General features: G+C 70.6%; 44 protein-coding genes and 1 pseudogene (1 of these 45 running past the window's edge). 22 read left to right on the top strand and 23 right to left on the bottom strand.

The window, feature by feature from the left end; genetic code table 11:
• A protein-coding gene (locus tag STSP_RS32355; RefSeq protein ID WP_408646393.1) for a Gfo/Idh/MocA family protein crosses the window boundary here: on the bottom strand, positions 1–221 show its start. 769 nt of this gene lie to the left of the window's left edge; only the first 221 of its 990 coding nucleotides appear in the window; its start codon is at positions 219–221; its stop codon lies off the left edge, out of view.
• Positions 222–262: 41 nt separating this feature from the next.
• The gene (locus STSP_RS32350) at positions 263–1,360 is read right to left on the bottom strand and encodes a DegT/DnrJ/EryC1/StrS family aminotransferase (RefSeq protein ID WP_067284579.1); all 1,098 of its coding nucleotides are present in this window, start codon (positions 1,358–1,360) and stop codon (positions 263–265) included.
• A gap of 590 nt (positions 1,361–1,950) precedes the next feature.
• Here STSP_RS32350 and STSP_RS37835 point away from each other — a divergent pair.
• Positions 1,951–2,259: pseudogene (locus tag STSP_RS37835) on the top strand (glycosyltransferase family 2 protein); the annotation flags it as partial.
• 27 nt (positions 2,260–2,286) lie between these two features.
• Here the strand turns inward: STSP_RS37835 and STSP_RS32345 are convergent.
• The 3 genes from STSP_RS32345 to STSP_RS32335 form a co-directional block, all read right to left on the bottom strand.
• Positions 2,287–4,275, bottom strand: a complete 1,989-nt coding sequence (locus tag STSP_RS32345) for a glycosyltransferase family 2 protein (protein ID WP_067284578.1) — start codon at positions 4,273–4,275, stop codon at positions 2,287–2,289.
• 9 nt (positions 4,276–4,284) lie between these two features.
• On the bottom strand, positions 4,285–4,893 hold the full coding sequence (rfbC, locus tag STSP_RS32340) for a dTDP-4-dehydrorhamnose 3,5-epimerase (protein WP_067284577.1): 609 nt from the start codon (positions 4,891–4,893) through the stop codon (positions 4,285–4,287).
• Between the two features lie 120 nt (positions 4,894–5,013).
• Positions 5,014–5,862 (bottom strand): class I SAM-dependent methyltransferase, encoded by an 849-nt coding sequence (locus tag STSP_RS32335; protein WP_198547476.1) that lies wholly within the window; start codon positions 5,860–5,862, stop codon positions 5,014–5,016.
• 463 nt (positions 5,863–6,325) lie between these two features.
• Between STSP_RS32335 and STSP_RS32330 the strand changes: the two genes are divergently transcribed.
• Together STSP_RS32330 and STSP_RS32325 are read left to right on the top strand one after the other, a co-directional pair.
• On the top strand, positions 6,326–7,132 hold the full coding sequence (locus STSP_RS32330; RefSeq protein WP_067284609.1) for a class I SAM-dependent methyltransferase: 807 nt from the start codon (positions 6,326–6,328) through the stop codon (positions 7,130–7,132).
• 27 nt (positions 7,133–7,159) lie between these two features.
• The gene (locus STSP_RS32325) at positions 7,160–8,800 is read left to right on the top strand and encodes a hypothetical protein (RefSeq protein WP_067284576.1); all 1,641 of its coding nucleotides are present in this window, start codon (positions 7,160–7,162) and stop codon (positions 8,798–8,800) included.
• Here the strand turns inward: STSP_RS32325 and STSP_RS32320 are convergent.
• Positions 8,749–9,159 (bottom strand): organic hydroperoxide resistance protein, encoded by a 411-nt coding sequence (locus tag STSP_RS32320; protein ID WP_067284575.1) that lies wholly within the window; start codon positions 9,157–9,159, stop codon positions 8,749–8,751. The genes STSP_RS32325 and STSP_RS32320 overlap by 52 nt on opposite strands.
• A 101-nt stretch (positions 9,160–9,260) precedes the next feature.
• Between STSP_RS32320 and STSP_RS32315 the strand changes: the two genes are divergently transcribed.
• Positions 9,261–9,809: a MarR family winged helix-turn-helix transcriptional regulator gene (locus tag STSP_RS32315; protein ID WP_078067682.1), complete on the top strand. Its 549-nt coding sequence runs from the start codon at positions 9,261–9,263 to the stop codon at positions 9,807–9,809.
• A gap of 108 nt (positions 9,810–9,917) precedes the next feature.
• Here the strand turns inward: STSP_RS32315 and STSP_RS40630 are convergent, their stop codons facing one another.
• On the bottom strand, positions 9,918–11,825 hold the full coding sequence (locus tag STSP_RS40630) for a glycosyltransferase family 39 protein (RefSeq protein WP_232789879.1): 1,908 nt from the start codon (positions 11,823–11,825) through the stop codon (positions 9,918–9,920).
• 1,234 nt (positions 11,826–13,059) lie between these two features.
• Here STSP_RS40630 and STSP_RS32305 point away from each other — a divergent pair.
• The 3 genes from STSP_RS32305 to galE all read left to right on the top strand — a co-directional run bounded on the left by STSP_RS32305 (position 13,060) and on the right by galE (position 16,990).
• Entirely contained in the window at positions 13,060–14,229 is a 1,170-nt protein-coding gene (locus tag STSP_RS32305; RefSeq protein WP_232789878.1) for a glycosyltransferase 87 family protein, read from the top strand.
• 28 nt (positions 14,230–14,257) lie between these two features.
• On the top strand, positions 14,258–15,898 hold the full coding sequence (locus STSP_RS32300) for a glycosyltransferase family 2 protein (RefSeq protein ID WP_067284573.1): 1,641 nt from the start codon (positions 14,258–14,260) through the stop codon (positions 15,896–15,898).
• Between the two features lie 111 nt (positions 15,899–16,009).
• On the top strand, positions 16,010–16,990 hold the full coding sequence (galE, locus tag STSP_RS32295) for a UDP-glucose 4-epimerase GalE (RefSeq protein ID WP_067284572.1): 981 nt from the start codon (positions 16,010–16,012) through the stop codon (positions 16,988–16,990).
• On the opposite strand, the gene STSP_RS32290 is transcribed toward galE, so the two are convergent.
• Positions 16,935–17,804 (bottom strand): SGNH/GDSL hydrolase family protein, encoded by an 870-nt coding sequence (locus tag STSP_RS32290; protein WP_067284571.1) that lies wholly within the window; start codon positions 17,802–17,804, stop codon positions 16,935–16,937. The two genes, galE and STSP_RS32290, sit on opposite strands and share 56 nt — an antisense overlap.
• A 2-nt stretch (positions 17,805–17,806) precedes the next feature.
• The gene (locus STSP_RS32285; protein ID WP_067284570.1) at positions 17,807–18,439 is read right to left on the bottom strand and encodes an NAD(P)-dependent oxidoreductase; all 633 of its coding nucleotides are present in this window, start codon (positions 18,437–18,439) and stop codon (positions 17,807–17,809) included.
• Positions 18,440–18,524: 85 nt separating this feature from the next.
• Here STSP_RS32285 and STSP_RS32280 point away from each other — a divergent pair, with 85 nt between their 5' ends.
• Positions 18,525–19,100: a TetR/AcrR family transcriptional regulator gene (locus STSP_RS32280; RefSeq protein ID WP_067284569.1), complete on the top strand. Its 576-nt coding sequence runs from the start codon at positions 18,525–18,527 to the stop codon at positions 19,098–19,100.
• Between the two features lie 178 nt (positions 19,101–19,278).
• Here STSP_RS32280 and STSP_RS32275 read toward each other — a convergent pair whose 3' ends face one another.
• A complete protein-coding gene (locus STSP_RS32275; protein WP_067284568.1) occupies positions 19,279–19,902 on the bottom strand; it encodes a TetR/AcrR family transcriptional regulator in 624 nt (207 codons plus the stop codon).
• A gap of 194 nt (positions 19,903–20,096) precedes the next feature.
• On the opposite strand from STSP_RS32275, the gene STSP_RS32270 reads away from it, so the two are divergent.
• The 4 genes from STSP_RS32270 (at position 20,097) to STSP_RS32255 (ending at position 26,094) form a co-directional block, all read left to right on the top strand.
• Positions 20,097–21,044 (top strand): ABC transporter permease, encoded by a 948-nt coding sequence (locus STSP_RS32270; RefSeq protein ID WP_067284606.1) that lies wholly within the window; start codon positions 20,097–20,099, stop codon positions 21,042–21,044.
• A 145-nt stretch (positions 21,045–21,189) separates the two neighbouring features.
• Positions 21,190–21,942: an ABC transporter ATP-binding protein gene (locus STSP_RS32265; protein ID WP_067284605.1), complete on the top strand. Its 753-nt coding sequence runs from the start codon at positions 21,190–21,192 to the stop codon at positions 21,940–21,942.
• A 157-nt stretch (positions 21,943–22,099) separates the two neighbouring features.
• On the top strand, positions 22,100–24,373 hold the full coding sequence (locus STSP_RS32260) for a CDP-glycerol glycerophosphotransferase family protein (RefSeq protein WP_067284567.1): 2,274 nt from the start codon (positions 22,100–22,102) through the stop codon (positions 24,371–24,373).
• Positions 24,370–26,094, top strand: a complete 1,725-nt coding sequence (locus STSP_RS32255; RefSeq protein ID WP_067284566.1) for a glycosyltransferase family 2 protein — start codon at positions 24,370–24,372, stop codon at positions 26,092–26,094. The genes STSP_RS32260 and STSP_RS32255 overlap by 4 nt, the downstream gene beginning before the upstream one ends.
• A gap of 39 nt (positions 26,095–26,133) precedes the next feature.
• Here the strand turns inward: STSP_RS32255 and STSP_RS32250 are convergent, their stop codons facing one another.
• Together STSP_RS32250 and STSP_RS32245 are read right to left on the bottom strand one after the other, a co-directional pair.
• A complete protein-coding gene (locus STSP_RS32250) occupies positions 26,134–27,669 on the bottom strand; it encodes a hypothetical protein (protein ID WP_067284604.1) in 1,536 nt (511 codons plus the stop codon).
• Positions 27,670–27,824: 155 nt separating this feature from the next.
• Positions 27,825–32,852: an NAD-glutamate dehydrogenase gene (locus tag STSP_RS32245; RefSeq protein ID WP_067284565.1), complete on the bottom strand. Its 5,028-nt coding sequence runs from the start codon at positions 32,850–32,852 to the stop codon at positions 27,825–27,827.
• Between the two features lie 615 nt (positions 32,853–33,467).
• Here STSP_RS32245 and STSP_RS32240 point away from each other — a divergent pair.
• Positions 33,468–34,034, top strand: coding sequence for a DJ-1/PfpI family protein (locus tag STSP_RS32240; protein ID WP_067284564.1), 567 nt, complete (start codon positions 33,468–33,470; stop codon positions 34,032–34,034).
• A gap of 3 nt (positions 34,035–34,037) precedes the next feature.
• Here the strand turns inward: STSP_RS32240 and STSP_RS32235 are convergent, their stop codons facing one another.
• Positions 34,038–34,718, bottom strand: a complete 681-nt coding sequence (locus STSP_RS32235) for an HAD family hydrolase (RefSeq protein ID WP_067284563.1) — start codon at positions 34,716–34,718, stop codon at positions 34,038–34,040.
• Between the two features lie 114 nt (positions 34,719–34,832).
• On the bottom strand, positions 34,833–35,339 hold the full coding sequence (locus STSP_RS32230; protein WP_067284562.1) for a DUF6912 family protein: 507 nt from the start codon (positions 35,337–35,339) through the stop codon (positions 34,833–34,835).
• Between the two features lie 326 nt (positions 35,340–35,665).
• Between STSP_RS32230 and STSP_RS32225 the strand changes: the two genes are divergently transcribed.
• Positions 35,666–36,127, top strand: a complete 462-nt coding sequence (locus tag STSP_RS32225; protein ID WP_067284561.1) for an Rv3235 family protein — start codon at positions 35,666–35,668, stop codon at positions 36,125–36,127.
• A gap of 259 nt (positions 36,128–36,386) precedes the next feature.
• On the opposite strand, the gene secA is transcribed toward STSP_RS32225, so the two are convergent.
• Complete coding sequence (gene secA / locus STSP_RS32220; protein WP_067284560.1) at positions 36,387–39,254, bottom strand: preprotein translocase subunit SecA; 2,868 nt, start codon at positions 39,252–39,254, stop codon at positions 36,387–36,389.
• Positions 39,255–39,541: 287 nt separating this feature from the next.
• Between secA and STSP_RS32215 the strand changes: the two genes are divergently transcribed.
• Together STSP_RS32215 and STSP_RS32210 are read left to right on the top strand one after the other, a co-directional pair.
• On the top strand, positions 39,542–40,129 hold the full coding sequence (locus STSP_RS32215) for a GNAT family N-acetyltransferase (protein WP_067284559.1): 588 nt from the start codon (positions 39,542–39,544) through the stop codon (positions 40,127–40,129).
• 49 nt (positions 40,130–40,178) lie between these two features.
• The gene (locus STSP_RS32210) at positions 40,179–41,369 is read left to right on the top strand and encodes a winged helix-turn-helix domain-containing protein (RefSeq protein WP_067284558.1); all 1,191 of its coding nucleotides are present in this window, start codon (positions 40,179–40,181) and stop codon (positions 41,367–41,369) included.
• Between the two features lie 117 nt (positions 41,370–41,486).
• On the opposite strand, the gene STSP_RS32205 is transcribed toward STSP_RS32210, so the two are convergent.
• The 6 genes from STSP_RS32205 to mtrA form a co-directional block, all read right to left on the bottom strand.
• Positions 41,487–42,233, bottom strand: a complete 747-nt coding sequence (locus STSP_RS32205) for a response regulator (RefSeq protein WP_067284557.1) — start codon at positions 42,231–42,233, stop codon at positions 41,487–41,489.
• 229 nt (positions 42,234–42,462) lie between these two features.
• Positions 42,463–43,158, bottom strand: a complete 696-nt coding sequence (gene hpf / locus STSP_RS32200; RefSeq protein ID WP_067284556.1) for a ribosome hibernation-promoting factor, HPF/YfiA family — start codon at positions 43,156–43,158, stop codon at positions 42,463–42,465.
• Between the two features lie 326 nt (positions 43,159–43,484).
• Entirely contained in the window at positions 43,485–44,441 is a 957-nt protein-coding gene (locus STSP_RS37825; RefSeq protein WP_078067679.1) for a ComF family protein, read from the bottom strand.
• 168 nt (positions 44,442–44,609) lie between these two features.
• On the bottom strand, positions 44,610–46,391 hold the full coding sequence (locus tag STSP_RS32195) for an LpqB family beta-propeller domain-containing protein (RefSeq protein WP_078067689.1): 1,782 nt from the start codon (positions 46,389–46,391) through the stop codon (positions 44,610–44,612).
• A 158-nt stretch (positions 46,392–46,549) separates the two neighbouring features.
• On the bottom strand, positions 46,550–48,658 hold the full coding sequence (mtrB, locus tag STSP_RS32190; RefSeq protein ID WP_078067678.1) for an MtrAB system histidine kinase MtrB: 2,109 nt from the start codon (positions 48,656–48,658) through the stop codon (positions 46,550–46,552).
• A gap of 1 nt (position 48,659) precedes the next feature.
• Positions 48,660–49,349, bottom strand: a complete 690-nt coding sequence (mtrA, locus tag STSP_RS32185) for a two-component system response regulator MtrA (protein ID WP_003975799.1) — start codon at positions 49,347–49,349, stop codon at positions 48,660–48,662.
• Between the two features lie 117 nt (positions 49,350–49,466).
• Between mtrA and STSP_RS32180 the strand changes: the two genes are divergently transcribed.
• A complete protein-coding gene (locus STSP_RS32180) occupies positions 49,467–49,787 on the top strand; it encodes a GNAT family N-acetyltransferase (RefSeq protein ID WP_157902953.1) in 321 nt (106 codons plus the stop codon).
• Between the two features lie 55 nt (positions 49,788–49,842).
• On the opposite strand, the gene STSP_RS38880 is transcribed toward STSP_RS32180, so the two are convergent.
• Positions 49,843–50,400 carry a hypothetical protein gene (locus STSP_RS38880; protein WP_067284553.1) on the bottom strand — a complete coding sequence of 186 codons (558 nt, stop codon included), beginning with the start codon at positions 50,398–50,400 and terminating at the stop codon, positions 49,843–49,845.
• Between the two features lie 296 nt (positions 50,401–50,696).
• Positions 50,697–51,845: an S-methyl-5-thioribose-1-phosphate isomerase gene (mtnA, locus tag STSP_RS32170; RefSeq protein ID WP_067284552.1), complete on the bottom strand. Its 1,149-nt coding sequence runs from the start codon at positions 51,843–51,845 to the stop codon at positions 50,697–50,699.
• Between the two features lie 149 nt (positions 51,846–51,994).
• Between mtnA and STSP_RS32165 the strand changes: the two genes are divergently transcribed.
• The 5 genes from STSP_RS32165 to STSP_RS32145 are packed head-to-tail and all read left to right on the top strand — an operon-like array spanning position 51,995 to position 57,543.
• Complete coding sequence (locus STSP_RS32165; RefSeq protein ID WP_067284551.1) at positions 51,995–53,284, top strand: glycerophosphoryl diester phosphodiesterase membrane domain-containing protein; 1,290 nt, start codon at positions 51,995–51,997, stop codon at positions 53,282–53,284.
• A gap of 4 nt (positions 53,285–53,288) precedes the next feature.
• A complete protein-coding gene (locus tag STSP_RS32160) occupies positions 53,289–54,044 on the top strand; it encodes a DUF4129 domain-containing protein (RefSeq protein ID WP_067284550.1) in 756 nt (251 codons plus the stop codon).
• Positions 54,041–55,231: a DUF4350 domain-containing protein gene (locus STSP_RS32155; RefSeq protein WP_067284549.1), complete on the top strand. Its 1,191-nt coding sequence runs from the start codon at positions 54,041–54,043 to the stop codon at positions 55,229–55,231. Before STSP_RS32160 ends, STSP_RS32155 begins: the two co-directional genes overlap by 4 nt.
• Positions 55,231–56,220 (top strand): AAA family ATPase, encoded by a 990-nt coding sequence (locus STSP_RS32150; protein ID WP_107441469.1) that lies wholly within the window; start codon positions 55,231–55,233, stop codon positions 56,218–56,220. The genes STSP_RS32155 and STSP_RS32150 overlap by 1 nt, the downstream gene beginning before the upstream one ends.
• Positions 56,221–56,232: 12 nt before the next feature.
• Positions 56,233–57,543: a DUF58 domain-containing protein gene (locus tag STSP_RS32145; protein ID WP_067284547.1), complete on the top strand. Its 1,311-nt coding sequence runs from the start codon at positions 56,233–56,235 to the stop codon at positions 57,541–57,543.
• Positions 57,544–57,671: the final 128 nt, after the last annotated feature.

The following is a 57,671-nucleotide window of genomic DNA, read 5'->3' as shown; positions in this document are numbered from 1 at the left end:
GCGGATACGCCGTGCTCGGCGAGGCCCAGACCGATCTCCTCGTGCAGTGCCGTTGGGCAGGCGACCACGGCGTAGTCGAGGCCGAGGGCGAACAGCTCTGGCAGGGTGGCCACGACGGGAGCGCCCCGGCTCGCACCCGCGGGGTCTCCCGCCGGGTCCATGACGCCGACCAGTGCGACGCCGTCGAGCGAGGACAGTACCCGGGCGTGGTGGCGTCCCATCGCCCCGAGGCCGATGAGCCCCGCCCGCAGGATGTGCGTGCTCACCGGGCGCCTCCGGCGATACTCACGTCACGGGCGATCCGCTCGAGCTCCGTCTGTCCGAGGGTGGGGTGGATCGGCAGCGAGAGCACCTCGGCGGCCGCTCGGTCGGTCTCGGGCAGGGGCGGTCGGCCCGGGTCCAGGTAGGGCGTGAGCCGGTGGATCGGCGTCGGGTAGTACACCGCGCTGCCGATGCCCTTCTGTTCCAGCTCCTGCTGCACCGCGTCCCGGCGGCCGTCGGGAATGCGCACCGTGTACTGGTGGTAGACGTGCCGAGCACCGTCCGCCACGTGCGGCACGGGGAGCCCGTGGATGAGGGAGTCGAGCACCTTGGCGTTGGCCCGCCGCCGCTCGGTCCAGGCGGGAAGCTGCTTCAGCTGTTCGCGGCCGATGGCCGCCGCGACATCGGTCATCCGCATGTTGGCGCCGACGATCTCGTTCGCGTACCGCTGCTCCATTCCCTGGTTGCGCAACAGCCGCAGGATGCGGGCGAGCTGGGGATCTCCGGTCGTGATCATGCCGCCTTCCAGGGCGTGCATGTTCTTCGTCGGATAGAAGCTGAAGCAGCCGGCCAGCCCAAACGTTCCGACAGGCCGGGCGCCCAGGGCGGCACCGTGCGCCTGGCACGCGTCCTCGAGTACGGCGAGCCCGTGGCGCTCGGCCAGCCGCGTCAGCCGGTCCATGGCCGCCGGGTGTCCGTACAGGTGTACAGGCATCAGCGCCGCGGTGCGCGGTCCGATCACGGAGGCCGCGGCGACCGGATCGAGGCAGTAGGTGCGGGGGTCGATATCGGCGAAGACGGGCTCGGCACCCACCAGGCGTACGGCGTTGGCCGTGGCGGCGAAGGAGAAGGACGGCACCACGACCTCGTCGCCGGGTCCGATGCCGAGCGCCATCAGGCTCAGCTGCAGGGCGGACGTGCCGGAATTGACCGCGATGCAGGCGCGGCCGTCGACCAGGTCGGAGAACTCCTCCTCGAACGCGGCCACTTCGGGCCCCTGGACGACACGGCCGCTGCGCAACACCCTTACGGCGGCTTCGATTTCGGCAGTGCCGATCACGGGCCTGGCGGCCGGGATCGACGGGATGGTCCCGCTCATGGACAGTCTCCGTTGTTCGGGAACGAGAGCGTCGGCCTGCCTTCAACCTCCGTTTCCCGGCGGGAGTTTCCGGTGCTTGAGAGCTATCCACTCCGGTGGGCTAGGCAGAAACGATTCGCCATTACTGCACCGTACGCACCTGTTCGGACGGCAATGACTTTTCTGACCGACTGGCCCGGCAATGACCCTTGATGGACGGCGCAACATCCCGCCAGGCCGAGCGGCTGCACCGAGGCCCCCGCTCGGGGGCCTACGGGGGCCACCAGGCGCCTTGGCCTGATGGCCCTGACGGATCTGACCGCTCTGACAGCCGGCGAGCCCAGCGCACCGGCGAAGCGCCCAGCGAAGCGCCCGGCGCAGCCGGCGCGAATACTCGCGGCCTCCGCCCACGCCTCCCGGCCACGGAACCGGGCCGATCAGGGTCGGCAGCCGGCCGACCCACCAGGGCTCGACGGGCTACCCGCCCGTGAGTGACACAGGCCGATGCATGTCGCTGCCTCCGCTTCCCCCGTATGCCGCAATCCGGCGTAACTCACTCACTCTATTGGCCGTTTCAGCACTATATGCCGTTTACGACCCATGGACGTGCCTTGCCTCGGTTCAGCGTGATCGTCCCCGTGTATGACGTGCAGCCCTACCTGCACGCATGCCTCGAGTCCGTCCTGGACCAGTCGTTCACGGACTTCGAGGTGATCGCCGTCGACGACTGCTCACCCGATGGCAGCGGCGCCATCGTCGACGAGTTCGCGGGTCGCGACCCGCGCGTCACCGCTGTCCACCTGCCGGAGAACGCCGGCCTGGGTCCGGCCCGCAACGCCGGCCTCGAGCGCGCCACCGGCGACTACATCATCTTCCTCGACAGCGACGACACGCTCACCCGTCACGCCCTCCAGGCCATCGATGGTGTGGTGCAGCCCGTGCGCGGTTCAGCGGGCCGTGAGCCGCTGGGCCTTGCGCATCGCCCGCCGGAGCAGGCCTGGTCGCGGCGTCCGGGGAGGCGGTACGGGCTGCTGGGCGGCGCCTTCGTGCGGGCGGCGCAGGGAGAGCGCACCTCCGGGGCCGACGGTCAGGACGAGCGGGAGCCTGGTGCGGCGCTCCGGTTCGTCGCGCAGGCTCAGCTCCAGGCGCCAGTCCCCCGCGGTGAGTTCGGGGTCGGTGAGCCCCGCGCGGAGCACTGACCCGGAGCGTCCTTCGGCGCCGGTCACCACCGCGCGGACGCTGACCGTGCGCTCCGCGCCCGCGTTCTCGGACAGATGGAGCAGCGCCTCGATCTCGTCGGTGACCTGTACCGGCAGCCGCGTCACCAGGTCTGCGCCGTCCACGCGCATCTCCCGGGGCCCGAGGTCCACGAGGTCGTACCCGAATCTCGAGGTCGCCTGCCCGACGTCCAGCGACAGATTGCCGTGGGGTTCGGTCCAGTAGGGCAGGACCAGCCGCGCGGGCGCGCCGAGGAATGCCGCGCGGCGACCCGCCCTGGCGGCCTCGCTGCGCACGGCTCCCAGGCGGGTCTCCTTGGTCCAGCCGCAGATGTGGACCCGTACGAAGACGTCCCAGATGCCGCGCGCCAGCGGCGCCCCGCCCGCCGCCGACTGCGGGTCGATGGTCGATGTCGCACGCAGCACCAGCCGGAACCGATCCTTCTCCGGGCCGTCGCCGTCCATGCGCTGCCGGGTGAACTCGACGGGCTGGTAGAACTCGGCGGCCGTGGAGCGTTCCCGTACCACCAGATCGATCTTGGACTTTCCGGTACGGGCGGACATGTCGGTGTCCTGCAGCGCGACGGCATCCCTACCCGCTGCCTCGATGGGGATGTCGAGCAGCCCGTCCTCCCCCTTGTGGAGGAAGGTCATGGGCTGACTGCGGACCCGCATCTCGCCGGTGAAGCCGAGGCGCAGCATCCCGCCCTCCCACTCCAGGCCGGTCAGCTCAGCATGCGGCCGGATGTCCTTCTCCCACCGCGCGAGCGCCTCGATGTCCGGGTAGCGGTCGGCCTTGATCAGCGCGCCGACGACCTGCTGGGTGGGCAGCATCCCCGTCATGACGCCCGGCCCGAAACGTTCCACCGCCACCTTGTGGATCTCGCGGAACATCTCATGCCGGTACTCCTCCGGCCAGGCGAGCAGCCGCCCGCCGCGCATCCGCTCGATCATCTCGTTGCGGAACCAGCGGCGGTACAGCCTGTCCCGCAGTGGTCCGGGCTCGGTGTACTTCTCGACGACGTCGAGTGCCTCCCGCAGATTCCGGAAGTAGCCGACCGGGTCGATGCGCTGGAAACCGGCGTTGGAGGCGTCCTCGCGCTTGACGTGGTAGTAGCAGACGTAGTCGCTGAGGACGGCGACGCTGCCTGCGGTGAGATACGCCTCGGTGACGAAGACGTGGTCCTCGAGCCGCCGCCGTCCCTCCGGGAAGCGCAGGCCGCGCTCGTCCAGGAACGACCGGCGGAACATCTTGTGCGGGGTGAGGCTGTCGATCAGCGGGGCGTTCATGACGTCGGCCCTGGGCCGGTTCACGCGGAACAGCTCCAGCGGCACGGGGCGGCCCTTGCCGGCCATCTTCCCGATGACGACGTCCGCTTCGTGCTCGACGCCGTACGCGTACATCCGCTCGAGCGCCTCGTCCCCCAACCAGTCGTCGTTGTCGACGAACATGACGAACTCGCCGCGCGCCGCCTCGATCCCCACATTGCGCGGCTTGCCCGACCAGCCGGAATTCTCTTGGTGGATGACGCGCATGTGCGGGTGCCGGGCGGCGAGTTCGTCGAGGCGGGCCGGCGTCTCGTCCGTCGAGCCGTCGTCCACGAAGATTGCTTCATACTCGTCGTCAGGGAGGCTCTGCCGCAGCAGCGAGGCGATGCAGTCCTCGATGTAAGGGCCGGGGTTGTAGACCGGGACGACGACGCTGACCTTGACCGTCATGGTGCGGCCTCATTCCCCGACCAGTGCGGGACTGTGGCCCGCGTACATCGCCAGGCAGTCCTCGTAACGCGGCAGCAGCCCGTCCCGCTCCGCCTCGGCGAGCGTGGGCGCGTCGGCGTCCTTGGCGGAGAGGAGGGGTTCGAACTCCTCCGGCCAGGCGATGCCGAGCTGCTCGTCGAGCGGGTGGATGCCGTGTTCGCGGCTCGGCGTGTACGGGGTCGAGCAGAGGTACACCACCGTCGCGTCGTCGCTCAGCGCCATGAAGGCATGGCCGAGCCCCTCGGCGAGGAACACGCTGCGGTGGTCCACGTCGTCGAGGCGCACGGCCTCCCACCGCCCGTACGTGGGCGACCCGACGCGAATGTCGACGATCACATCGAGGACCGCCCCGCGCACGCACTTGACGTACTTCGCCTGGCTGGGCGGGACGTCGGCGTAATGGATGCCGCGCAGCACGCCCCTGCGCGAGACCGAGCAGTTGGCCTGGGCGAGGCTCAGGGACCGTCCCGCGCCCTCACGGAACGGGCCTTCCTTGAACCACTCGTGGAAGGCACCGCGCTCGTCCGGGAACACCCGGGGCTCCCATGCCCACGCACCCTCGATCGTCAGTGGACGCATCTGAGCAGACCTTTCGTTTCGGCATATTGACTCGTGCCTACAACTGGCGAACTATCGCGACAGTTATGGGCCGGAACCGGGGTGGTGTGGGATGGGATGGGGTGGGTCGGAAAGGGAGCCTCAACCCTGGCTGTAACGCTGCTTCAAGATCCGCTTCTTATTCGTGCCTTCGGCATTCTTACCCTTCTCGATGATCACGAGATTGTGGTAGAAGTGCAGGCCGACGACGTTCAGATCCGTATAGGTCGGCTGGTAGTCCACATCCACGAATTCCTCGTAGTTGAGGCCGTCCGCCAGTCGCTTCAGCATCGACATGCTCGTGTTCGGGTCGTCCCGGTCCTCGCTGCCCTGCCATTCCGGCCAGTACGACGTCTGTGTGTCCTCGACTGCGTAGATGCCGCCGTCACGGAGCAGGGGAAAGAGCGTCTCGAACGTCGTGAGTACGTGCGGGCTGCGGTGGCTGCCGTCGTCGATGATGACATCGAGCGTGCCGATCTTGTCGGCGATGGCGATCAGCGAATCAGGGTCGGACTGGTCCCCGATGAACGTCGTGATCCGATCCTCATCGACGAACGACTTGTCCTGGATATCCATCCCGAAGATCTGCGCATTGGGGAAGAAATGCTTCCACATGCGCAACGATGCTCCGCCCTGGCCGGCTCGGCTGTAGCCGCCGATACCGATCTCGAGAAGGTTGATCGAGTCGTTCCTCAAGTGCTGCAAATGCCGCTGGTAGTGCTGTGTGTAGCGGTGAGTGCCCCACTTGTCCGTCTTGAAGTGCTGTGCAAGCTTGGACAGATCGTCGGAGATCGCGGCGAGACCGGCCGGGGCACCGACCGGAGTGGCAGCTCTGGCCGGAGCGGCGGCTGGAGTGCCGGACAATCTGCCCTTGACGCGGCGCAGAGTCTGCCAGTTCTTCTCACCAATAATCGGCTTGACGGTTTTCGTTACGGCCGCCTGCATCGACATCGTGCGGAGCTCCTTCCGCGCAGAGCGCTCAATTGACCGGTGCGCCGCAGAGAATTGACAACCCGTGGCTCCCCGGATCGGCATCGGCAGGCGGCAAGGACGGTGCCTCCCCGGCCGCGATCCACACCCCGGACAACGACCAGACGGTCGGCAGGTTTCGACTAAGCGCCTGCATAAAACGATTCTGCGCCAGTCTCGGCCACTCCCACTCCGCACTGATGAACATATTTACAGAATCGCGGGTTCGGCCTTCGCTGACATCTCTTGCGCCCGGTGGGCACATCACCTCCCGCTCATCACCCGGAAGGCCCATAGGCCCCCGTAATCGGATGCCCTCATCGTCGTTTCACCATCCGACTCCCCGTATCCGTTTCACCCATATCCGACCGACCAGCGAACCGGCGGGGGGATTACCCGTCGACCGGTCGGTCGACGGCCGGAGAAGCGAAGCGAGTTGACCATCATGACTACCCGGACCGCCCCCGGAAGAGCCCGCAGCCTCAGCGAGGTGCCGGGCTGGTTCCGTGCCATCGACCAGGACCTGTTCCGCGTTCTGCTGGAGACCACCGGACGCACACCCGGTGACCTTCTGGAAATGGGCTGCTACCTCGGAAAGAGCGCAATCCTGCTGGGAGAGCATCTGCGCGAGGGCGAGACGTTCACGGTGTGCGACCTGTTCGGCGTCGAGTCGCACGGTCTTTACAGCCGCCGGGACACCCTCGCCTTCTACCGGGAGACACTCACGCGCGAGGCCTTCGAGGCCAACTACCTCAATTTCCACGAGGATCTGCCCGTCATCGTGCACGCCAGGACCACCGCTCTCGCGTCGCGGATCGCGCCGGGCAGCTGCCGCTTCGTGCACATCGACGCCTCACGCACGTACGAGGACGTGAGCGGCGACATCGACATCGCCCGGAGTGTTCTGCGCAAGGACGGCGTCGTCGCCATCGACGACTACCGCACCGAGCATGTCCCGGGCGTGGCCGCCGCGGTCTGGGAGGCGGTCTTCACCAAGGGGCTCCGGCCGGTGTGCCTGTCGGCGGCCAAGTTGTACGCGACCTGGGGCGAGCCCGAGCCGTTCCAGCAGGCCGTGCGTGCCTGGGCCACGGACCGGGTGGATCGCGTGGTGGTGGACGAGAAGATCGACGGGGACCCGGTGCTCCGTGTGCTCAACGCGCTTCCCGGCCCGAGCGGGGCCCGCCGCCTCGCACTCGAGCTGCTGCCGCCGGTCGTGTCGCGGGCGTTGGTCCGCCCCAAGACGGGCCGCTGAGGCACCGAACCGTCGCCGGCTCGCGCGATGACCACAGCAACGGCCGAGCGGCAGGCGGCTCGCGATGCCCCCGCTCTGCGCACGAGCGGTCGCCTGCGGCGTCCCAGCCCCTACCTCGTCGTCGGCGGGCTGTTCTGGCTGGTCATGTCGGTGGCCTACTGGCGGGTCCCCATGTGCTGCGACTTCGGGCAGCACGCGGCCGTCGTGGAACGGCTGAAGGCGAACCTGCTGCATCCCGCGCACCCCATGGCGGACCTGCCGGGTGCGGGCAGCCCCTACTACTCCCCGTACGCCGTCCTGCAAGCGGTGTTCGCAAGGGCGACCGGTCTCGCGGGGCGGGTTGTCGTGAAGCTGGCGGGTCCGGTGAACCTGCTGGTCCTGCTGGTCGGCGTCGGCCGGTTCGTCCGCGTTCTGACACCCCGCCCGTGGGCCCCGGTGGCGGCGCTCGGCGCGATGGTTCTCCTGTGGGGCACACACCCGGCCTGGTGGAGCGGCTACCTCGGTCTGCTGTCGATGACGGGCAACCTCGCGTACCCGTCCACGTTCGCCATCGGGCTCGCTTTCCTCGCCTGGGCATGGGCGGGTTCGCTCGCGGCGCGGCCCACTGCCGGATCTCTCTGGCGGTACGCGGGGCTGGGCGCCCTGTGCGGGCTGATCCTGCTGATCCACCCGATCACGGCGGTCGGGGCGGTGACGGGGGTGGTGGCGTTCGCGGTGACGGGGGTGGGGGCGTTCGCGTCGCCTTGCCGGGGGCCTTGGCCCTCCAGGAGCCTTGAGTGGCGGGTGCCCTGTGGGTGGGCGGTCACCGCGGTTGCAGCGGCCGCTGTCGCCGCCAGCTGGCCGTACTTCGGCGTCTTCTCCCTGATCGGGGACCACAGCGTGGACGCGATCCATCAGCGCCTGTACGCACAGATTCCCGGGAAGTTCTGGCTCGCCGGCATCGGCCTGCCTGCCCTCTGGCTCCGGTGGCGCCGAAACCACCGTGACCCGCTGGTCCTGATGTTCGTCCTCGAATGCGCAGTGGTCGCATACGGATGGGTCAGCGGCCACTTCACGTACGGGCGCATCCTCGGCCTGACTCTGGTGCCGCCGCAGTTCGCGCTCGCCGTGGAGGTGGCCGCCCCTCGGCCGTGGCCACGGTGGCGGCGCGGCCTCGCCTCCGTGGCGGCCGTCGGCGCCTGCGTCGGATTCCTCTCGGTCCAGGCCGGGGCGGTCGTACCGCGCTCGCTCGACCCGGTGGGCCTTCGCCATCCGCCGTCCTGGCCCACGTACGAGTGGGCAGCGCGGCACATCGCGCCGGGAGACGTCGTCCTGACGAACGGTTACCGGGCGGTGCGCTCGCTCCCGGCCTACGGACCGAATCTCGTCGCCCCGGCCTGGCCCGATCCCGCCCTCGACGAGCGGGAGAGGGACAGGCGCAGGGCTGCCGTCCGTGCCTATCTCGCGCCCACGTCGACCCACGCGGAGCGCACCGCGATCGTGCGCCGGTACCACGTGCGCTGGCTGCTGCTCGGTGAGGGCCAGCGGGTGCCTGGAGAGGCGGTGGTGGTGGCGCGAAACGCGCGGACCGGGGAGGTCCTGGCGCGAGTCGACGGGGATGGGTCGCCCTACTCGACCTACTCGACGACGAGCTCGACGGGGATGTTGCCACGGGTCGCCTTGGAGTAGGGGCAGACCTCGTGGGCCTGCTTGACGAGCAGTTCGCCCGTCTCGCCGGCGAGGGCTTCGGGGAGCTCGACGCGCAGGGTGACGGCGAGCGCGAAGCTCGTCTCGTCCTTGCCGATGCCGACCTCGGCGGTCACCGACACATCGCTCGTGTCGACCTTCGCCTGACGGCCGACCAGCCCGAGGGCGCTGGCGAAACAGGCGGCGTAGCCGGCGGCGAAGAGCTGCTCCGGGTTGGTGCCCTGGCCGTTGCCCCCGAGGGCCGGCGGCATGGCCAGCGGCAGGTCCAGCCGGCCGTCGGAGCTGACGGCACGACCCTCTCGGCCGTTGGCGGTGGCGACGGCGGTGTACAGCGCGTCCATCAGATCCATCCCTCTGTTGTCTGTCTGGGTTGCGAGGACAACTACAGCACACAATTAAGTTGTGCACAACTGAATGGCTTGCTGTGGACTATCCTGGGTGCATGACCAAGACGCCGATCTCCGCTTCCGAGGGGGTTCTGCAGGGCTTGCCCGACGAGGCGAAGGCCCCGGCAGGACTGTCAGACGTGTCCGCCGAGGACCTGCTCCTTCTGGACCGGCAGATCTGCTTCTCCCTGCACGCCGCCTCGCGGGCCTTCAACAGCGTCTACCGCGTCGTCCTCAAGGAACTGGGGCTCACCTATCCGCAGTACCTGGTGATGCTGGTCCTGTGGGAACACGGCGAGCTGCCGGTGAAGCGGCTGGGCGAGTATCTGCGACTCGACTCGGGGACCCTGTCACCGCTGCTGAAGCGGCTCGAGGCGGCCGGTCTCGTACGGCGCGAGCGCAGCGCCGAGGACGAGCGGTCCGTCCGTGTCCACCTCACCGACGCAGGCGCCGACCTGCGCGAACAGGCCCTGACGGTGCCGCGGCGGATCGCCGCGGCCACCGGTTTCGACCTCGGCGAGATCCGCGACCTCCGCGCCCGCCTGGACCGCCTCACGCTGGCCCTGGACGCGGCGGCGCTGGAGGGTGTTCCGGTCTGCGAGTGACTGACGGTGTCGGTGGTCTCGCTCCGGTCCGGAAAGGGGCCCCGCGTCACGCGACGCGGGGCCCCTTTCCGTATGCCGTGACGACGTACGACGGCGGGGCGCCTGGTCCTACGGTCCCATGGGCGCCGACTGCTGCGGATAGACGGGGCCCGGCTGCGCACCCACCGGTTCCGCCGGCCGCCTGACGTACAGCCGCAGCACGCCCCACGGCCGCTCGAACTCTGCCTGCGGCACGAACCCCTGCTGCAGAGCGGCGAGTTTGGCCCGCTCCGTGGGGCTCTTCGGGGACCATGCGGGCCGCAGGGCAGCGGACTCCGCGAGCACCCATACGTGGTCCAGCATGGCCAGCCGGCGCCACAGCTCCTCCGGACCCTCCTCCAGCCCGTAGAGGGTGCCCGAGTCCCGTCCGCGCGCCTTGAGGGCGACGTCGTACGCGCCTTGGAAGTCCTTCGGGTATGCCTCGGCGGTGCGCCGGCCCGCCGACGGCAGGAAGAGCACCGGGTCGCCGGGCCTCAGCAGCCGCGCCGCGACCGCCGCCATGGCCCCCAGATCGTCCGGCCGGTGCCCTGCCGTCCGGTCGTGCCGGTGCAGCGGCAGCTGCCAGCAGAAGCCGGCGACCACGGCGAGAACACCGGCGGCGGCGCCTGCGCAGGCGCGGACCCTGACTTGGGCGGCGGCTCGGCGTCGGGCGGCCGTTTCGTCTCGGGCGGCCGTTTTGTTTCGGGCGGGCGTTTTATCTTGGGCGGCCGCTGAGCCTCTGGGGGCTGTGCCTCGAGTCGTCGCCGTCCTGCGGCTGTTCCTGGAGGCACCGCTGCTCCTGCTGGCCACGCTGCTGGAGGCTGCGCTGCTCCTGCTGGTACTGGTCCGGCTGCTCCCACCGGTACTGGTGCGGCTGCTCCTGCTGTTCGCTCGACCACGCGAGTCGGCCCTGCCGTGCGCTCGGGAGCGCGTCCTCACCGTAAGGCCCACGTACGACGCGACCCGCTCCGCTCCTGCGGCGGCGAGCAGGGGTGCGCCCGCCAGCGCGAAGAGGACGTAGCGCGCGTCGTACAGCGGCCAGTACTGGGAGACGGCGAACAGGACGGCGGGTGGCAGGAGGACGAGCGGCACGGCCACTGCGTTCAGCGACAGGCCGCCGTAGCGGGCCGGCGACGTGCGTGCGGCCGTGCCGCCTGCGCGAGCCGACGGTACGCGTACGCGCGAGGCCGCCGCGCCGCCGCGGGTCGGCGCTGCGTCCGTGACCGCCCGGTCTCCGCCGACCCGCGGCAGCGGCGCGCGCAGGGCGACCGCGGCGAGCAGGAGGTGGACGGCGAGGACCAGCTGGTCGGGGCCTGCGAAGGCGCGCAGCAGATGTTCCGCATCGGCACCGTCGGGCGCGGTGAGCCACGCGACCTGGCCGGACTGATCGATCGAGGCCAGCGCCAGCGGCAGCAGAGCCAGTACGGCGGCCGCCGCGGCACACCCCCAGCCGCACCAGACGCGCCGCGGCACCCGGGAGACGAGCAGCGTCACCGCGTGCGCGAGGAGCAGCAGAATCGAGAGTTCGTGCAGCAGCGCGGTGAGCGCGACGACGGCGCCGTAGGCGGACCACCAGCGCACGCGCGCGTGGGCGGCGGCGTGTACCGCGTGCAGCAGGATCAGTGTCGCGAGGGCGGCTCCGGCGGCGACCATGGCGTAGGAGCGGCCCTCCTGCGCGTAGTAGCCGGCCATCGGCGTGGCCGCGTAGAGGAGGCCCGCCCACAGGCCGACGCGCGGACGCGCCAGACGGGCACCGATGGCGGCGACGAGACCGGCCGTGACGGCGGCCGCGCACACGGACGGGAGTCGCAGGGCCACCTCGCCCGGATTGCCGCCCAGGACGAAGTGCATGAGCAGGTAGTACAGGCCGTGCACCGCGTCCACGTTGTGCAGCAGTTGCCAGATCTGCGGCAGCGAGCGCTGGGCGACCTCGAAGGTGACCGCCTCGTCGCGCCACATCGTGCCGCGCTCGAGCCCCCACAGGCCTACGCCGAACATGGCGAGGGCCGGGATCAGCACGAGTCCGAGCCGCCGGATCGCGGCGCCGTTCAGGACGGCGGCGCTGGCGCCTTTCAGAACGGCGCCGTTGAGGCGGGCGGGGCTGAGGCGGGCGGCGCGGCTCGCCACGTCGGCCCGTGCGCGAGACGCTCGTGCGGCGGGACGCCGCAGACGACGCCGGGAGTCGGCTGGACGGCGGGAGTCGGCTCCTCCTGCGGTGACTTCCGGGGTGGCGACCCTCCCGGCAGAGACCCGTGGGGTCTTAGTTCGCCCGGCTGCCGCCCGTGAGCCGGAGCCTTGGGCGCCCTGCGGCACGGCGGCTCGCGGGGTGGAGGTCTGTGGCGCGGTGGCGCGCGGGGTGGAGGCCTGTGGTGCGGCGGCTCGCGGGGCGGCGGTTTCTGGCGCGGTGACTTGAGGCGCGGCAGCTCGTGGCGCGGCGGCTCGCGGTACGGCCGCTTGTGGCGGGGCGGCGACAGGGGCGGAGGCTTGTGGCGGGGCGGAGGCTTGTTGTGCGGCGGCTCCAGGGGCGGCCGCCGCTTGTGGCGCGGCGGCTCCTGGCTCTTTTCTCTGCGGGGCTTTCTGCGAGGCTTTCTGCGGGGCCGAGACCTGTCCGTCGGGCGTCGTGAGCGCCGCATCCCCGGAGGTCGTACGCCTCTTGGACCTACCGGGAGACCACCGGCCGGGAGACTGCCGACCCTGAGACCGCTGGCCTGGAGACCGCTCCCCAGGCGACTGCCCGCCCGAGGGCAGCGAAGCGGCCTCCCCACCCGAGGCCCGCGCACCCGATGCCTCCCCGCCGGAGGCCCGCGCAACCGACGGCTCCCCTGCCGAGGGCCGCTCAGCCCGTTGCCCCTCCGGCTGCACGGACGGCCGGCGGCTCCACCATCGCCGCTCCAGCCGCGCGGGAAGCGGGGCCGGGAACGGCCGCGTGTCGGGGAGCTCCTTGCGAGACGTGGTCGCTTGTGCAGACATGGTCCAGATTTTGTGCTATTAGCTCACCTTTTCTTGGTATTGACGGCATATCAGGCGGTAGGCAGGTGAACGCCTTACTCTTCCCGCGATGACGCGCCCGATTCCCCTCCCCCGAACACGCACCCGCACCCACACCCACAGCACGGCCGAAGACCGGACCGTCGGCACCCCGTCCGAGCCGAGCCCGGCACGCGCCAAGCGCTCGCTCCCTGTCGTGCGGGTCGTCGGCCTGGCCATCACCTGGCTCGCGACACGCGCGCTGATGCTGTGGCTTCTCCGGCATGACGAGATGACCCTGTTGGGGCGGGGAAGCGTGTCCCGCGAGGTCCACGGGCTGTACTTCCGCTGGTACGTCACCCTGACGCAGGGCGGCTTTCCGGCGGACGACCCGAGGTGGCAGTACCCGCCAGGCGCCGGGCCGGTGCTGCTGTCACCCGCACTGCTGTCACCCCCGCTGCCGCCACTCACCCATGTCGAGTACTTCGACGCCTTCGTCGCGCTCACGCTGGCCGCCGACGCGCTGGTGGCGATCGCGCTGGTGCGCGCCGCAAGGCGGCCGGGACGCCGCCTGCACGGGGCCGCCCTCTGGATCGCCGGCCTCCCGCTGCTTCTGCATATCCCGCTCGCCCGGTACGACGTGCAGACCACCGCCCTGGGCGTGTTCGCGCTCCTGGCCCTTTCGCGCTCCACGCGCGCGTGCGGTGCGTTCGCCGCCGCGGGAGCACTCGTGAAGGTGTGGCCCGCACTGACGCTGCTGGGCACGCCGCGCGGGCGTACCACACGGGAGGCCTGGACGGCGGCGGCCGTCTCGGCGGGCGCACTGCTGCTGGTCCTGGCCCTCGCCTTCGAGCACCCCTTCTCCTTCCTGCGGCAACAGGGCGCGCGCGGGGTGCAGATCGAGTCGCTCGGCGGCACGGCGCTCGCGCTCGCACGGCGGGCCGGGTGGCCTGGCGAGGTGCGGTACCAGTTCGGGGCGATGGAGTTCACCGGCCCGTATGTGTCCGCGGTGGCCGCCGTGTCGCTGCTGCTCACCGCGGCGGCCTTCGGCCTGCTCCTGCTGTGGCGACTGCGGGCCCGCCGATGGACGGACGCCACGCCGTACGACGCCGCGCTCTGCGCCGTCCTGCTCTTCACGGTCACGAGCCGGGTGATCAGCCCGCAGTACATGGTGTGGCTGCTCGGACTGGCCGCGGTCTGCCTCACCTCGCGACACACCACGCAGCGCCCGGTGGCGGCGCTGCTCGCCGCCGCGGCGGCCGTGAGCGCACTCGCCTATCCCGTGCTGTACGCGCAGGTCACGGCCTGCACCTGGACGGGTTGCCTGGTGATGCTCGTACGCAACGGGCTGCTGACCGCCGCGGCGGTGCTGTCCTTCCGACGGCTGTGGCGATCCAGTCGACCCCCGTCCCCCACTCCGCCCCATATCGGATAAATGCTATGAAGATCTAAGATTTCGACCTATGGACCTGGCACCTCCTCCCCCGTCACAGGCTCCCCCCTCACAGGTATGCGTCGTCGTGATCGGCTACAACGACGCGGCCCACGTGACGGACGCGGTGCGCTCGGCACTCGACCAGGGGCCCGCCGTCCATGAGGTGATCGCCGTCGACGACTGCTCGACCGACGGCAGCGGTGGCATCCTGCGGCGGCTCGCGGCCGATGACCCGCATCTGCGGGTGATCCGCCGCACCGCCAACAGCGGTGGCTGCGGTACGCCCCGCAACGACGGCATCGACGCCTGTACGTCCCCGTACGTGATGTTCCTCGACAGCGACGACGTACTGCCGCCCGGCGCGGTGACCGCCCTGCTGAACGCCGCCGTCGCGCACGGCGCCGATATCGCGTCCGGCCTGTGCGTGCGCCGCGAACTGCCGCCCGACCACGACGGACGAAGCCCCTGCCGCGAGACGCTCTGGCTGCCCGAGCTCCACGACAGGCCCGCGGTCGTCGCCCGCCCGGAGCGGCGCCCGGCCCTGGTCCGCGACGCGCTCTGCGTCGGCAAGCTGTACCGCGCCGCCTTCCTGCGCGAGCACGCGATCCGCTTCCCCGACGGCCGCTTCCCGTACGAGGACGTCGTCTTCAGCGCACACGTGCTCGCGGCCGCACCGCGCATCGCGCTGATCCCGGACGCGGTGTACGTATGGCATGTCCGCCGGGCGGCCGCACAGCTGTCGATCTCCCTCGACCGCTCGGGTGCCGACAACTGGCGCGCCCGGACGGCGGCCCACCGCCAGGCGGTCGAGATCCTGCTGGCCGCGGGCGAGAAGAGGCTGGCGCGGGCAGCACGCGCCCACTCCCTCGAGCACCCGCTGCGGATGTACGCGCGCGAACTCGAGCTACGCGGACCCGCATACCGGCGCGCCTGGTGGGCCCTCACGCGCGCGTACCTGGAGACCTTCGACGCGGCCGACTTCGATCCGGCCGCCGCCCCCGGCCGCGTCATCGCCCACGTCGTCCTCGCCTCCGACGCGCCGCGCGACCTCCCCCGCCTCAGGGAGCTGGCGTCCCGCCCGGCACGGCTGCTGCCCCCTTATGCGCGTGCCGCGGACGGCACTCCGGTGTGGTCACCGGACCTCCCGCAGGTGAGCCTCGACCATCTGCTGGTCCGGCCGATGCGCGTGCTCCCGGTGGCGGTCGACGCGGAACTGCGGCCACGCGCGCGTGCCACTCGTTTGCGGCTCCGCCTGCACGAGCTGTACGGACGGGTGGCGGACGCGGGCCCGGAATCGGTCGACGTCGAGTTCGTGGACCGGCAGTGCGGCAGGGCCGGTCTGCGCCGGACGGCCTCGTTCGTCCGCGATCCGGACGACGAGGACTCCTGGTCCGCCGAAGCGCTGGTGGATCTGCCGGCGTTGGGGGCCGGCGTGTGGGACCTGCGTCTGCGGCTCCGTTTCCACGACGGCACGCAGCGCGAGACGACTGCCCACGCGACCGCGGGCCCCGGCCTCCTGCGCCGCTCGGTCCTCCCCAGCCGCCGCCACGGCATCCTGCTGGTCCAGCCGTACGCCACCCATTCCGGGTCCCTGGCGCTGCGGCTGGCGCCGGGGCTGCGGGGGATGGCACAGGTTGCACGGCGGAGAGCCGCGAGGCTGGTTCACTGATACGTACGAACGACACGGCCGCGTACGAATGACACGGCTCCGTACGAACGACACAGCTACGCACCAACGACACCTCGGCGAACGACACGACGGGACAGGTGACCATCGACCATGACCTGGCTGATCACCGGCGGGGCCGGTTACATCGGGGCGCACGTCGTCCGCGCGATGACAGAGGCCGGTGAGCGGGCCGTGGTCTACGACGATCTGTCCACCGGAATCGCCGAGCGCGTCCCCGAAGGCGTACCCCTCGTGACCGGCTCGACCCTGGACCGCGACCTGCTGGACCGGGCGCTGGCCGAGCACGGTGTCACCGGCGTCGTGCACCTGGCGGCGAAGAAGCAGGTAGGCGAGTCGGTCGGCGAGCCGCTGCGTTACTACCGCGAGAACGTGGAGGGCCTACGGGTCCTGCTGGAGGCCGTGGTGGCGGCGTCCGTCCCGTCGTTCGTGTTCTCCTCGTCCGCCGCGGTGTACGGAATGCCGGACGTGGATCTGGTGACCGAGGAGACGCCGTGCCTGCCGATGAGCCCGTACGGCGAGACCAAGCTGGCGGGCGAGTGGCTGGTGCGCGCGGTGGGCCGCGCCCACGGAATCGCGACGGCGTCGCTGCGGTACTTCAACGTGGCAGGCGCCGCGACACCCGAACTGGCCGACGTGGGCGTCTTCAACCTCGTCCCGATGGTCTTCGAGAAACTGACGGAAGGCGCACCACCGCGCATCTTCGGCGCGGACTACGCGACGCCGGACGGCACGTGCGTACGGGACTACATCCACGTGGTGGACCTGGCCGAGGCCCATGTGGCCACGGCCCGCCGCCTCGCCGCCACCCCCGGCACGGATCTGACGCTCAACATCGGCCGGGGTGAGGGCGTTTCCGTCCGCGAGATGATCGACCGGATCAACGAGGTGACGGGATACGACACCCCGCCGACCGTGACGCCCCGCCGCCCCGGCGACCCTGCGCGTGTCGTCGCCTCCGCCGACCGAATCGCAGCCGAACTGGGCTGGAAGGCGAAGCACGACGTACGGGACATGATCACCTCGGCGTGGGCGGGATGGGTACGGCTGCATCCCTCTGCGGAGCGCGATTAAGGCCTTCCACCAGCCACTGAGTGGCGAGGTCGGTCACGATTGCCCCGCCTCGGTCGCTCAGGTGGATGTGGTCGACGAGCAGCTCGAGCTTGTTGCTGCGGGCTACCTCGTCCCAACTGCGTCCGAGGAGGTAGTGCTTGGTCGCCGCGGTGTACGCGAGTGCGAAGCTGAAGTCGTAGGGTGCGGCGTCGCCGCCGCGCCGTCGGAGGAAGTCGACCATCCGCTCGTGTACGGGCACGTAGTCGGCTCGTGTGCGGGTGGCGGTCTCCTTGATCGCGGCGTTGTATCCGCTGAGCTTGTGGTTGATCTCGGCGTTCAGGTCCTCGCCGAGCGGCGGCAGGGACATCAGTGCGATCCGGGCGGAGGTCTCCGTCGTGATGCGGTCGACGATTGCGCCGAGGTTGTCCCGGTACTGATCCAGCGGTACGCCGTCGCGAACGTCGTTGGTGCCGATCAGGAGCGTGACCGCGGCCGGGCGGCACGCCACGATGTCGCGGTCGACTCGCCGGCGGAGATCGGCGCTGGTGTCGCCGTTCTTGCCGGCGTTGACGAACTCGTATCCCTGGAGTTCAGGCCGGCCGCGCAGTGCGCCGACCCAGTCCGCGCCGAGCGTTCCCTGCGTCATGCTGGCGCCGGCCGCAACGACGACGGGAGCGGCGCCCGGCTTGCGGCCGTCGGCGCAGGCATCGGCGGGCGGGTTGGCGGGTGACCGGAGGAAGGTGAGATAGCCGACGGTGCCCGCGAGGCCGAGCACGCCGACGAGTAACAGGCACAGCGCGATGATGATCCGCTTCTTCGTGGTCGGTTTCCTCATGGTCAGTACCCCAGTGCGATGGTGTGGCCGGCGGTGGCCGGATCGTCGAGCGCGGCGAGGATGGCGTGGGCGAGGTCGCAGCGGGCGATGGTGTTGCCGCCGCGCACGTTGCGGTCGATGGCGGTGCGGTAGGGGCGGGAACTGCCGTTGGTGAGGCGCGGCGGACGCATGATCGTCCAGTCGAGGCCGCTGTCGCGGACGATCTGGTCGGTGCGGGTGAAGTCGGCGAACGGCTCCCGGAGGTAGCGCCGCAGCAGGGGTTTGACCACGGTGCGCGTGAGGGGCCCGTCGCCGGCGTCGACGACGTGCCCGCTGGCGGTGACGACCACCAGGCGGCGGGGTCCGGCGGCGCGCATCGCGGTGATGATCGAGCGGGCGCCGTCGGCGCACACCGTCGCATCACCCCTGGCGCGGGGGCCCAGTGCCGACACCACGGCGTCGCGGCCGGCCACGGCTGCCCCGATGGCGTCGGGGTCCATCACATCGGCGATCAACGGTTCGAGCAGCGGGTGCTCCTCATGGCGCAGCCGGGCCGGGTCCCGAACGACCGCGGTGACGTGGTGACCGACGGCGAGTGCCTGGCGCACGAGGTGGTGCCCGGTGCCGCCCGTCGCGCCGAAGACGGTGATACGCATGCTGCCCCTCCAGGGGGTTAGTGAACACTAGCCCCATCGTGGGCTAGTGTTCACTAACCGTCAAGCGATCGAAGGGAGAGACGGCATGAGCACGCGGGAGCGGATCCTCGACGCGGCCGCGGAGATCCTGCGGACGCGAGGTGTCGTGCAGGCCACGACGAAGGAGATCGCGCAGGCGTCGGGGGTGTCGGAGCCGACGCTCTACAAGTACTTCGCCGACAAGGAGCGGCTGCTGCTCGCCGTCCTCGAGGAGCGGCTGCCCGGATTGTCCCGGCTCTCCGTACGCCCCGGTGAAGGCGACGTCGAGGACAACCTCGCCGAGCTCGCGCACGCGGTCCTGGACTTCTACCAGCGGTCGATTCCCATGCTGGGGGCGCTCCTCGCGGACCCGCAGCGCATGGAAGCCCACCGGGTGGCGATGAGCCGCCACGGCGGCGGCCCCGACAAGCCGGTCGGGGCGTTCGCCGCCTACCTGCGGGCCGAGCAGGCCATCGGGCGCGTCAGCACGGACGCGGATCCTGACGCGGCCGCCGCTCTGCTGATCGGCGGGTGCTTCCAGGAGGCGTTTCTGCGCTACTACACCCACGGGCCGGGCGCCGCCGCTGCCTCCCGTGCATTCGCGGAGTCCCTCGCCCGGGCGGTCGTCCGACCGCTGCGGTGACCGGCACGGCCCTGCGGCCGGCGGCAGCGCGCATCCTCAGATTCCCTGCCCGCACGCCTGCGGAGTGGGCGCTGCGCGACCCGGCGAACAGCGTCCACTGCGGAGAGAGTTCACGCCCTCCCTCGCGGCCGCGACTACAGCGCGCGCAGGCCGCCACTACAGCGCGCGCAGGCCGCGACTACAGCGCCCGCAGCGCCGCCGCCGTGGCCGCCGTCAACCCGGCCAAATAGCCCTTGGACAGATCACCCCTGACCACCACCGACCGCCAGTACAGCGGGCCGGAGATCAGGTCGAGGGCGAGGTCCTCGTCGACGCCTTCGCGCAGTTCACCGCGGGAGACGGCCGAGCGCAGGATGCCGCTCGCGACTCCGTGCTGACCCTCGCGGAGCGCCTTCTGCAGGGCCTGCTCGATCTCGGGGTTGCGGGCCGCCTCGGCCTGGAGGTCCGGGATGATCTGCGAGGCCACGGGGTGGCGCAGGGCGCGCGACGTCACCTCGTACAGCAGGCGCAGGTCGCCCTCGATCGACCCCGTGTCCGGCATCGGCAGGCCCTGCACCGCCACCGCCGAGACCAGGTCGAGTACGAGGTGCAGTTTGGAGCGCCAGCGCCGGTAGACGGCGGTCTTGCCGACCCCGGCGCGGCGCGCGATGCCCTCGATGGACATACGGGCGAAGCCCACGGCTGCCAGCTCCTCGAAGACGGCGGCACGGATGGCCTCCGTCACGTCCTCGCGGAGCACGGCCGCCCCGGCGGGCGCTCTACGGCGCGACTGGGCGTCGTTCGTCGTCATGCGCTCCAGCATAGGACGTTACGACGAAACGGTTGCGTTCCGACGTCCACGCGGCCTACTCTCAGCGTGACGACGAAACGGTCCCGTTGCGACGTATGCGTCCCGTCCCGACGCACGCCCGTCCCGACGTGGCACGTCTCGGCGTGGCCGTCTCGACCGGTCGTATGCGCCTCACCCTCCCTGACACCCGAGTGAAAGCAGCGGACGTGAGTCAGGTTCTCGATGCCACCCCCCAGCCGGCGCCCCAGCCTGCGCCCCGGACCGCGCCCGCCACGGCGGAGCCGGCCGAAGATGCCGCCGCCCTCGCCGCCCGGTACGGACTGACGGTCAGCGGCGCGCGCCCCTCCCTGCCCGCCTACGTGCGCCAACTGTGGGACCGGCGGCACTTCATCACCGCGTTCGCCACCGCCAAGCTCACCGCCCAGTACAGCCAGGCGAAGCTCGGACAGCTCTGGCAGGTCATGACGCCCCTGCTGAACGCGGCGGTCTACTACTTCATCTTCGGCGTGCTGATGAACACCAAGCACGGCGTCCCGGACTACGTCCCGTTCCTGGTCACCGGCGTCTTCGTGTTCACCTTCACGCAGAGCTCGGTGATGGCCGGGACCCGTGCGATCTCCGGCAGCCTCGGTCTCGTACGCGCCCTGCACTTCCCGCGCGCGGCGCTGCCGATCTCGTACTGCCTGCAGCAGCTCCAGCAGTTGCTGTTCTCGATGTGCGCGCTGGTCGTGATCCTGCTGGTGTTCGGTGTGCCGCCGACCGTGTCCTGGCTGCTGGTGATCCCCGCCCTGCTGCTGCAGTTCACCTTCAACACCGGCCTTGCGCTGATCATGGCCCGGATGGGCAGCAAGACCCCGGACATCGCCCAGCTGATGCCGTTCGTGCTGCGGACCTGGATGTACGTGTCCGGCGTGATGTGGAGCATCGACAAGGTGCTCAGCCACACGCAGCTGCCGGAGGCGGTGCGCGTCCTGCTCGAGGCGAATCCGGCGGCCATCTACATCGACCTGATGCGGTTCGCGCTCATCGACAGTTTCCATGCGGGCCAGCTCCCGCACCACGTGTGGGCGTGGGCCCTGGGCTGGGCGCTGCTCGCCGGCGTCGGCGGGTTCATCTACTTCTGGCAGGCAGAGGAGCAGTACGGCCGTGGCTGAGACAACCGACACCGCACGCGAGGGCGTGCGCGACATCGCAGGCGAGGCCGCGCACGACGCCGCGCGCTCCGCCGGGGCCGATAGCGCCGCCGGGCCCGGCGGCACCGGCGAGCCCGTCCCCACCGTCGTCGTCGACCGCGTCGACATCGTCTACCGCGTCAACGGCGCCAGCACCGGCCGCGGCACCGCAACCGCCGCGCTGAGCCGGATCCTGCGGCCCGGCCGGGCGGAGAAGGCCGCGGGCGTCCGCAAGGTGCACGCGGTCAAGGGCGTCTCCTTCACCGCGTACAAGGGCGAGGCCATCGGCCTGATCGGCACCAACGGCTCGGGCAAGTCCACCCTGCTCAAGGCCGTCGCCGGACTGCTGCCCGTGGAGAACGGACGGATCTTCACCCACGGCCAGCCCTCGCTCCTCGGCGTCAACGCGGCCCTGATGAACGACCTGACCGGCGAGCGCAACGTCTACCTCGGCGGACTGGCCATGGGCATGTCGCGCGAGCAGGTCCGCGAGCGCTACCAGGAGATCGTCGACTTCTCGGGCATCAACGAGAAGGGCGACTTCATCACCCTTCCGATGCGTACGTACTCCTCCGGCATGGCGGCCCGGCTCCGCTTCTCCATCGCCGCCGCCAAGGACCACGACGTCCTGCTGATCGACGAGGCGCTGGCCACGGGCGACCGGTCGTTCCAGAAGCGCTCCGAGGCCCGCATCCGCGAACTGCGCAAGCACGCCGGCACGGTCTTCCTCGTGAGCCACAACAACAAGTCCATCCGCGACACCTGCGACCGCGTGCTGTGGCTGGAGCGCGGCGAGCTCCGCATGGACGGGCCGACGGACGAGGTGCTGAAGGAGTACGAGGCCTTCACAAGCGGCACCGGCGGCAAGAAGGCCGCCTGAGACCGCCCTCCGAGCCTGAGACCTCCGAGCCCGAGGCCGCCCTCCGAGCCTGAGAGAGCCTCCCCGCCCCAACCGTATGTATCCATTTTGTCGCATCAAGCGATGACTTATTACGCTATGGGGAGCTGGGGGGCACCGCTCGAGGCAAGGAGTCCGTGTGCAGCCACGCCTGAGCGTCATCGTGTACGGACGCAATGTCCAGGGTCATCTCGAAGAGTGCCTGGACGGGATCTGCCGGGACGACGCCGGCGCCGACGTCGAGGTGATCGTCGCGGCGGTGGGCGCGCCCGCCCAGCGGGTCGCCGAGGTCCATGCCGCCCGCGACCCCCGCATCGTCCCCGTCGCCCTCCCCCAGGACACGACGGACGCCGCGGCGCGGGCGGCGGGCGCCGCGCAGGCCACGGGCCGCTGGCTGCAGTTCGTGCGTAGCACGGACGCCCTTCCTCCGGGGGCTCAACGGGCCGTCGCCGAGCACGCCGACGGCCTCCCCGAATCGGTGGACGTCCTGCTCTTCGATCACGTCCGCTCGACCTGGAACAGCCCGGGGACGGCCGGGCGGGACAGCCGGGTGCTGGCCAAGACGGGCCCTGTGCCCTTCGCGCTCGCGGACTTCCCCGGCCTGATGCGGGTCGCACCGCTGCTGGGCAACCGGGCGCTGCGCGCGGAGTTCTGGCGCGCGCACGCGGCCGACTTCCGCGAGCCGGACCCGGACGGCTCCCAGGAGGCCGACTCCCCTGCCGACGACGAGCTCTTCGCCGCATACGCCACGCTGCTCCACGCCACGAACGTCGCCTGCCTCGACCGCGTGTGCCTGGACCACCGCCAGGTGCGGGCGGGAGGTCTGCCGCCGCCCGGACCCGAGGAGTTGTACGCGCAGATCGGCCGGTACGAAGCCGTGCAGCGGCTCGCGGCCGACCGCGCGGCGCCCGCCGCGCTGCGCGCCACCGTGTACGACCTGATGGTCTCCGAGCTGCTGCGGATCATCGCGCGCGGCGGACAGCCGGAGCCGGTCCTGAGGGAGTTCTTCCACCGCGCGTCACGGGCCGCGGTCGCCTGGCGGCCCGAGGGCCGCGGCCGTGGCGCGGGACTGGGCGGCCTCCAGCGCTCGCTCCTCGAACAGGACGCCTACACCGAGTACCGTCTGCTGCAGGCCGCCAACCACAGGCAGCGCAAGGCCAGGTCGGCGTTCGCGGCCCGGAAGCGGAAGGTCAGGGCCAAGATCGGCGCCAAGGTCCGCGCCGTCGGCTACCACCAGGACCTCCGCCGCCCGGTCGACCCGCATCTCGCCGTCTTCTCCGCGTACTGGGACCGGGGCGTGGCCTGCAATCCCGCGGCGATCGCCGCTGAACTCGGCCGGCTCGCCCCGCACATCCATCCGGTGTGGGTGGTCTCCGCCGCGCGGGCGCCGCTGCTGCCGCCCGGCACCGACCATGTCGTGCCCGGCACCCGGCGCTACTGGGAGGTCATGGCCCGCGCCCGGTACTTCGTCAACAACGTCAACTTCCCGGGCGCCGTGGTGAAGCGCCCCGAGGCCGTCCACGTGATGACGCACCACGGCACCCCGCTCAAGCGGATGGGCCTGGACCAGCGGGAGTTCCCGGTGGTCTCCAAGGGCTTCAACTTCCGGGGCCTGCTGGCCCGTGTCGACAAATGGGACTACAGCGTCTCCGCCAACAGCCACTCCACGGAGGTGTGGGAGCGCGCCTATCCCGCGCACTACACATCGCTCGACTACGGCTATCCGCGCAACGACGTGTACTACCGGGCCCAGGCCGCCGACGTCCTCGCCATCCGCGAGAAGCTGGGCATCGCGCCGGGCAGGACGGCGATCCTGTACGCGCCCACGCACCGCGACTACGAGGCGAGCTGGACCCCGCGCCTCGACCTCGCCTCACTCGCCGAACGGCTGGGCGAGGACACCGCGATCCTGGTGCGCGGCCACTACTTCTACAGCGGCCCGGCAGCCCCGCCGCCCGCCCTGCGCAGGAGCGGCCGGATCATCGACGTGTCGTCGTACGACCCGGTGGAGGAGCTGGCACTGGCCGCGGACGCGCTGGTCACGGACTACTCGTCGATCATGTTCGACTACGCCAACCTGGACCGCCCGATCGTCGTGTACGCCGACGACTGGGAGATCTACGCGCAGACCCGCGGGGTCTACTTCGACCTGATGGAGGAGGCGCCGGGCCGGATCGCCCGCACCCAGGACGAGCTGGCGGAGATCTTCACCTCGGGGGCATGGCGCGACGAGGCCGCCGCGAAGGCGCGGGCCGCGTTCCGCCGCCGCTTCTGCGAGTTCGACGACGGGCACGCCGCCGAGCGGGTCGTACGCCGGGTGTTCCTCGGCGAGAGCGAGGAGTCCCTGGCGCCCGTCGTGCCCGTCGACGAGCGCACGCCCGCGCCCACGCCCGAGGAGGCCGCACGCCGATGAGCCCTAGCCTTTCCAGCCCGCCGGCCACGTCGGCGCCGTCGACCCCGCCGCCGACGCCCGACGTGACGGTGGTCGTCATCGTCTACAACGACGCCGAGCGGCTGCCGCGCGCCGTCGCCTCGGTGCGCCGCCAGACGCACGCGAACATCGAGATCGTCATCAGCGACGACCACTCGACGGACGCCACACCCGAGGTGGCGCGGGCGCTCGCCGCCGAGGACGACCGCATCATCAGCCTGCGGCTTCCGGAGAACAGCGGCGGCTGCAGCGCGCCGCGCAACCGCGCGCTCGACGTCGCCGGCGCCCCGTATGTGATGTTCCTCGACAGCGACGACGAACTCACCGACAACGCCGTCGAGTTGCTGCTCGCCGCGCACCGCGAACGGGACATCGACTTCGCGTTGGGCGCGGTCCAGCGGATCCGTGTCGACACCGGTGCCAAGTCGACGTGGATGCCCCGCCTGGTCGCCGAGCGGCGGACGGTGCCCGGCATCGAGGCGGAACCCCGGCTGTTCTTCGAGCACTTGTCGACCAGCAAGATGTACGCGCGCGCGTTCCTGGACCGGCACGGGCTGCGCTTCCCCGAGGGCATCCACTACGAGGACCAGCTGTTCTCCGCGCAGGCGTACTGCCTGGCCAGGTCCTTCACGATCCTCCCGGAGCCGGTCTACCGCTGGTACATAGATCCGTACGCCGACGCCGAAGCCGCCTCGATCTCCAACCAGCGGCACATGCTCGGCAATGTCAGGGACCGGGTCCACGTCCAGACCCTGATAGACGACTTCCTCGTCGAGAGCGGGCACGCGTCCGTCCGCGAGGACAAGGACCACAAGTTCCTCAAGCACGACTTCCGCATGTACGCGGGCGACCTGCCGTACCGCGACGAGGAGTGGCTGGCCGGCTTCGCGGAGATCGTCGACCCGTATCTCGCGACGCTCGCACCGGGCGCGTACGAGCGACTGCCGCGCGACGAACGGGTCGTCCTCCAGCTCGTCCGCGACGGGCGCCTCGCCGACGCCCGGATCGCCGCCCGGGCCCTCGGCCACGCGATGGCGCCGCGCACCGTCACCGCCGATGACGCGGGACGGCTCTACTGGGGCGAGCGGGTGCCGGACACCGAGTCGGCGCGGCGCGAACTCGACCTCACCGACCAGGGGCTCGAGGCGCGGTCCTTCCAGAGTGCGCGCTTCCGCCACGAGATCACGGACGTCACGCCGGTGGAGGGCGGGCCGGGCGCCTGCATCGACCTGCGGATCCGCACCTACGACCCTGGCCTGCGGCTTCCCGTCGGGCCGCACATCGCGACCCTCGCCATCACCCCCGGGCGCCGCCGGCTGACCACGCCCTTCCGCCTGGACCCGGTGCGGCCCGGCGTCTTCGAGGGCGGCGTACGCCTGGACCTGGCCGCCGCCACCCTGCCCCTGCACGGCTTCGACGGCGTCCGCCACCCGGTGCTGCAACTCGAGCAGCAGCGCCAGCGCAACACCGGACTGCTGCTCGCCCCGCTGTCGTTCCCGGCGATGACGACCCGCCTCGACTACCGGCATGGAGCAGCCCCGCACCGGGTGACGGTGGAGCCGGAGGGCCGCGGTGCCGGGCGGCTGCAGATCCGCTGGACGCCCCTCGGTGTCACCGCCCACGTCACGCGGCCGGTGGCACGGCGGGCCGCGAGGACGCGGGTGGGGCGCGCTGCGCGGGCCGTCGCGAGCGTGGTGGCTTGAGCGTGGTGGCCTGAGCGGCCCGGCAAGCGGTCGCCGGGCTCAGCCGACGACTTCGTACAGGATCTGGCCGTTCGGCCCGGACGCCACCCGCCGCAGGCCCGGGTCGGCGGCGGGCAGACCGCCGTCGCGCGGGCGCTGCACGATCCAGCGGACGCCGTAGCGGTGCAGGATGCTGAGGCGCTCGTCGCGCGGTGTGCCTGCGGCGAAGTAGCGTTCGACCGCGGCCAGGCGCTGCTGCTGGTCCGGGAGGAAGACGTCCGGGTAGCCCGGCGCCACGGTGTAGGGCCCGTACGCGGGGATCTGCCGGGCCGGGAAGGTCTTGGCCATCACCACGTCCCCGTACGGCACCCACGGGGTGATCCAGTGGTAGCCGTCCCAGGGCTTGCGGTACTTGTCCGCCACGGCCGCGGGCAGCAGACCGGGGCGGATCACGTAGCCGAGGGTCCCGGCCTGGGCCCAGGCACCGACGAGGAGCGCGGCGGCGAGGACGGCCGCGAAGCGCGTCGCCGGTCGCATGGCAGATGGCGCGCCAGGGCGCATGACAGGTCTCATGGCAGGAGCCCCCGCACGCCTGCCGCCCCACTCCGCGACCTCCAGCGCGGCGGCCAGCTGCGCCGGGATCAGGGCGGCGGGCAGGACGCGCCCCCATGAGTAGTGGCCGGTCAGCCAGCCGGCGGTGAACACCAGCGCACCCAGCAGAAAGAAGATCACCAGCGGATCGCGGCGATCACGGCGCCATCTGAGCACCAGCGCGGCGACCCCGACGAGCACCAGCCAGAAGCGGGGCAGCACGTCGCGGTAGAGGGGCCGGTGGATGTCGTCCAGATCCTGGGTGCCGAAGAGTGCGAAGAAGTCGTAGTACGGCCAGACCGCGAGGACCGCGACGCCCAGCACGAGCCCCGTACCGAGCCGGACCCAGGCGCTCCGGACGGGCCAGGGCCGCGCACCCAGCACCACGGCCAGCGCCCCGAACGACGCGACCACACCCGAGAACTGGTGGCTGAGCAGAATGACCGCCCACAGCAGCCCCAGCCCGGCGAAGGTCCGGGGGCCGGCCGGTTCCGAGCCCGCCGGTGCCGAGCCCGCCGGTCCCGGCAGCGCCTTCCGCAGCAGCGCCCAGAAGTGGAAGGACAGCGCCAGCGCGAACGTACTGGGATAGGAGACCGTCAGGGCCAGCGAGCCCAGCCCGAGGAAGCCGCTCCACTCGAACAGCTGCGTGCCCCACAGAAACAGCAGGCAGAGGAGGGCGAGCGGCACGGCGGCACGGCGGGCACTGAATGTCCGGACGAACTGCCGCACCCCCGTCACCAGCAGCACGAGACTGATCAGCGCGCCGATCCGCAGCACGACGAACACGGAAAGGCCGGTGACCTTGGCGAAGGAGCCGAGCAGCACGGTCCACGGCGAGTAGTACGGGCTCGGGGTGTCCTCGGCCACGAGCGGATTGCCGGGATCGAACAGACTGTGGCGCAGCCGCTCTGTCGTGGCTGCGTGGATCCCGAGATCCCCGATCCAGGGAAGCCGCACGACGACGGCGAGCATCAGAACAAGAACGAGCAGAACAGCACTCTGCATGGTTCTGCGGATGATCACAAAACCGACGATAGCGCCGTCCGGTTGTGGGCAGGCGTTCCGCAGGGCGGAACGGGTGGGCACAACCACCCACGACCGGCACCCGACAACGCAGATGGGGGCGCCAAGGCCGAAGGCCCACAGCACCCCCCATCGCGTCAGTTATGCGTACGCAACATCGTCCGCATAGTCCGCATAGCCACCGACAACACCGCCAGATCGAAGCTCTCCGAGCTTCGGATCTCCTCGAGCGTCGACCGCGCCCGCGCCAGCAGCGCCGCGTTCCTCTCCTCCCACGCCTTGAACCGCTGCTCCGGCGTGGAGGTCCCGTTGCCCACGGCGAGGACGTCCGCGGTGAGTGCCGCGTGCGCCGCGTACAGGTCCTCGCGGATCGACACGCGCGCCATGGACTGCCACCGGTCGGCGCGCGGCAGCTCGATGATGCGGTCCATGAGCTCGGTGATGCCGAGGCGGTCGGCGAGGTCGTAGTAGACCTCGGCGACGGCCATCGGGTCCTTGCCCATGCGGTCGGCGACCGCGACGATGTCAAGCGCCGGGAAGACGGACGAGAACCCGGCGACGCGCTGGGCGAGCTCCTCCGGCACGTCGGCGCCGGTCAGCTCGTCGAAGATGCGCTGGTACCACTCGGCGTCCGCGCCGCGCAGCAGCTTCGGCAGCTCGGACCAGACCTGCGCCACGCCCTCGCTGAAGAAGTCGATGGTCTCGGCGAGCTGCAGCGGCTGCGGCCGGTTGTTGAGCAGCCAGCGCGTGCCCCGCTCGACGAGGCGGCGCGAGTGCAGCCGGATACGGGTCAGCACGTCGGCGGCGACGCTGTTGTCGAGGCCCTCGACCGCGTCCCACACCTCGGCCAGGCCGAAGATCTCACGCGCGGACAGGTGCGCCCGCACGATCTCCTCGGTGGAGGCGCCCGTCTCCTCCCGCAGGCGGTGCAGGATGGTCGTACCGCCCGTGTTGACCGTGTCGTTGACCAGCAGGGTCGTGACGATCTCCCGGTGCAGGGCGTGCGCCTCGATCTGGTCGGGGAACTTCTCGCGCAGCGCCTGCGGGAAGTACGCGAACAGCAGCCGCTTCAGGTACTGGTCGTCCGGCAGCGGCGTGCCGATGAGCTCCTCGGCTGTGGTGATCTTGTTGTAGGCGAGGAGGACGGCCAGCTCGGGCTGGGTGAGCCCGCGTCCGGTGTTGAGCAGTTCGCGGATCTGCCGGTCGCTCGGCAGAAACTCGAGGGCCCTGTCCAGGCGGCCTTCGCGGCCCAGCCGGCGCATGATCCGCTGGTGGACGTGGAGCAGGTCCGGGGACTGCGCGACGGCGTTGGCCAGGGCCACGTTCTGCGCGTAGTTGTTGCGCAGCACGAGGTTGCCGACCTCGTCGGTCATCTCGGCGAGCAGAGCGTTGCGCTGCTTGACGGTCATGTCGCCGTCCGTGACGACCGCGTTCAGCAGGATCTTGATGTTCACCTCGTGGTCGGAGGTGTCCACGCCCGCGCTGTTGTCGATCGCGTCCGTGTTGATCTTGCCGCCGTGGCGCGCGAACTCGATACGGCCCAGCTGGGTCAGGCCGAGGTTGCCGCCCTCGCCGACAACCTTCACCCGCAGGTCGGCGCCGTCGACGCGGATCGCGTCGTTCGCCTTGTCGCCGACGTCGGCGTGCGTCTCGGCGGACGACTTCACGTACGTGCCGATGCCGCCGTTCCACAGCAGGTCGACGGGCGCCTTGAGGATCCGCTGCATCAGCTCGGCAGGCGTCATCCGGGCGACCCGGCCCTCGATGCCCAGCGCCTGGCGGATGTGCGAGTTGAGCTGCACGGACTTCGCCGAGCGCGGGAAGACGCCGCCGCCGGGCGACAGCAGCTCCGTGTTGTAGTCGGCCCAGGAGCTGCGCGGCAGCTCGAACAGGCGCCGCCGCTCGGCGTACGAGACGGCCGCGTCCGGGGTCGGGTCGATGAAGATGTGCCGGTGGTCGAAGGCGGCGACCAGGCGGATGTGCTCGCTGAGCAGCATGCCGTTGCCGAACACGTCACCGGACATGTCGCCGATGCCGACGACCGTGAAGTCGTCCGCCTGCGTGTTCACGCCCAGCTCCCGGAAGTGCCGCTTGACGGACTCCCAGGCGCCGCGGGCCGTGATGCCCATGCCCTTGTGGTCGTAGCCCGCAGAGCCGCCGGAGGCGAAGGCGTCGCCGAGCCAGAAGTTGTAGGTCTGGGCGACCTCGTTGGCGATGTCGGAGAAGGTGGCGGTGCCCTTGTCGGCGGCCACGACGAGGTACGTGTCGTCGCCGTCGTGCCTGACCACCTCGGCCGGGGGCACGACCTCGCCGGCCACCAGGTTGTCGGTGATGTCGAGCAGCGCCGAGATGAAGGTCTTGTAGCAGGCGATGCCCTCGGCCAGCCACGCGTCGCGGTCCACGGACGGGTCCGGCAGCTGCTTGGCGACGAATCCGCCCTTCGCGCCGACCGGCACGATGACGGTGTTCTTCACCATCTGCGCCTTCACCAGGCCGAGGATCTCCGTACGGAAGTCCTCACGCCGGTCGGACCAGCGCAGGCCCCCTCGCGCGACCTTGCCGAACCGCAGGTGCACACCCTCGACGCGCGGCGAGTACACCCAGATCTCGTACGCCGGACGCGGCGCCGGAAGATCGGGGATGGCCTGCGGGTCGAACTTCATGGAGACGTACCCGTGCGGCTTGCCGCCCCCGGCCTCCTGGAAGAAGTTGGTGCGCAGCGTCGCCTTGATGACGGTGAGGAAGGAGCGCAGGATCCGGTCCTCGTCGAGCGAGGCGACCTGGTCGAGCGCGCCGTCCAGCTCCTCGAGGAGCGCGTCCGTCAGCTCGGTGCCCATGCGCTGCCGGTCCGGGGACATCCGGGCCTCGAACAGGGACACGAGCAGCCGGGTGGTGTGGACGTTGTTGCAGAGGGTGTCCTCCATGTAGTCCTGGCTGAACTTCGACCCGGCCTGGCGCAGGTACTTGGCGTAGGCGCGCAGCACCATCGCCTGCCGCCAGGTGATTCCGGCGCGCAGGACGAGGGAGTTGAAGCCGTCGTTCTCGGCCTGCCCGGTCCAGACGGCCGCGAAGGCCTGCTGGAACTGCTCACGGCCGTCCTCGCCGAGGTAGTCGCCGTTGTGGGCGCCCGCCGCCTTGGGCATGCGCAGCCCGAAGTCGTAGATCCACGCGGTCGAACGGTCCGAGCAGCGCAGCTCGTACGGGCGCTCGTCGGTGACCTCGACGCCGAGACGGTTCAGCACGGGAAGCACGGCGGAGAGGGAGATCGGGTCACCCAGGCGGAAAATCTTGAAGCGCCGCTCGCCGGGGGCGGCTCCCACCGGCTCGTACAGGGAAAGACCGAAGTCCCGGTCCTGCTGCGTGAGCTCTTCGAGGTGGAGGATGTCCGCGACGGCGGCGCGCGGGGAGTGGTCGGCCTTGTAGCCCTCGGCGAAGGCACTGCCGTACCGGCGCAGCAGCGCGGCGGCGCGCTCCTCGCCGACCTCGGCGTTCAGCGCCTCCGCGAAACCGTCGGCCCAGGACCGGGCGGCCTCGACGAGCCGGGCCTCGATACGCTCCTTGTCCGCGTCGCTCAGCTTCGGCAGCTCGGTGCCGGGCGCCACGCGGACGACGAAGTGCAGGCGGGAGAGGATCGACTCGGTGTTCCAGGCGGTGAAGTCGACGCTGGTGCCGTTCAGCTCCTCCTTGAGGATGTCGATGATCCGCAGCCGGACGCCCGTGGTGTAGCGGTCGCGCGGCAGGTAGACGAGGGCCGAGTAGTAGCGGCCGTACTCGTCCTTGCGCAGGTACAGCCGCAGCCGGCGGCGTTCCTGCAGGTAGAGGACGCTCGTCGCGATGGAGCGCAGCTCGTCGACCGGGGTCTGGAAGAGCTCGTCGCGCGGGTAGGTCTCCAGGATCTGGAGCAGGTCGCGGCCGTCGTGGCTGTTGGGCGAGAAGCCCGCACCCTGCAGCACCTCGTCGACCTTGCGCCGGATGACCGGCACGCGCCGCACCGACTCGGTGTACGCGGCCGAGGAGAACAGCCCGAGGAAGCGGCGCTCGCCGACGACATTGCCGTCCGCGTCGAACTTCTTCACGCCGACATAGTCGAGATACGACGGCCGGTGCACGGTCGCCCGGCTGTTCGCCTTCGTCAGCACCAGCAGCTTGTGCTCGCGCGCCTTGGCCCGGACGTCGGCCGGCAGACGGCTGAAGGACGGGCTCACCGGGTGGTGCTCCTCGACTGCGTGGTGCGGGTCCGATCGCAGTATGCCGAGACCGGTGCCGGGAACGGCGGTGAGCGAGTCGTCGTCCCGGAGCTCGTACTCCCGGAAGCCGAGGAACGTGAAGTGGTCGTCCGCGAGCCAGCGCAGCAGCTCACGGGCCTCGTCGACCTCCTGGTCGCGCAGGTCGTCGGCGGTGGGTTCGGTGGGCAGATCGTCGGCGATGCGCAGCGCGGCGTCGCGCATCTTCTCCCAGTCCTCGACGGCCTCCCGGACGTCGGAGAGCACCCGCAGCAGGTCGGAGGTGATCTGCTTCAGATCGGCGCGGTCGGTCTCGCGGTCGAACTCGACGTGGATCCAGGACTCGGTGACAGCGTCGTGCGGCAGCGGCTGCGTGGCTGCCGGGGTCTTCGGTGCGACGTCGAGGTCGGCATCGCGGGCGGCCTCGGAGGCCGCGGCCAGTACGGCGAGGCCGGGGTGCCCGGGCGTGCCGGGGGGCAGGAGTTCGAGGAGCTTGCCGGTGATGTCGCGGCGGACGACCACCTGGGGATGGATGACGACGTGGATGCCGCGGCCCTGGCGCGACAGCTCGTTGGTGACCGAGTCGACGAGGAAGGGCATGTCGTCGGTGACGACCTCGACCACGGAGTGGCTGCAGGTCCAGCCGTTCTCCTCGACGGTCGGCGTGTGGACCCTGACGTTCGCGGTGCCCTGGGGGCGGTTCTCGGCCAGTCGGTAGTGGGAGAAAGCGGCTCCGAAGACATCGACCGGGTCGCGGCCGGCAAGGTCCTCTGGTGCGGTGTGCAGGTAGTAGCGCTGGAGGAACGCGAGCACCGTCTCCTGGTCGGGTGTGCCCTTGTCCGTTTCCCCAGTCGGTAGATACCCCCCGACCGGACTGTTCTCAGCTACCCGTGCCGCCCGTGCGAGCAGCTCGGCCTTGGCTTCGTCCAGCTTGGTCTGCATTGTCCTCTTGGCTCCTGTCGCGCGCCGTTGCGAGACGTAGAAGAAGTGATGCGACGCAACGCCACGACGCGGGGTCTCCGGTCGGAGTCGACGTTATGCCGCGATGAGAGATGAGAGGGGCGTTATGAGCCAATCTTGAGCATTCCGATGGCCTCGGTGCTCCCGGGTGTTCCAGGGGTCCCGATGGCGTCGCCGGCCTCGCCGGCCCACCCCCTCCGTGCGGACCAGCGACCGCCCGGGCACGGATGTCCTCCGTGTGCTCCGGGCGCAGGGCAGGGGCGACGACGCCCCCGCGGGATATCGCGCTGATCACGGCACCAAGGCTATCGCTCTGTACGGGTGCCCCGTCATGAGCCGTATGTGTACAAATCCAGCGGGGGAAGTTTGACGTTCTGCACAGGGACACGCCGCGCGGAATGTGGCTGGCGTGGGGGTGGCGGCGGCGCGACGGTGGTGCGGACGGGGTCGGCACAGCGCACGATGGAGATACCCGAAACGACGCACGGCCGACGCAGGGCCCCTTGGCAAGGACGGGCACCGCAGGCACGTTGGGCGAAACGTCCGAGCGAAACGTCCGGCTCAGCCGGGAAGGTCGAGCGAGGGGAGCGCAGCGCAATGGCACCCAAGATCCTTATCGTGACCGGGGACGCAGCGGAGTCACTGGAGGTCCTCTACCCCTACCAGCGCCTGCTCGAGGAGGGATACGAGGTCCACATCGCGGCCCCGACCCGCAAGAAGCTGCAGTTCGTGGTCCACGACTTCGAGCCGGGCTTCGACACGTACACGGAGAAGCCGGGCTACACCTGGCCCGCCGACCTGGCCTTCGCCGACGTCGACCCAGGTCAGTACGTGGCCGTGGTCGTCCCGGGCGGCCGGGCCCCGGAGTACCTCCGCAACGACCCCGAGCTCCGCAAGATCCTCAAGTCGTTCTTCGACTCCGACAAGCCGGTGGCGCAGATCTGCCACGGCCCGCTGCTGACGGCGGCCGTGGACGGCCTGCGCGGACGCCGCGTCACGGCGTACCCGGCCCTGGAGCCCGACATGCAGGCGGCAGGCGCCACCTTCAAGGACACCGAGGCCGTCGTCGACGGCACCCTGATCTCCTCCCGGGCCTGGCCGGACCACCCGGGCTGGATGCGGGAGTTCCTGACGGTACTGCGAGCAAAGGCACCGGTCAGCTGAGGCTCAGGCCGCCGGGGACCCCCCGGCGCCCAGCCGCTCGGCCTCCGCCACCGCCTCCGCCAGACTGTCCACGACAGGGACCCCCATCTCCTCCAGGCTGGCCCGGCTGTGCGAGCCCCCCGTGTAGAGGACGGCCTGCGCCCCCACCCGCAGAGCGGCCGTCGCATCGTCGGCAGCGTCACCGATGACCACCGTGCGCTCCGGTTCCACCCGGGCGAGCGCTGCCAGGTGCCGCACCATGTGCTCCGCCTTGCTGCCCCCGGAGGGCCCGGTCCGCCCGTCGATCCGTATGAAGCGCGGCCCGATGCCGAACCCCCTCACCAGCGGCACCAGGTCGTCGTGCCCGTACATGCTGAGGATCGACTGGCTGTGGCCCGCCGACTGCCAGTCGGCGAGGAGCACCTCAGCACCGTCGGCGAGCCTGCACGCCGCGCGCCACTCCGTGTAGTGCCGGTGGAAGGCCTCGTCCATGACCTCCCACTCCGCGTCCGTCGGCAGCCGGCCCATCAGGCGCTCGTAGAACCGGGGGATCGGCACGCAGTACAGCTCGCGGTACTCCTCCAGCGTGATCGGCTCCAGGCCTATCTCCGCGAAGGCGGCGTTCGTCGCGCCGATGACCGCGTCGTTGTCGTGGAACAGCGTGCCGTTCCAGTCCCACACGATGTGCGCTGCGTGCTTCCCCATAACCTGAGAACGTACCCGCCCCCACTGACAATCCCGCGGGGGCCAGGCACGTTCGGGCTGGTGCGGGCTGGAAGCGGCCACCGCCCGCCTCAGCGCGGCGGGCGACAGCCGAGCTCAGCCGATGAGGTTCGGGATCTCCTGCGTCGCGTACCACAGCAGCTCGTGGTCCTCCGCGCCGTCCACGACGAACTGGGCGTCGTCGTCGCCCTGGTCCGCCGCGCCCAGGGCGACCGCCGCCGCAGACACGTCCGCCTCGGCGTCGTCCGCGTCCACGTGCACCGCCGCCGCCTTGGCCAGCGGCACCGCGACCGCGATCCGGACCTCGCCGAGTGCGGCGGGGTCGAGCCCGCGGTCGGGGTCGGCCACCGCGGCCCCGTCCGGTACGTCCACAGCGACGACGACACGTCGCCGAGGGGCCCCCGGGTCGGTGGCGATCAGCCGGAGCGAGGCGAGTGCCGCGCGGTTCAGCGCCGCGTACTCGAGCTCCTCGATGTCGTCCGAGAGGTACCACTCACGCAGCGCGGGCGTCACCGCATAGGCGGTCAGCGGTCCGGGGCCCAGCTCGCCCGTCTTGTGCGCCTCGGCGAGACCGTGAAGGGTCAGGGGGACGTAGACGCGCATACTGGCCGCTTTCGTAGTCGGAATTCATGCCGCCGGCGCCGCCGGAAGACCTTCAGGATACGTGCCGGGAGTCCCCCTTCGTGGCCCGGTGAGAGACCGGCCCGGCGTCGACAGGGCGGCTTCCCGCACACCCCGCATACCCCGCCCAGACCAGGCCCTGACCGGCCTTAACGCCCCCTCCATCACCCTGATAGGTGAACTTCCACGCCGCCTCCGCCGCCCCCTGCTGCTCCTTGCGGGCCGCTCCCACCGCCTCGTACAAGATCTCCGACAGGAAGCTACTGCCCGGTATCCGCCGGGCCGCAAGGGAACGGGGGCGACCCACTGTGAACAAGGTGATGACGAGGTCGAAGCAGAACGGGCCCGGCTCCGCCACGCGCCCGCCCGGCCGTCGCGACACACGTCGTCCGGCCGGCGCCCCGCCGAGGGCGACCCCGCCGGGACCGCCGCGTCGGCCCCACGACCTCTTCGCCGACCACCTGCTGGCCGTGCTCAGCGGGCAGCGCCCGGTGCACTCGATGCTTCGGCACACCGCCGGCAGGGCCTACGACGAACTGGTCTGGCTGGCCGAGCACTCTCCGCTGCGCACCGGCAGCTACAGGCCCGTCGTACGCGACATCGGCTACGAGATCCCGCGCCCCGGAGCCATCGAGGCCTTCGCCCGCATCGCCGCCGGCGAACAGCTCAGCGCCATGGCCTTCCGCCTGGAACGCGGCCCCGACCAACGCTGGCGCTGCACAGCAATCGACCTGGGCCTCCGGGGAATGCCCCGCCCCACAGACGAGTAACAGCATCGCCGCTCGCCACTACCGCCGGTGGCAGCAACGCCGCCACCGCTGCGGGCAGCACCGCTGCTACCGCTGTGGGCAGGCGTTCCGCAGGGCGGAACGGGTGGGCACAGCACCACGACGGCGGGTGCCCTGACGCCTGAGGAGAACCCCGACGGCAGGGGCGGACCGAAGGACCGCGGGCAGCAGCCGCACCACAAAGAGGGGCCGGGCGCCCAAGCGCCCGACCCCTCAAACAGCTACGCGTCGCAGACAACCGTCACTTCTTGCGACGCCGCCCACCCTTCTGCTGCTTACGCCGCTCCGCCCGAGTAAGCCCATCCCCCTCGGCCCGCGCCGCCGGCGCCTCCCCGTTCGTGAAGTCGCCCTCGATAATGCCACCCTCCCCGTCCACCGTGGGCGCGGAGAAGTGCAGCCGGTCCGGCCGCTGCGGCGTGTCGAGCCCCTTGGCACGGATCTCGGGCCGGGCGCCGCCGCCCGAGGCGGCACCCGCAGGCACGGCGTCCTGCACACCGCTCTTCTGCAGGGACGGAGCCGGCGCCGCGTCCTCCACCGGGACCTCCTCGACCTGCTGCTCGACCTGGACCTCCAGGTTGAACAGGTAGCCGACGGACTCCTCCTTGATGCCGTCCATCATGGCGGTGAACATGTCGAAGCCCTCGCGCTGGTACTCGACCAGGGGGTCCTTCTGCGCCATGGCGCGCAGGCCGATGCCCTCCTGGAGGTAGTCCATCTCGTAGAGGTGCTCACGCCACTTGCGGTCCAGGACCGACAGGACGACCCGGCGCTCCAGCTCACGCATGATCTCGGAGCCGAGCTGCGCCTCCCGCGCTTCGTACTGCTCGTGGATGTCGTCCTTGATGGACTCGGAGATGAACTCCGCGGTGAGGCCTGCGCGGTCGCCCGCCGCGTCCTCCAGCTCCTCGATGGTGACCTTGCAGGGGTAGAGCTGCTTGAAGGCGCCCCACAGCCGGTCGAGGTCCCACTCCTCCGCGAACCCCTCGGCGGTCTCCGCCTCGATGTACGCGTCGATGGTGTCGTCCATGAAGTGCTGGATCTGCTCGTGCAGGTCCTCGCCCTCGAGGACGCGGCGCCGCTCGCCGTAGATGACCTCACGCTGCCGGTTGAGGACCTCGTCGTACTTGAGGACGTTCTTCCGGGTCTCGAAGTTCTGCTGCTCGACCTGCGACTGGGCGGACGCGATCGCGCGCGTGACCATCTTGTTCTCGATCGGCACGTCGTCCGGGACGTTGGCCATCGCCATCACGCGCTCGACCATCTGGGCCTTGAACAGGCGCATCAGGTCGTCGCCCAGCGACAGGTAGAAGCGGGACTCGCCCGGGTCGCCCTGACGGCCGGAGCGACCGCGCAGCTGGTTGTCGATGCGCCGCGACTCATGGCGCTCGGTGCCCAGCACATACAGCCCGCCGAGGTCCTTGACCTCCTCGAACTCCGCCTTGACGGCCTGCTCGGCCTTCTCCAGGGCGGCGGGGAGGGCCGCGGCCCACTCCTCGATGTGCTCATCGGGGTCGAGGCCGCGCTGGCGCAGCTCCGCCTCGGCGAGGTCTTCGGGGTTGCCGCCGAGCTTGATGTCCGTACCACGGCCGGCCATGTTCGTGGCGACCGTGACGGCGCCCTTGCGACCGGCCTGGGCGACGATCGCGGCCTCACGCTCATGGTGCTTGGCGTTGAGGACCTCGTGCTGGATGCCGCGCTTGGACAGCTGCTGCGAGAGGTACTCGGACTTCTCGACCGAGGTGGTGCCGACGAGGATCGGCTGGCCCTTCTCGTGCTTCTCGACGATGTCGTCGACGACCGCCTCGAACTTGGCGACCTCGGTGCGGTAGATCAGGTCCGACTGGTCCTTGCGGATCATCGGCTTGTTGGTGGGGATCGGGACGACGCCGAGCTTGTAGATCTGGTGGAACTCGGCGGCCTCGGTCATCGCCGTACCGGTCATGCCCGAGAGCTTGTCGTAGAGGCGGAAGAAGTTCTGCAGGGTGATCGTGGCGAGGGTCTGGTTCTCGTCCTTGATGTCCACCCCTTCCTTCGCCTCGATCGCCTGGTGCATGCCCTCGTTGTAGCGACGGCCGGCGAGGATACGGCCGGTGTGCTCGTCGACGATCATGACCTCGCCGTCGATGACGACGTAGTCCTTGTCCTTCTTGAAGAGCTCCTTGGCCTTGATGGCGTTGTTCAGGTAGCCCACAAGCGGGGTGTTGACGGACTCGTAGAGGTTGTCGATGCCCAGCCAGTCCTCGACCTTGGTGACGCCGGACTCGTGGATGGCGACGGTGCGCTTCTTCTCGTCGACCTCGTAGTCCCCGGTCTCCTCGATGCCCTTGAGCTGATTGCCCGGCTCGCCTCGCTTGAGGCGGGTGACCAACTTGGCGAAGTCGCCGTACCACTTGGTGGCCTGGTCGGCGGGGCCGGAGATGATCAGCGGCGTACGGGCCTCGTCGACGAGGATGGAGTCGACCTCGTCGACGATCGCGAAGTTGTGGCCGCGCTGGACCAGTTCCTCCTTCGACCACGCCATGTTGTCGCGGAGGTAGTCGAAGCCGAACTCGTTGTTCGTGCCGTACGTGATGTCGCACGCGTACTGCTCGCGGCGCTGCGCCGGAGTCATGTTCGCCAGGATGCAGCCGACCGAAAGGCCCAGGAACTTGTGGACGCGGCCCATCATCTCGGAGTCGCGCTCGGCCAGGTAGTCGTTGACCGTGATCAGGTGCACGCCCTTGCCGGACAGCGCGTTCAGATACGCGGGCAGGGTGCCGACCAGGGTCTTGCCCTCACCGGTCTTCATTTCGGCGACATAGCCGAGGTGGAGCGCGGCGCCGCCCATGAGCTGCACGTCGTAGTGGCGCTGGCCGAGGACGCGCTTGGCAGCCTCACGGACAGTGGCGAAGGCTTCGGGGAGCAGGTCGTCGAGGCTGTCCCCGCTCTTGCCGTCGCTGTCGACCCACTCCTGGTAGCGCTCCTTGTACTCATCGGTGAGTGCGCGCAGCTCGGCGTCGGAGAGGCTCACGAAGTCCTCTTCGATGGAGTTGACCTGGTCCGCGATGCGGTGCAGCTTGCGCAGGATCTTGCCTTCGCCTGCACGCATGATCTTCGAGAGGACGGACACGGGGGTTGGTCTCCTTGCCGGTCGGGCCTGGCACGGTCGGTTTCCATTTGACTGCTGGGGCAACGGCCATCGTATGCGAGGACCCCACCGCGCCGGGAGGTCTGCCGTGGCGACAGCCACTAGGACCAACGGGCGGGGCGCTTCGAAGGTGCCGCGATCCCGCTGCGAATTGTGACGGCCTGATCACCGGCCCCCTGGTAGGCCCCTCCCCGACGTCCGGATATCCGCGCACAGGGCCGCCCGGGAATGTGGTGGCGTCCGTAAGGACGCCCGAGCAGAATCGGCCGATGGAACCCGTCACGCTCACCACCGACCGCCTCCTGCTCCGCACCGTGGACGGCGACGACTCCGACGCCGTGTACGCGGCCTGCCAGGATCCCGACATCCAGCGCTGGACCACCGTTCCGTCGCCGTATCTGCGCGAGCACGCGGAAAGTTTCGTCGGTCAGCTGGTGCCCGACGGCTGGCGGGACGGCTCGATGTTCACGCTGGGCGTCTTCCTGCGGGACGGCAGCCGGCGGGGCGGCGCTCTGGTCGCGATGGTGGGCATCACCATGCGCTCGCTGGGCACCGGAGAGATCGGCTTCTGGGCGACCAAGGAGCACCGCGGCAGGGGCTACGTCACAGAGGCGGCGCTCACCGTCTCCCGGTGGGCGTTCACGAGCGTGGGCATCGACCGCGTGGAGTGGCGGGCGGAGGTCGGCAACGAGGCCTCCCGCGCGGTGGCCCGGCGGGCCGGTTTCGCGATGGAGGGCACGCTGCGTTCAGCGATCAACCACCAGGGCGTGCGCCGTGACTGCTGGGTAGGCTCGCTGCTCCCGTCGGACCTGGGCCTGCCGTCGACGGCGCCGTATCTCCCTCCCAGGGGGGCCTGAACTCGGCGGTCCGGGCCCGTTGTCGGTGGCACGCCCTATCGTGCGGGGCATGACGACTCCGCCGCGTCCCATCGCCGATCTCTCCGCCGACGAGGCCCGCCGCATAGCCCTGCGCGCACAGGGATTCCTGGGCGCCCCGGACCGCAGGGCGGGCGTGCGCGGTGTGCTGCGGCACCTCGGCGCGGTCCAGCTCGACACGATCTCGGTGCTGGCCCGCTCGCACGAGCTCATCCCGTACGCCCGCCTGGGCGCCGTGGGGCGTCAGACGGTGGAGGACGCCTACTGGACGCAGGGCGCCGGCGGTGCCCCGCACGCCTTCGAGTACTGGTCGCACGCGGCGTGCATCCTGCCCGTCGAGGAGTGGCCGCACTTCGCCTTCCGCCGCCGCGCCTACCGCGCCCGCCCGCACTGGCACCACGACCTGCCGGACGGTGCGTACGACCAGGTCATCAAGCAGCTGCGCGCCGAAGGGCCGCTGACCGCCACGGAGCTGGGCGGTGCGAAGAACGGCGGCGAGTGGTGGGACTGGTCCGGGTCCAAGGTCGCCGTGGAGCGCGCCCTGATGTACGGCGAGGTGGTGTGCACGGAGCGTCGCGGCTGGAAGCGCGTGTACGACCTCGCGGAGCGCGCGATCCCCGACGATCTCCTCCACGACGAACTGGACGACACGGAGTGCCTGCGCCGCCTGGTGCGCCTGGCCGGCCAGTCGCTCGGCGTCGGCACGCGCGCGGACATCGCCGACTACCACCGCCTCAAGGGCGAGCAGGTCGACGAGGTGATCGCGGACTCGGGGCTGGTGCCGGTGGCCGTGGAGGGCTGGTCCAAGCCCGCCTGGGCCGACCCTGCGGCGCTGGAGACAGTGCCGCGCGGCCGGCATCGTACGACGCTGCTGTCCCCGTTCGACTCGCTGATCTGGGAGCGGACGCGCACGGAGCGGCTGTTCGGCTTCACGCACCGCCTGGAGGCGTACGTGCCGAAGCCGAAGCGGGTCCACGGCTACTTCGCGATGCCGGTGCTGGCCGGGGGCCGGCTGGTCGGACGGGTGGACCCGGCGCGCCAGGGCCGGACGCTGGTCGCCAGGCAGGTGTCGCTCGAGGGCCGCAAGGCCGTCCGCGCCGTGGCGGAGGCGCTGGTCGAGGCCGCGAGCTGGGTGGGCTGCACCGATGTACGCGTGGAGCGGCTGGACCCGGAGGAGCTCCGGGAGCCGCTGTCGGCGGAACTGGCGCGCGAACTCGCCTGACGGACTCGTCGGCTACCGGACGGGCAGGACCTGATCTCGGTCTCGGTCACCGGCCAGGACCTGGCCCCGGTCCGCCGGATCTCAGATCTGCCGGGATCTCAGGTCAGCGGATCCCAGTCACCGGATCTCGAGGATCTTCTCCCGCATCGCGTACACCACCGCCTCCATCCTGGAGTGCAGCTGCAGCTTCTCCAGGATGTTGCGCACATGGTTCTTCACGGTGTTCTCGCTGATGAACAGCTCCTTGGCGATGTCGCGGTTGTTCATCCCGGTCGCCACGAGTTTGAGGACCTCGAGCTCGCGGTCGGTGAGCCGCGGGGCGGGCACGAGGCGCCGCTCGTCCGTGCGCTGGATCATCGACTTGAACTCGGTGAGCAGCTTCGAGGCCATCGACGGACTGATCTGCGACTGCCCGTCGGCCACGGCACGGATCGCGGTGGCCACCTCGTCGGTGGAGATCTCCTTGAGGAGGTAGCCCGTGGCGCCCGCCTTGATCGCGTCGTAGAGGTCGGCTTCCTCGTCGCTGATCGTCAACATGATGATCTTGGCGCTGGGAGCCACCTCCTTGATGGAGGTGCACGCCTCGATGCCGCCGCGCTTGGGCATCCGGACGTCCATGAGCACGATGTCGGGCAGCAGGTCGGCGGCCTTGTCGACGGCCTCCGCGCCGTCGCCGGCCTCCCCCACGACCTGGATGTCCTCCTCGGCGGCAAGCACGATCTCGAGGCCGCGGCGGAAGAGGGCGTGATCGTCCACCACGAGGACCCTGATGGGCTCGTTCCGCGGGGAGCCCCCGTCCGGTCCCATGGCGACGGCGCCGTCGCCGGCGTCCTCGTCATGCATCGGTCCGAAGCTGTCCGCCATCGTTCCTCCCCCTGAAGGCCGTGGCCTGTGTTCCTGAGGTGCCCGGTCTGTGCTGCCAGGTGGGTCCTGCGCCAACCCGTGGTGGACGCCCACCGGTTGGCGTGACCGCCATGATTTCATGCCCGGACGACAACGGGGCGACAGCGCCGGATCGGAGGGGTCGCACAGGGGTGCCCCCGGGGGCGCACGCGCACGCCAGGGGCACCGGTCCTGCGGTCACACCGGGGCGTCAGCCGCCGAGCGCACCGCCCGCTTCGGCCGACGGCGGCTGGGCCACCATGGGGTCTGTGGAGAGGTGGATGACGCCGTAGTCGTAGGCGTGCCTCCGGTAGACGACGCTGGGTTCCTTCGTCTCGGAGTCGACGAACAGATAGAAGTCGTGCCCGACCAGCTCCATCTCGTAGAGAGCCTGGTCGAGCGTCATCGGAGCCGCCACGTGGGTCTTCTCGCGGACTACGAGCGGGCCTTCCCCCCTGACCTCAAGGGAGCCCATCTTCTTCGTCGGCACGCCCTCGGTCTCTTCTTCTTCCCTGACGAGCGTGCCGTCCCCATTGAGCGTCGCCGCACCGGGGACCCGGTCCGCCACCTCGGCTGCCGACAACCTGCCCGTACCGCGCCGCGTGTGCCGCTTGTCGTGCTGCTTGCGCAGCCGCGCCTCGAGCTTGTCGGCCGCCATGTCCAGCGCCGCGTACGGGTCACTGGCCGCGGCCTCTGCTCGGATCACCGGACCGCGGGTACGGAGCGTGATCTCCACCCTGTCGCTGCGGTCGGCCTGTCGGGGATTGGGCTCCTTGGACACCTCGACGTCGAGGCTGATCACCTTGCCATCGAGCTTCTGGATCTTCTCCAGCTTCAGCTTTTCGGCCACGTGCTTCCGGAACCGCTCGGGCACCTCGGTCTTGCGGCCCTTGACGACGATGTCCACGCAGAACTCCGTTCCCGGATCGCTCCGCGTCGGCGCGGAGCATCTCCCTTTTGCACCAGGTCCCGGGATGCCCCGGGAGCCTCGGACTTGGTGACTTCCACCTCCTCCTCCCCCATGGGCAAGATCTCCACCCCGCCGGCCGGGTGATTACAGAAAAGCCCCACGGCCAGGCATTCGGATATACGAGGGATGGCGACCGCCATTCCTCACACCCGAACATATCTCGCCCGGACGGATGTCGTCACCCTCTACCGCGGCGTACCTCCATTCAAGTGCATTAACCCGATTACTTCCTGCAACGACGCATGTTGTCAGGCGGTTCCGGATTATTCGAAGGAATCGGGGGTGGCAGCGACGACGGCGGCGCTGATCGCGTTCACCGGTGCGCTCCTCGGGAGCATTACCCCGGCTGCTGTCGTCGATGCTTCCCAGGTTCTTCCTCCACCGCCCCTTCTCGCCGCCGGGTCCGCTCCACGTGTCCTCCATGTCCTCCCCGCTCCGGCCTGTCCGTCCACACAGGCGGCCTGTCCGTCCGCACAGGCGGCGCGGACGGCCCGTGCAGCCTCCGTCAGCGAGGCGCCCGTCGTCATGAGGTCGTCCACCAGGACGATCGGGCCGCCTCCTCGCAGCAGCCGTGCGCCTCCGGCAGCCACCTCCAGGGCCCCCGTCAGGTTGGCGAGGCGCTGCCGTGAGTTCAGCCCCGACTGATCGGCCACCGGGCGCCTCTGGCGCAGTACGGCGAGCACCCCGGCAGGGATCCCTGCGCCGCGCAGCTCGCGGGCCGCGGCGAGCGCGATCCGCCGCGCCGGATCGTGCCCACGCGCCCGTACAGCCCGCCGTGCCGACGGCACAGGCACCAGCAGCAACGGCCCGCACTCCGTGACCTCGGCTCGCCCGGCGCCATCCTGCCCGGCCCACACACATGCGGCCCGCCCACGCGTCACATGCTCTTCACCCCCTCCGTGCACGCACCCCGCAGTCCCATGCCCCTGCCGTACTCCGGCGCTCACCGCTCCCGCCAGCGCCTCGCCCAACGGCCGGGCGAGACCGAGCACGCCCCGCTCCTTGTGCGCGAGCAGCACCGCCCGCACCGCGTCCGCGTACGGTGCCGCCGCGTGTACCACAGGCAGGCCCGCCGGCTCCGGCACCGGCCGCACCCGGCACGGAGCACGACCGCACAAGGCCCCGTGGCACTGCGTGCAGAGCGCCGTGCGAGGCCGTCCGCAGCCTCCGCACTCGGCCGGCAGCACCAGGTCGGTGAGGTCCTGCCACCACCCCCGCATGCAGTCCACTGTGCCCCTGCGGAAGCGGCGCTGCCACCCCTGTGGATAACCCCTGGCAACGCCCTGTGGACAACGTGTCGCGCGGCGGCAGAAGGGCCTGCTGCGCCAGCATCAGGGCCGCCGCAACCGGCCTGCTATGTCTGCTGTCCCTGCTATGCCCTATGCCCGCTACCCCGGATAAACCGGCGCCGTCCCCTTCTCGACCACCGTCTGCCAGGCCGCCCCCGACGGCAGCCGTACGATCCCGTCGTCCGAGTGCGCCACCAACGGCAGCCCGTCGTCCTCGGATGCGGCGATCTCGTTCACGCCGTTGAGGCCGGGGAGCACGCCCCCCGAGGGCGTCAGGCCGTCGCACTTGACGTACCGGATCTGCTGCACACCGCCGGACTCGCGCCCCACCACGACGAGGCGGCTGCCCCCCGCCCACGACATGGCCGTGACCTCCATCTGAGGCGCTGCCAGGCGAAGTCCGACGACCGACACCTCGGGACGCTCTCCGGAGCCGCCCTGGCGCTCGACCCTTCCGATCCGCAGGGACGTCTTGCCGTCCTCCGTCACGAGCAGAGCGACCCGTACGCCGTCGGCGGCCACCCGCACCGCCTCGATGCGCCCGCCGTCGAGCTCCGGTGTCCGTACCTCGATCGGCTCACCTGCGCCCTTCTCCAGCAGAAGCAGTCTCGGGTCCTTCGGGTCGCGGTCGGCGACCCACAGGTCGCCCCGGCCGTCCCAGCTCGGCGTCGTCAGCCGGTCGTTCTCCGACTTGGCGCGGCTGGTCACCACCGGGTCCCCGAGCGAGGCGCCGGAGGCGAGCGATCCGACGAAAAGCGAGCGCCCGTCCAGCGATACACCGGCCGCCCGCTCCTCGTCCCGCGAGACCGCCGCCGACCGCAGCGCCTGATCGCCGTTGCCCAGCGGGCCCGGCACCGGCTCAGGCTCGGATCCCGCTCTCTTGCCGCTGCCGCTGCCGCTGCCACTGCCACCGCGACTGCCGAGCATCCGTACCAGGCGATCCTTCTCATCGAGGAAGTACTGGTAGGGGGAATGCCCGGCCGTGCGGCGCGGCGCGATGCTCCCGGCCTGGCCCTGGCTCAGCACGCACAGTTGCGAGCCGTCGGAGCGCAACAGTTCGACCTCGTCGACGGCCGACGGAGTCAGATCGCCGATGCTGAACAGCAGCTGCGTGGCCATCTCCGTGCACTGCGCCTGCCCGACGCGGTCGGCCTTCCGGTTCAGCGGGACCTTCAGCTTGTTCTGGTCGTCGGGCGACAGCGACTTGGTGCCCTCCTTCAGCTGCGTACCGCTGGGGAAGCGCGACCGCACCGCTGGTTCCAGCCACCGTGTGGGCCCGGCGAGGAGCGACTTCACCGTCTGCGTCAGCGGATCGATCTGCCCACGGACGTAGACCGGATCCGCGACGAGCTCCGGCTGTGCGTCACTGTCGGACGACGAGTCCCGTGCGAAGTAGTACTTGTCGACAGGCTGGTAGATCCGCTGGAAGTCGGAGTCACCGAGGACCACGCCGTCCGGCGGCATGTCGATGCGCCACTGACTGCCCTCGGGACCGTCCACCTTGGTGAGGTGCAGCGTCTGGCGGTACGGGCCGTCATCGGGCCTGTAGGCCTGCTGAGCGTTCACTGTCGCGATCTTCTGGCCGGTCAGTGTGTATGTGCGGCCGCCTTCGGCGTCGTCGCCGCCGTGGTCCGGGACAGTGCTCGGGCCGTCGGCGAGCACCACCGTCGAGCTGTTCGGGCGCCACTTCTTGGACGCGTCTGCCGTCAGATACTTGCGGGCCACGTCGAACTGCGGATCGTCACTGGTCAGCGCCTCCAGGAAGCCCTGAACGATCTCCACGGGCCCGGCGTCGTCCCGCGGTGCCATGGGGAAGACCCGGACCGGCGTGTCCGGTCCCTGCGTGGCCTGGACTCCCCGCACGTCCCCGCTGTCCGGCATGGATGCGCACCCCGCCAGCAGGGCGCCGCTGCAGGCCAGGATCAGTCCTGCACGCAGCGGCCGCCGCCCACGGCCACGCCTGACGCGCTCAGCGCCCACCGGGTGCCTCCCCTTCGCTCACCGGGTCCATCGCATCGCCGACGGGATCGATCCGGCCCTCATGCACCGGGCCCCACTTCCCCGCTCCCGGCTTCTTCGGCCGGTTCCCCCGCTCCGTCCGCGTCCTGACCGGCCGGTCCCCGCCGGGCAGCTGCCGTGCCGCCGACGTCCCCGGACGGGCGCGGCACGACCCGCGCGCCGCTCCCGGGAAGCGCTGTCGGATCCGCGGCCGGAGCGGACGCGAGCCCGCCGGCCACCCGCGGCGCGATCGACGCGCGCGTGGCCGCGTGGGAAGGCGCAGTCCCCCAGCCTTCGGCCCGAGAGCCCTCCAGCGGTGAGTGCTGCGCGGGCACCGTGGCCAGCTTGCTGCTGCTCCCGAGGGGCAGCCCGGCGCCGTTCAGACCGCGGTGGCGCCGCGAGTCGTCGGGCTCCAGCGGAATCGGCGAACCCCGCAACGGCTCGTCCGCGGTACGCGGCAGCGTCAGCCGGAACTGCGAGCCACCGCCCGGCTCCCCCCACGCCTGCAGCCAGCCGCCGTGCAGTCGCGCATCCTCCAGAGCGATGGACAGTCCGAGCCCCGTTCCGCCAGTGGTACGCGCGCGTGCCGGGTCCGCTCGCCAGAAGCGACTGAAGACCCGGGTCGCCTCTCCGGGCTTCAGCCCCACCCCGTAGTCCCGCACGGCGATGGCGACGGCGCCGCCCGCCGAAGCGAGCCGCACCACGACGTCCCTGCCCTCGCCGTGCTCGACGGCGTTGACCACCAGATTGCGCAGCACACGCTCCACGCGGCGCGCGTCGGCCTCCGCCACCACGGGCTGGTCGTCGCCGACGACCCGGATGTGCGTGCCCTTGCGCTCCGCGAGCGGCTCGGCCCCGCCGACCACACGGCGTACGACCTCCCGCAGGTCTATCGGCTCCGCCTCCAGCGCAGCCGCACCCGCGTCGAAGCGGCTGATCTCCAGCAGGTCTGCGAGGAGCGACTCGAAGCGGTCCAGCTGGTCGGCGAGCAGCTCGGCGGAGCGCGCCGTCACCGGATCGAAGTCCTGGCGCGCCTCATGGATGACGTCGGCGGCCATCCGGACGGTCGTCAGCGGCGTGCGCAGTTCGTGCGAGACATCGGAGACGAAGCGCCGCTGCATGCGGGACAAGTCCTCCAGCTGCTGGATCTTGAGCTGGAGGTTCTGCGCCATCTTGTTGAAGGCCTCGCCGAGGCGCGCGATGTCGTCCTCTCCGGTGACCTTCATACGTTCCTGGAGGCGCCCTGCGGACAGCCGCTCGGCGATCCCGGCCGCCATCCGTACGGGCGTGACGACCTGCCGTACGACCAGCCAGGCGATGGCGCCGAGCAGCACCACGACGAACAGCCCGGCGGTCGCCAGCGTCCCCTTGACCAGGCTCAGCGACTTCTCCTCCTGCGCGAGCGGGAAGAGGTAGTAGAGCTGGTACGCCTCGCCGTGCGGGTCGTTGAGCCGCTTGCCGATGACCAGGCCGGGCTGCGACTCCTGACCGCTCTCGTCGTAGACGATCCGCGTGTAGCTCTGGAACGCGCCGGTGCCCTGTTCCACGCGGTCCTGCAGTTCTTCGGGAATGCTCGCGGCCTCCACGCCGCCCGAGGCCCGGGGAGCCCGCGCGCTGGCGTCACCGGACGCGCCAGGGCTGAGCGTGACCACGTCGAAGGCACTCTGGCCGCCGCTGGACAGCTGCTCCACGAGGTCGGTCATCCAGGCCGCGGTGTTCTGCTCGGCACGGCCGTTCGCGGTGCCTGCGTCCTGGTCGCCGCCCGTCGGCGAGGCAGCGATCTCCGCGGCCTTGAAACCACCCGTGGCCTGGCTCTGCGACGCCTTCACCTTGGCGTCCAGCAGACCGTTGCGCACCTGCCCGATCACGACGAAGCCGAGCAGCAGGACCACGCCCATAGACATCAGCAGGGTGGTGACGACCACCCTGAGCTGGATGTTGCGCCGCCACAGCCGCAACGCGGGCAGCAGCGGACGCCGCACCCAACGCGCGAAGAGGCGCAGCACGGGGCTGCCCTGCATCCCGCCCTGCAGCAGCAGTCCGCCTTCGAGCAGCCGCGCGAGGCGTGAGGCGGGTGTCGTCCGGTCGACAGGCCGCCCCGAGCGGGCTCCCGGCATCCCGGTCGCCGGAGCGGCACTGTCCCGGGACATATCAGCTGGGTCCGGCCTTGTAACCGACGCCACGTACGGTCACCACGATCTCCGGCTTCTCGGGGTCCTTCTCGACCTTCGAGCGCAGCCGCTGCACATGCACGTTGACGAGGCGGGTGTCCGCCGCGTGCCGGTAGCCCCACACCTGCTCGAGCAGTACCTCACGGGTGAACACCTGCCACGGCTTGCGGGCCAGCGCCACCAGCAGATCGAACTCAAGCGGGGTGAGCGCGATCGACTGACCGTCCCGCTTCACGGAGTGACCGGCCACGTCGATGACCAGGTCGCCTATGGCGAGCTGCTCGGGCGCCGGCTCCTCGGACCTGCGCAGCCGCGCCCGGATACGGGCCACGAGCTCCTTCGGCTTGAACGGCTTCACGATGTAGTCGTCGGCACCGGACTCCAGTCCGACCACCACGTCGACGGTGTCGCTCTTGGCGGTGAGCATCACGATCGGCACGCCCGACTCGGCCCTGATCAGGCGGCACACCTCGATGCCGTCCCGGCCGGGCAGCATCAGGTCGAGGAGCACCAGATCGGGCTTGGTCTCACGGAAGGCGGCCAGCGCCTTGTCGCCGTCCGCGACGAACGACGGCTCGAAACCTTCACCACGCAACACGATGCCGAGCATCTCGGCCAGTGCGGTGTCGTCGTCGACGACAAGGACTCGTCCCTTCATAAACGACATCATCCCATTCTCATAACGGTGTCAGGGGCGCTGGTGGGAAAGGTCACTGACCAGTGACGATAGTCGTACGGGGCCGTTACTGTCTGCCTTCGTCCGTGGGCGTTGACGTCAGTAACCACCGTGCCCGCGTCCCTTGCCGGATCCCTGGCCGGCGTGGTTGCCCTGGACGGCAACCACCTCGTTGGCATGGGCCGCCTCGTCGGGGACGGCGTCAAGTATTTCTACGTCCAGGATCTCGCCGTGCTGCCCGCCTACCAGGGAGCCGGAATCGGGACGGCACTCGTGCGGCGACTGTTGGATCATGTGGCGCGCACTGCACCGTCCACGGCGTTCGTCGGACTGTTCGCGACAGATGGCGCAGTCCCGCTCTACCAGCGGAATGGCTTCACCCATGGCGACATGACCGGCATGTTCCGCCTGGTCAAGCCAGCCGAGCACTGACCGCCGTCACGTTCGAACCGGCGCCCCGTGCGGTCACGGGCCCACGCGAGGTGACTCAGCGTGGGATGTCCTCTAGATCGGAGAAGCCCTCCGCCTGGCTCCATCGAAGCAGCGTCACGCCGGCGCTGGAGGTGAGGCCCTGGGAGTAGGGAAAGGTGAAGGTGAGCTTCTTCGCGTCGCTGGAGGCCTTGACGCTGCGCCAGCCGTCGAAGCCCTTGATCAGGTGGGTGTACCACTTCTCCAGGTTGTCGACGCCCACCGCTGCGATGGACTCCGACGGAGGTTCGCCGTCCGTGCAGTACCGGGCGAAGTTCGCGATGACCGCGACGGTGCCGCCGAAGTTCTTGAGTGTGATGGATGCGCAGGGGTCGGTCCGGGTCATGTAGAGCAGTTGCGGCTTGCTCCATGCCCGGGCCTGAGCGCTGTAGTGCTGCTCGACGAGCCCACGACCCTGCTCGTAGTACATCGCCACACGGCCGCCGTCGTCCAGCTCGACCACCTCGGCGTCGGCGGGCGGATAGTGGGAGCCATAGGAGGACTTGTTCTCGACCACCTCGACGCGAGTGTGGAGGTGGGAGAAGCGGGAGGGCGAGGAGGGCTTGTTCTCACCCACCTGGGTCTGGGTGGTTGAGGGGGAATGACGGGAGGCGTGAGGGGGCTCGCTCTGATTGCAAGCCGTCACCGTCACCAGCACTGCCACCCAGCCCAGAGCCAGCGCGCCGCTTCTCCGCATGTTCGCTTCTCCTGCCGTCTCTGCGTCGCACCATGATGACGACTTCGCAGCTGGAAGCGGTGGTTGGTCCACAGTTGGTGCGTATCCGTGACCGAGACGACCACCCGACACGGCCCCTCCCCTGCGCATCACCGCAGGTGGAGGGGCCGTTCGTCGATCAAGGCGACATCATCCCATTAGCTGATGGTTACCTGGCGTGACCTGGCACACAGATCGGCCAGACCCTCGGCTGTCACGGGCGACACGGCGCCCTGTTCGGTGACGATCGCTGTCACCAATCCGGGCGGCGTCACGTCGAACGCCGGGTTGTACGCCTGGGTTCCCAGGGGTGCCACCGCAATACCGCCTCCTGCTTCCGCCCCGGCCATCGGCGCCTGCGGCGCCATGATCTCCGTCACTTCATGACCGGCCCGCTGCTCCACCTCGATGGAGGCGCCGTCCGGGGTGTCCAGGTCCACGGTCGTCACGGGGGCGACCACAATGAACGGCACATGGTGATAGCGGGCCAGCACCGCGAGCGGATAGCTCCCCACCTTGTTCGCCACCGAACCGTCGGCCGCGATGCGGTCGGCGCCGATGAGCACCGCGTCCACCTCGCCCGCCGCGAACAGCGACCCCGCCGCGTTGTCCGTGAGCAGCGTGTACGGCATGCCGCTGCGCGCCGCCTCATACGCGGTGAGCCGCGCGCCCTGCAGCAGCGGCCGCGTCTCGTCGACCCACAGCCGGCGCAGCCGCCCGACCCTGTGCGCCGCCAGCGCCACCGCGAAGGCCGTGCCCTCACCGCCCGACACCAGCGCACCCGTGTTGCAGTGGGTCAGGATCCGGTGATTGCCGCCCGGCAGCAGCTCGTCGAGCAGCGCCAGCCCCTGCCGGGCCATCCGCGCGCTCGCCTCCGCGTCGTCCTTGTGCAGCGCCCGCGCAGCGGCGAGCGCCGCCGCGGCGGCCTCTTCGGGACTTCCGCCGCCCGCGAGCACAGCCTGGTAAGCCGAGTGGGCCCGGCCCACTCCGTACGCGAGGTTCACCGCGGTGGGCCGGGCACTCGCCAGAGCATCGGCGGCCTCTTCCACATCGAACCCGCGCACGGCGGCGAGCGCGACACCGTACGCCCCCGCGATGCCGAGCAGCGGTGCGCCGCGCACGGCGAGCGTCCGTATCGCCTGCACCAGCGCCGGGGCATCGGTGCACACCAGCTCGACTTCCTCAGCCGGCAGCCTGGTCTGATCGAGAAGGACCAGCACGGGACCCTCTGGTGGTTCTTCCCAGCGGATCGCCGGCGTCTGAGGGGGCCCTGATTCCTCATGGGATTGCGCGTACTGATCAGCCATTCGACCAGTCTGCCCCTTAACCGACGGACAATTGAAGGTGCGCAGCCGAGAAGGTCCCTGGTCCGCCCGGTCCACCGCCGGACGCACCGTGGCACGATGGCCCCCAACCTGCCGCCGCAGCCGCGGACGGGCACCGTGAAGGAGCGACGATGAACGACACTCCGGGCTGGGCCTCGCCCGGATCTGCCCCCTCCGACGGACAGGAACCGGACGCCTCCCGTCCCACCGACGCCGCCGGACAGAACGGCCCGGCCGAACCGGCGGACGACAAGCGCCCCTCCTCGAAGTGGTCCAAGGAGCAGCCCCCGCCCGGCCAGTGGTCGGCGCCCAGTCCTCAGCCACCCGGCCGGACACCGCCAGGCGCAGCCTCCGGCTGGGGCGGCCAGCAGCCTCCTCGCGGCCCAGGCGGTTACGGCGGCGGCCCAGCGGGCAGCGGCTGGGGCGGCCCTCCGCCCGCGGCCAAGCCCGGCGTCATCCCGCTGCGCCCCCTCGGCGTCGGCGAGATCCTCGACGGCGCCGTGTCGACCATGCGCACGCACTGGCGCACGGTGCTCGGCATCTCCCTGGCCGTCGCCGTCGTCACCGAGATCCTGGTCGTACTGCTGCAGGGTCTGGTCCTCGACGACAGCAGCACCGCCGCCCTGGACGACCCGAACGCCACCCTGGACGAAATCGGGCGGGCCATGAGCGACGCCCTGCTGAACACCGGCGTCATCCTGCTGATCAGCATGCTCGGCACGATCGTCGCCACCGCCCTGCTCACGACCGTGACCAGCCGCGCCGTGCTCGGCAAGTCCGTCACCACCCCGGAAGCCTGGAGGGACGCCCGGCCACAGCTGCTGAAACTGTTCGGCCTGACCTTCCTGCTGCCCCTCATCGCCCTCGCGATCGTGGGTGTCGGTGTGCTGCCCGGACTCCTCGTCGCCGTCGCGGGAGGCGCCGAAGCCGGTTCCGCGCTGGTCGTGCTGGGCGCACTCGCTGCCGGGGTGGTCGCCCTCTGGCTGATGATCCGCTTCTCGCTCGCCTCGCCCGCCCTGATGCTGGAGAAGCAGGGCATCGTGAAGTCGATGAGCCGCTCTGCCAAGCTGGTGCGCGGCGCCTGGTGGCGGGTCTTCGGCATCCAGCTGCTCGCGACGATCATCGCCAACATCGTGGCGTCGATCATCGTGATCCCGTTCACCTTCCTCGCCGGGGCGCTGAGCGGCAACGGCATCACCGGCTTCCTCGACAGCACGGGCGATGTCGGCTGGACGTTCCTCATCATCAGCGGCATCGGATCCGTGATCGGATCCACGCTCACGCTCCCGATCACCGCCGGAGTGACCGTGCTGCTCTACATCGACCAGCGCATTCGCCGGGAGGCCCTCGACCTCGAACTCGCCCGCGCCGCAGGCGTCCAGGGGTACGCTCCCGGCGCACCGGGCACACCAGGGAGCTGATGCAGTGAGCGTGACGGGGGGAGTTCTCAGGGCGGCTCTGCTGCTGCCACGCACCGACGACGAACCGCCGGTGACCCTCCCGCGCGACCCCGCGCGGGAGGCAGCGGAGCGTGAGCTGTCCCGGCCGATGTACCACGAGAACGACCCCGGCCTGCTGCAACGGGCCCTGAACGCCTTCTGGGACTGGGTCGACGGCCTCCTCAGTGCCGCCTCCGCCGTGACACCCGGCGGAGGCGTCGGCCTCTTCGTGATCGTGCTGGCCGTCGTCGCGCTCATCGCCGCACTCTGGTGGCGTCTCGGCACGCCCCGCCGCGCGCCCGCTTCCTCCGCGCCCCTCTTCGACGACCGGCCGCGCAGTGCAGCAGACCACCGCGCAGCCGCCGAAGCACATGCGGCCCAGGGCCACTGGAGCCAAGCGGTCCAGGAGCGGATGCGCGCCGTCGTCCGCTCTCTGGAGGAGCGGGCCCTCCTCGACCCCCGCCCCGGCCGCACCGCCGACGAGGCCGCCGCGGAAGCCGGCCGCGTCCTGCCCTCGCACACCGGCCGACTCCGCGCTGCCGCCCGCGATTTCGACGACGTCACGTACGGCGGCCGCACCGCGGACGAACCTGCGTACCGCCGCATCTCCGATCTCGACCGCGACCTGGAGCGCACCAAACCGGTTCTCGCCACCACAGCAGGCAACGCGACACCGGCAGACGGCGCCACCAGCGCGCAGAGCACGCCCCACAGCACCACCCACCACGGGGCCGCCGAATGACCGCGGCCACCCTTCCGACCACGTCGGTCTCGCCCACCGTCCGCCAGCGATGGACCCGCGCCCGAGGCGTCCTGCTCGCGCTCGTGATCCTCCTCGCGGCAGCGGTCGCACTCGCCGTACTCCGCTCCGGGGACCGGCACGGCAGCCTCGACCCCCGCTCCGCCGACCCCTACGGCAGCCGGGCCGTCGCCGAACTCCTCGCCGACCGCGGTGTGTCCACCCGCGTCGTGACCACCACCGCCGAGGCCCGGGCCGCCGCGGGCTCCGACACCACCCTCCTCGTCACCGCCCCCGATCTGCTCACCGACCGCCAGCAGCGCGAACTCCGCGCCGCCACCGCCGACTCCGGCGGCCGCACCGTCCTCCTCGCCCCTGGGGATCCGTCGCTCGCCACGCTCGCCCCGGACGTCACGGCAGACCCCGCCCCCAGCCTCGACTCGACGCTCTCGCCCGGCTGCGAACTGCCCGCAGCCCGCCGCGCAGGCAACGCCGACACCGGCGGCATGCGCTACAAGACGACCGCGCCCGACGCCGACCGCTGCTACCCCGACGACGGCCTCCCCACGCTCCTGCGCATCCCCGCCGCCGACGGCACCGGCGACACCGTCGTGATCGGCGCCCCCGACATCCTCTACAACGACCGCCTCGACGAACACGGCAACGCCTCGCTCGCCCTGCAACTCCTCGGTTCCCGCCCCCACTTGGTCTGGTACCTCCCCTCCCTCGCCGACGACGCCGCCACCGACGCCGGCGACCGCAGCTTCTTCGACCTGATCCCCTCCGGCTGGCTCTGGGGCACCCTGCAGCTCACCCTCGCCGCCGCTGTAGCAGCCCTCTGGCGCGGCCGCCGCCTCGGCCCCCTCGTCCTCGAACGCCTCCCCGTCGCCATCCGCGCCTCAGAAACCGCCGAAGGCCGCGCCCGCCTCTACCGCAAGGCGAACGCCCACGAGCGCGCCGCCACAGCACTACGCGCCGCCACCCGCACTCGCCTTGCACCCCTCCTCGGCGTACCCCCCGCCCAGGCGCACGCGCCCGAGGCACTCCTCCCGGCCCTGTCCGCCCAACTCCACGACAGCGGACGGGACCTGCACACGCTTCTCTTCGGGCCGCCGCCCCGCGACGACGCAGCCCTCATCACCCTCGCCGACCAACTCGACGCCCTCGAAAGAGAGGTACGCACTTCATGATGGACCCGACCACTGACAACGCCGGTCACGCAGGGGATCCGGGCACCGCCCGAGCGTCCCTGGAAGCCCTGCGCACCGAGATCGCCAAGGCCGTGGTCGGCCAGGACCCCGCCGTCACAGGCCTCGTCGTCGCCCTGCTCTGCCGCGGCCACGTCCTCCTCGAAGGCGTCCCCGGCGTCGCCAAGACCCTCCTCGTACGCGCGCTCGCAGCGGCCCTCGACGTCGACACCAAGCGCGTCCAATTCACCCCGGACCTGATGCCCAGCGACGTCACGGGCTCACTGGTCTACGACGCCCGCACCGCCGAGTTCTCCTTCCAGCCGGGCCCGGTCTTCACCAATCTCCTCCTGGCCGACGAGATCAACCGCACCCCGCCCAAGACCCAGTCGTCCCTCCTGGAAGCAATGGAGGAGCGCCAGGTCACGGTCGACGGCATCCCGCGCCCGCTGCCCGAGCCGTTCCTGGTCGCGGCCACCCAGAACCCGATCGAGTACGAGGGCACATACCCGCTCCCCGAGGCCCAGCTGGACCGTTTCCTCCTCAAGCTCAACATGCCCCTCCCGTCCCGCCAGGAGGAGATCGGCGTCCTCACCCGACACGCGGAGGGCTTCAATCCGCGGGACCTGCGCGCCGCCGGCGTACGCCCCGTAGCAGGGCCAGCGGACCTGGAGGCCGCCCGCGCGGCCGTCGCCAAGACGTCCGTATCCCCCGAGATCACGGGCTATGTGGTCGACATCTGCCGCGCCACGCGCGAGTCCCCGTCGCTCACACTCGGCGTCTCCCCACGCGGGGCGACAGCGCTGCTCGCCACCGCCCGCGCCTGGGCGTGGCTGACGGGCCGCGACTACGTCATCCCCGACGACGTGAAGGCCCTGGCGCTCCCCACCCTCCGCCACCGGGTCCAGCTCCGCCCCGAGGCCGAGATGGAGGGCGTCACCGCCGACTCCGTCATCAACGCGATCCTCGCCCACGTCCCCGTACCCCGCTGAGCCGAGGACCCCATGGCATTCACCGGACGTGCCGCCCTTCTGGCGGCCCTGGGCACACTCCCCGTCGGCATCTGGGAACCCAGCTGGACGGGCATCCTGGCCGTCAACGGCTCCCTGGCGCTCGCCTGCGCCTGCGACTTCGCCCTGGCCGCGCCCGTACGACGCCTGGTCCTGACACGATCCGGAGACACCTCGGTACGCCTCGGAGACCCCGCAGACGTCTCGCTCACCGTCACCAACCCGTCCAGGCGACCCCTCCGCGCCCGCATCCGCGACGCCTGGCCCCCCAGCAGCTGGCAGCCCGGGACGGAGGCCCCATCCTCACGCCACGCGCTGACGGTGCCTCCTGGAGAACGCCGCCGCGTCACGACCCGCCTCCACCCCACCCGCCGAGGCGACCGCCACGCCGACCGGGTCACCATCCGCTCCTACGGTCCGCTTGGTCTGTTCACCCGCCAGGGCAGCCACAAGGTGCCGTGGACAGTCCGTGTCCTGCCGCCCTTCACCAGCCGGAAGCACCTCCCCTCCAAACTGGCCCGACTGCGCGAACTCGACGGCCGCACCAGCGTCCTGACCCGCGGAGAGGGCACTGAGTTCGACAGCCTTCGCGAGTACGTCCCCGGAGACGACACCCGTTCCATCGACTGGCGCGCCACGGCCCGCCAGTCGACGGTCGCCGTCCGCACCTGGCGTCCCGAACGTGACCGCCACATCCTCCTCGTCCTGGACACGGGCCGCACCTCAGCGGGACGAGTCGGTGACGCGCCGCGCCTGGACGCCTCCATGGACGCCGCCCTTCTCCTCGCCGCCCTCGCTTCCCGGGCCGGCGATCGCGTGGATCTCCTGGCGTACGACCGCCGTGTACGCGCCCTGGTCCAAGGCCGTGCCGCAGGCGAACTGCTCCCTGCCCTCGTCAATGCCATGGCCCCGCTGGAACCAGAGCTGGTCGAACTGGACGCTCGTGGTCTCACATCGACGGCCCTGCGCACCGCATCGCGCCGATCCCTCATCGTCCTGCTCACCAGCTTGGACGCCGCGCCCATTGAAGAGGGCCTTCTCCCAGTGCTCACGCGCCTCACAAAACGCCACACAGTTCTGGTCGCCTCTGTGGCCGACCCACACATCGCAAAGATGGCAGCCTCGAGAGGAACCGCCGAAGCCGTTTACGAAGCGGCAGCCGCGGCCCAGGCCCAGGCTGAGCGCCGTCTGACCGCCGAACGGCTCATTCGCCACGGGGTCACAGTCGTCGATGCGCCTCCGGAAGAGCTGGCTCCGGCCTTGGCGGACGCGTACCTCGCTCTCAAGACGGCCGGCCGTCTCTGAGAAGCCGTAAGGCGTCCGGAAATGCAGAAAGCCCCTGTGCCGGTTTCCCGGTACAGGGGCTTTCTCAACAATAGTTCGGCGGCGTCCTACTCTCCCACAGGGTCCCCCCTGCAGTACCATCGGCGCTG

The organism is Streptomyces jeddahensis, assembly GCF_001642995.1.
GTDB lineage: Bacteria > Actinomycetota > Actinomycetes > Streptomycetales > Streptomycetaceae > Streptomyces > Streptomyces jeddahensis.
This window is presented reverse-complemented; position numbering and strand designations above follow the sequence as displayed.

Bases quoted from the DNA above. Each gene is read 5' to 3' on its own strand.
- STSP_RS32300 (WP_067284573.1), top strand. From the start codon at position 14,258: ATGGACCTGGCACCTCCTCCCCCGTCACAGGCTCCCCCCTCACAGGTA.
- STSP_RS32205 (WP_067284557.1), bottom strand. From the start codon at position 42,233: ATGGCGGACAGCTTCGGACCGATGCATGACGAGGACGCCGGCGACGGC.
- STSP_RS32320 (WP_067284575.1), bottom strand. From the start codon at position 9,159: ATGGACGCGCTGTACACCGCCGTCGCCACCGCCAACGGCCGAGAGGGT.
- STSP_RS32210 (WP_067284558.1), top strand. From the start codon at position 40,179: ATGACGACTCCGCCGCGTCCCATCGCCGATCTCTCCGCCGACGAGGCC.
- STSP_RS32330 (WP_067284609.1), top strand. From the start codon at position 6,326: ATGACTACCCGGACCGCCCCCGGAAGAGCCCGCAGCCTCAGCGAGGTG.
- STSP_RS32290 (WP_067284571.1), bottom strand. From the start codon at position 17,804: ATGAGGAAACCGACCACGAAGAAGCGGATCATCATCGCGCTGTGCCTG.
- STSP_RS32315 (WP_078067682.1), top strand. From the start codon at position 9,261: ATGACCAAGACGCCGATCTCCGCTTCCGAGGGGGTTCTGCAGGGCTTG.
- mtnA (WP_067284552.1), bottom strand. From the start codon at position 51,845: ATGGCTGATCAGTACGCGCAATCCCATGAGGAATCAGGGCCCCCTCAG.
- STSP_RS32335 (WP_198547476.1), bottom strand. From the start codon at position 5,862: ATGTCGATGCAGGCGGCCGTAACGAAAACCGTCAAGCCGATTATTGGT.
- STSP_RS32250 (WP_067284604.1), bottom strand. From the start codon at position 27,669: ATGCAGAGTGCTGTTCTGCTCGTTCTTGTTCTGATGCTCGCCGTCGTC.
- STSP_RS37825 (WP_078067679.1), bottom strand. From the start codon at position 44,441: ATGCGGGGGTGGTGGCAGGACCTCACCGACCTGGTGCTGCCGGCCGAG.
- STSP_RS32280 (WP_067284569.1), top strand. From the start codon at position 18,525: ATGAGCACGCGGGAGCGGATCCTCGACGCGGCCGCGGAGATCCTGCGG.
- STSP_RS32255 (WP_067284566.1), top strand. From the start codon at position 24,370: ATGAGCCCTAGCCTTTCCAGCCCGCCGGCCACGTCGGCGCCGTCGACC.
- galE (WP_067284572.1), top strand. From the start codon at position 16,010: ATGACCTGGCTGATCACCGGCGGGGCCGGTTACATCGGGGCGCACGTC.
- STSP_RS32275 (WP_067284568.1), bottom strand. From the start codon at position 19,902: ATGCTGGAGCGCATGACGACGAACGACGCCCAGTCGCGCCGTAGAGCG.
- mtrA (WP_003975799.1), bottom strand. From the start codon at position 49,349: ATGATGTCGTTTATGAAGGGACGAGTCCTTGTCGTCGACGACGACACC.
- STSP_RS32240 (WP_067284564.1), top strand. From the start codon at position 33,468: ATGGCACCCAAGATCCTTATCGTGACCGGGGACGCAGCGGAGTCACTG.
- STSP_RS32230 (WP_067284562.1), bottom strand. From the start codon at position 35,339: ATGCGCGTCTACGTCCCCCTGACCCTTCACGGTCTCGCCGAGGCGCAC.
- STSP_RS32345 (WP_067284578.1), bottom strand. From the start codon at position 4,275: ATGACGGTCAAGGTCAGCGTCGTCGTCCCGGTCTACAACCCCGGCCCT.
- STSP_RS32150 (WP_107441469.1), top strand. From the start codon at position 55,231: ATGGACCCGACCACTGACAACGCCGGTCACGCAGGGGATCCGGGCACC.
- rfbC (WP_067284577.1), bottom strand. From the start codon at position 4,893: ATGCGTCCACTGACGATCGAGGGTGCGTGGGCATGGGAGCCCCGGGTG.
- STSP_RS32155 (WP_067284549.1), top strand. From the start codon at position 54,041: ATGACCGCGGCCACCCTTCCGACCACGTCGGTCTCGCCCACCGTCCGC.
- STSP_RS32195 (WP_078067689.1), bottom strand. From the start codon at position 46,391: ATGCCGGACAGCGGGGACGTGCGGGGAGTCCAGGCCACGCAGGGACCG.
- STSP_RS32350 (WP_067284579.1), bottom strand. From the start codon at position 1,360: ATGAGCGGGACCATCCCGTCGATCCCGGCCGCCAGGCCCGTGATCGGC.
- STSP_RS32235 (WP_067284563.1), bottom strand. From the start codon at position 34,718: ATGGGGAAGCACGCAGCGCACATCGTGTGGGACTGGAACGGCACGCTG.
- STSP_RS32285 (WP_067284570.1), bottom strand. From the start codon at position 18,439: ATGCGTATCACCGTCTTCGGCGCGACGGGCGGCACCGGGCACCACCTC.
- STSP_RS32245 (WP_067284565.1), bottom strand. From the start codon at position 32,852: ATGCAGACCAAGCTGGACGAAGCCAAGGCCGAGCTGCTCGCACGGGCG.
- STSP_RS32165 (WP_067284551.1), top strand. From the start codon at position 51,995: ATGAACGACACTCCGGGCTGGGCCTCGCCCGGATCTGCCCCCTCCGAC.
- STSP_RS32215 (WP_067284559.1), top strand. From the start codon at position 39,542: ATGGAACCCGTCACGCTCACCACCGACCGCCTCCTGCTCCGCACCGTG.
- STSP_RS40630 (WP_232789879.1), bottom strand. From the start codon at position 11,825: ATGTTCGGCGTAGGCCTGTGGGGGCTCGAGCGCGGCACGATGTGGCGC.
- STSP_RS32145 (WP_067284547.1), top strand. From the start codon at position 56,233: ATGGCATTCACCGGACGTGCCGCCCTTCTGGCGGCCCTGGGCACACTC.
- STSP_RS32325 (WP_067284576.1), top strand. From the start codon at position 7,160: ATGACCACAGCAACGGCCGAGCGGCAGGCGGCTCGCGATGCCCCCGCT.
- mtrB (WP_078067678.1), bottom strand. From the start codon at position 48,658: ATGTCCCGGGACAGTGCCGCTCCGGCGACCGGGATGCCGGGAGCCCGC.
- STSP_RS32305 (WP_232789878.1), top strand. From the start codon at position 13,060: ATGCTGTGGCTTCTCCGGCATGACGAGATGACCCTGTTGGGGCGGGGA.